This is a genomic window from Nostoc sp., from assembly GCF_036917655.1.
GTDB lineage: Bacteria > Cyanobacteriota > Cyanobacteriia > Cyanobacteriales > Nostocaceae > Nostoc.
In genome coordinates, this window is record NZ_JBALCY010000071.1 from 57,672 (window position 1) to 115,342 (window position 57,671).

General features: G+C 42.4%; 55 protein-coding genes, 1 tRNA gene and 4 pseudogenes (2 of these 60 cut by a window edge). 29 read left to right on the forward strand and 31 right to left on the reverse strand.

All coding sequences use genetic code 11. The annotated features are described in order from the left end of the window. On the forward strand, window positions 1-232 hold the 3' portion of the coding sequence (locus V7K30_RS25930; RefSeq protein WP_335004216.1) for a helix-turn-helix domain-containing protein. The gene continues 170 nt to the left of window position 1, outside the view; the window shows 232 of its 402 coding nt (coding positions 171-402); its start codon lies beyond the left edge, outside the window; its stop codon occupies window positions 230-232. A gap of 33 nt (window positions 233-265) precedes the next feature. On the opposite strand, the gene V7K30_RS25935 is transcribed toward V7K30_RS25930, so the two are convergent. The 4 genes from V7K30_RS25935 to V7K30_RS25950 all read right to left on the reverse strand — a co-directional run bounded on the left by V7K30_RS25935 (window position 266) and on the right by V7K30_RS25950 (window position 3,400). Beyond that, window positions 266-829, reverse strand: a complete 564-nt coding sequence (locus V7K30_RS25935) for a Uma2 family endonuclease (protein WP_335004218.1) — start codon at window positions 827-829, stop codon at window positions 266-268. Window positions 830-988: 159 nt separating this feature from the next. Next, window positions 989-1,531: a L,D-transpeptidase gene (locus tag V7K30_RS25940; RefSeq protein ID WP_335004220.1), complete on the reverse strand. Its 543-nt coding sequence runs from the start codon at window positions 1,529-1,531 to the stop codon at window positions 989-991. A gap of 607 nt (window positions 1,532-2,138) precedes the next feature. Beyond that, window positions 2,139-2,654, reverse strand: a complete 516-nt coding sequence (locus tag V7K30_RS25945) for a L,D-transpeptidase (RefSeq protein ID WP_335004222.1) — start codon at window positions 2,652-2,654, stop codon at window positions 2,139-2,141. 113 nt (window positions 2,655-2,767) lie between these two features. Further along, the gene (locus V7K30_RS25950) at window positions 2,768-3,400 is read right to left on the reverse strand and encodes a bifunctional 4-hydroxy-2-oxoglutarate aldolase/2-dehydro-3-deoxy-phosphogluconate aldolase (protein WP_335004224.1); all 633 of its coding nucleotides are present in this window, start codon (window positions 3,398-3,400) and stop codon (window positions 2,768-2,770) included. 211 nt (window positions 3,401-3,611) lie between these two features. Here V7K30_RS25950 and V7K30_RS25955 point away from each other — a divergent pair, with 211 nt between their 5' ends. From V7K30_RS25955 to V7K30_RS25970, 4 genes are all read left to right on the forward strand, one after another. Next, window positions 3,612-3,887, forward strand: coding sequence for a hypothetical protein (locus V7K30_RS25955; protein ID WP_335004226.1), 276 nt, complete (start codon window positions 3,612-3,614; stop codon window positions 3,885-3,887). Window positions 3,888-4,437: 550 nt separating this feature from the next. Then, entirely contained in the window at window positions 4,438-4,710 is a 273-nt protein-coding gene (locus V7K30_RS25960; protein ID WP_335004228.1) for a GlsB/YeaQ/YmgE family stress response membrane protein, read from the forward strand. 753 nt (window positions 4,711-5,463) lie between these two features. Then, on the forward strand, window positions 5,464-6,294 hold the full coding sequence (locus V7K30_RS25965; RefSeq protein WP_335004230.1) for a metallophosphoesterase: 831 nt from the start codon (window positions 5,464-5,466) through the stop codon (window positions 6,292-6,294). Between the two features lie 167 nt (window positions 6,295-6,461). Beyond that, entirely contained in the window at window positions 6,462-7,295 is an 834-nt protein-coding gene (locus tag V7K30_RS25970; RefSeq protein WP_335004232.1) for a metallophosphoesterase, read from the forward strand. 514 nt (window positions 7,296-7,809) lie between these two features. Here the strand turns inward: V7K30_RS25970 and V7K30_RS25975 are convergent. The 4 genes from V7K30_RS25975 to V7K30_RS25990 form a co-directional block, all read right to left on the reverse strand. Then, window positions 7,810-8,586, reverse strand: coding sequence for a hypothetical protein (locus V7K30_RS25975; RefSeq protein ID WP_335004234.1), 777 nt, complete (start codon window positions 8,584-8,586; stop codon window positions 7,810-7,812). Window positions 8,587-8,879: 293 nt separating this feature from the next. Continuing rightward, a complete protein-coding gene (locus tag V7K30_RS25980; protein WP_335004336.1) occupies window positions 8,880-9,662 on the reverse strand; it encodes a WD40 repeat domain-containing protein in 783 nt (260 codons plus the stop codon). Between the two features lie 113 nt (window positions 9,663-9,775). Further along, the gene (locus tag V7K30_RS25985; protein ID WP_335004236.1) at window positions 9,776-10,435 is read right to left on the reverse strand and encodes a J domain-containing protein; all 660 of its coding nucleotides are present in this window, start codon (window positions 10,433-10,435) and stop codon (window positions 9,776-9,778) included. A gap of 122 nt (window positions 10,436-10,557) precedes the next feature. Beyond that, window positions 10,558-11,169 carry a J domain-containing protein gene (locus tag V7K30_RS25990; protein WP_335004338.1) on the reverse strand — a complete coding sequence of 204 codons (612 nt, stop codon included), beginning with the start codon at window positions 11,167-11,169 and terminating at the stop codon, window positions 10,558-10,560. 28 nt (window positions 11,170-11,197) lie between these two features. On the opposite strand from V7K30_RS25990, the gene V7K30_RS25995 reads away from it, so the two are divergent. The 4 genes from V7K30_RS25995 to V7K30_RS26010 all read left to right on the forward strand — a co-directional run bounded on the left by V7K30_RS25995 (window position 11,198) and on the right by V7K30_RS26010 (window position 19,661). Then, complete coding sequence (locus V7K30_RS25995) at window positions 11,198-12,295, forward strand: tocopherol cyclase family protein (protein ID WP_335004238.1); 1,098 nt, start codon at window positions 11,198-11,200, stop codon at window positions 12,293-12,295. A gap of 33 nt (window positions 12,296-12,328) precedes the next feature. Beyond that, a tRNA-Arg gene (locus V7K30_RS26000) sits at window positions 12,329-12,402 on the forward strand. Between the two features lie 810 nt (window positions 12,403-13,212). Next, window positions 13,213-14,550, forward strand: a complete 1,338-nt coding sequence (locus V7K30_RS26005) for a P-loop NTPase fold protein (protein WP_335004240.1) — start codon at window positions 13,213-13,215, stop codon at window positions 14,548-14,550. After that, window positions 14,520-19,661 carry an nSTAND1 domain-containing NTPase gene (locus tag V7K30_RS26010; protein ID WP_335004242.1) on the forward strand — a complete coding sequence of 1,714 codons (5,142 nt, stop codon included), beginning with the start codon at window positions 14,520-14,522 and terminating at the stop codon, window positions 19,659-19,661. Before V7K30_RS26005 ends, V7K30_RS26010 begins: the two co-directional genes overlap by 31 nt. Here the strand turns inward: V7K30_RS26010 and V7K30_RS26015 are convergent. The 5 genes from V7K30_RS26015 to V7K30_RS26035 form a co-directional block, all read right to left on the reverse strand. Continuing rightward, entirely contained in the window at window positions 19,612-21,954 is a 2,343-nt protein-coding gene (locus V7K30_RS26015) for a dynamin family protein (RefSeq protein ID WP_335004244.1), read from the reverse strand. The genes V7K30_RS26010 and V7K30_RS26015 overlap by 50 nt on opposite strands. 11 nt (window positions 21,955-21,965) lie before the next feature. Further along, on the reverse strand, window positions 21,966-22,796 hold the full coding sequence (locus tag V7K30_RS26020) for a hypothetical protein (RefSeq protein ID WP_335004246.1): 831 nt from the start codon (window positions 22,794-22,796) through the stop codon (window positions 21,966-21,968). Window positions 22,797-22,946: 150 nt separating this feature from the next. Then, complete coding sequence (locus tag V7K30_RS26025; protein WP_335004248.1) at window positions 22,947-25,355, reverse strand: dynamin family protein; 2,409 nt, start codon at window positions 25,353-25,355, stop codon at window positions 22,947-22,949. A 587-nt stretch (window positions 25,356-25,942) separates the two neighbouring features. Further along, a complete protein-coding gene (locus V7K30_RS26030; protein WP_335004250.1) occupies window positions 25,943-26,818 on the reverse strand; it encodes an SDR family NAD(P)-dependent oxidoreductase in 876 nt (291 codons plus the stop codon). A 44-nt stretch (window positions 26,819-26,862) separates the two neighbouring features. Continuing rightward, window positions 26,863-27,090 (reverse strand): hypothetical protein, encoded by a 228-nt coding sequence (locus V7K30_RS26035; RefSeq protein ID WP_335004252.1) that lies wholly within the window; start codon window positions 27,088-27,090, stop codon window positions 26,863-26,865. A 555-nt stretch (window positions 27,091-27,645) separates the two neighbouring features. Between V7K30_RS26035 and tatC the strand changes: the two genes are divergently transcribed. After that, window positions 27,646-28,440, forward strand: a complete 795-nt coding sequence (gene tatC / locus V7K30_RS26040; RefSeq protein ID WP_335004254.1) for a twin-arginine translocase subunit TatC — start codon at window positions 27,646-27,648, stop codon at window positions 28,438-28,440. Window positions 28,441-28,483: 43 nt separating this feature from the next. Here tatC and V7K30_RS26045 read toward each other — a convergent pair. Beyond that, window positions 28,484-29,098 (reverse strand): annotated as a pseudogene (locus tag V7K30_RS26045) (hypothetical protein). A gap of 35 nt (window positions 29,099-29,133) precedes the next feature. Continuing rightward, a complete protein-coding gene (locus tag V7K30_RS26050; protein WP_335004256.1) occupies window positions 29,134-29,442 on the reverse strand; it encodes a DUF3067 family protein in 309 nt (102 codons plus the stop codon). Window positions 29,443-29,670: 228 nt separating this feature from the next. On the opposite strand from V7K30_RS26050, the gene petC reads away from it, so the two are divergent. The 7 genes from petC (at window position 29,671) to V7K30_RS26085 (ending at window position 35,306) form a co-directional block, all read left to right on the forward strand. After that, complete coding sequence (petC, locus tag V7K30_RS26055; protein WP_335004257.1) at window positions 29,671-30,210, forward strand: cytochrome b6-f complex iron-sulfur subunit; 540 nt, start codon at window positions 29,671-29,673, stop codon at window positions 30,208-30,210. Between the two features lie 166 nt (window positions 30,211-30,376). After that, entirely contained in the window at window positions 30,377-31,378 is a 1,002-nt protein-coding gene (gene petA / locus V7K30_RS26060; protein WP_335004259.1) for a cytochrome f, read from the forward strand. A 576-nt stretch (window positions 31,379-31,954) separates the two neighbouring features. Further along, window positions 31,955-32,173: a hypothetical protein gene (locus tag V7K30_RS26065; RefSeq protein WP_335004261.1), complete on the forward strand. Its 219-nt coding sequence runs from the start codon at window positions 31,955-31,957 to the stop codon at window positions 32,171-32,173. 26 nt (window positions 32,174-32,199) lie between these two features. Then, the gene (locus V7K30_RS26070) at window positions 32,200-32,550 is read left to right on the forward strand and encodes a DUF6717 family protein (protein ID WP_335004263.1); all 351 of its coding nucleotides are present in this window, start codon (window positions 32,200-32,202) and stop codon (window positions 32,548-32,550) included. 353 nt (window positions 32,551-32,903) lie between these two features. Further along, entirely contained in the window at window positions 32,904-33,971 is a 1,068-nt protein-coding gene (locus V7K30_RS26075) for an SDR family oxidoreductase (protein WP_335004265.1), read from the forward strand. Between the two features lie 353 nt (window positions 33,972-34,324). Beyond that, window positions 34,325-34,549 carry a hypothetical protein gene (locus V7K30_RS26080; protein WP_335004267.1) on the forward strand — a complete coding sequence of 75 codons (225 nt, stop codon included), beginning with the start codon at window positions 34,325-34,327 and terminating at the stop codon, window positions 34,547-34,549. 1 nt (window position 34,550) lies between these two features. Continuing rightward, window positions 34,551-35,306 carry a Uma2 family endonuclease gene (locus tag V7K30_RS26085; protein WP_335004269.1) on the forward strand — a complete coding sequence of 252 codons (756 nt, stop codon included), beginning with the start codon at window positions 34,551-34,553 and terminating at the stop codon, window positions 35,304-35,306. 53 nt (window positions 35,307-35,359) lie between these two features. Here V7K30_RS26085 and V7K30_RS26090 read toward each other — a convergent pair whose 3' ends face one another. From V7K30_RS26090 to V7K30_RS26095, 4 genes and pseudogenes are all read right to left on the reverse strand, one after another. Further along, on the reverse strand, window positions 35,360-35,557 hold the full coding sequence (locus V7K30_RS26090) for a DUF6887 family protein (protein WP_335004271.1): 198 nt from the start codon (window positions 35,555-35,557) through the stop codon (window positions 35,360-35,362). Beyond that, window positions 35,541-35,618, reverse strand: a complete 78-nt coding sequence (locus tag V7K30_RS34395) for a hypothetical protein (RefSeq protein WP_442941109.1) — start codon at window positions 35,616-35,618, stop codon at window positions 35,541-35,543. Before V7K30_RS34395 ends, V7K30_RS26090 begins: the two co-directional genes overlap by 17 nt. Before the next feature lie 65 nt (window positions 35,619-35,683). Continuing rightward, a pseudogene (locus V7K30_RS34400) lies at window positions 35,684-35,737 on the reverse strand (DUF6888 family protein); the annotation flags it as partial. 47 nt (window positions 35,738-35,784) lie between these two features. After that, window positions 35,785-37,374: a glycoside hydrolase family 57 protein gene (locus V7K30_RS26095; protein ID WP_335004272.1), complete on the reverse strand. Its 1,590-nt coding sequence runs from the start codon at window positions 37,372-37,374 to the stop codon at window positions 35,785-35,787. 315 nt (window positions 37,375-37,689) lie between these two features. Between V7K30_RS26095 and V7K30_RS26100 the strand changes: the two genes are divergently transcribed. Then, window positions 37,690-38,205 carry a DUF7638 domain-containing protein gene (locus V7K30_RS26100; protein ID WP_335004275.1) on the forward strand — a complete coding sequence of 172 codons (516 nt, stop codon included), beginning with the start codon at window positions 37,690-37,692 and terminating at the stop codon, window positions 38,203-38,205. A 92-nt stretch (window positions 38,206-38,297) separates the two neighbouring features. On the opposite strand, the gene V7K30_RS26105 is transcribed toward V7K30_RS26100, so the two are convergent. From V7K30_RS26105 to grpE, 7 genes are all read right to left on the reverse strand, one after another. Then, complete coding sequence (locus tag V7K30_RS26105) at window positions 38,298-38,867, reverse strand: Uma2 family endonuclease (protein ID WP_335004277.1); 570 nt, start codon at window positions 38,865-38,867, stop codon at window positions 38,298-38,300. 43 nt (window positions 38,868-38,910) lie between these two features. Continuing rightward, window positions 38,911-39,651, reverse strand: a complete 741-nt coding sequence (locus V7K30_RS26110; RefSeq protein ID WP_335004279.1) for a Uma2 family endonuclease — start codon at window positions 39,649-39,651, stop codon at window positions 38,911-38,913. 191 nt (window positions 39,652-39,842) lie between these two features. Then, window positions 39,843-40,952 carry a small ribosomal subunit biogenesis GTPase RsgA gene (gene rsgA, locus V7K30_RS26115; RefSeq protein ID WP_335004281.1) on the reverse strand — a complete coding sequence of 370 codons (1,110 nt, stop codon included), beginning with the start codon at window positions 40,950-40,952 and terminating at the stop codon, window positions 39,843-39,845. Continuing rightward, window positions 40,949-41,206, reverse strand: a complete 258-nt coding sequence (locus tag V7K30_RS26120) for a sulfurtransferase TusA family protein (protein WP_335004340.1) — start codon at window positions 41,204-41,206, stop codon at window positions 40,949-40,951. Before V7K30_RS26120 ends, rsgA begins: the two co-directional genes overlap by 4 nt. Further along, window positions 41,206-42,336 carry a molecular chaperone DnaJ gene (gene dnaJ, locus V7K30_RS26125; protein ID WP_335004283.1) on the reverse strand — a complete coding sequence of 377 codons (1,131 nt, stop codon included), beginning with the start codon at window positions 42,334-42,336 and terminating at the stop codon, window positions 41,206-41,208. Before dnaJ ends, V7K30_RS26120 begins: the two co-directional genes overlap by 1 nt. A 642-nt stretch (window positions 42,337-42,978) precedes the next feature. Continuing rightward, window positions 42,979-44,937: a molecular chaperone DnaK gene (gene dnaK / locus V7K30_RS26130; protein ID WP_335004285.1), complete on the reverse strand. Its 1,959-nt coding sequence runs from the start codon at window positions 44,935-44,937 to the stop codon at window positions 42,979-42,981. A gap of 230 nt (window positions 44,938-45,167) precedes the next feature. Further along, window positions 45,168-45,917: a nucleotide exchange factor GrpE gene (gene grpE, locus V7K30_RS26135; protein ID WP_335004342.1), complete on the reverse strand. Its 750-nt coding sequence runs from the start codon at window positions 45,915-45,917 to the stop codon at window positions 45,168-45,170. A gap of 464 nt (window positions 45,918-46,381) precedes the next feature. Here grpE and V7K30_RS26140 point away from each other — a divergent pair, with 464 nt between their 5' ends. The 4 genes and pseudogenes from V7K30_RS26140 to V7K30_RS26155 all read left to right on the forward strand — a co-directional run bounded on the left by V7K30_RS26140 (window position 46,382) and on the right by V7K30_RS26155 (window position 51,654). After that, entirely contained in the window at window positions 46,382-48,388 is a 2,007-nt protein-coding gene (locus V7K30_RS26140; protein ID WP_335004287.1) for a GspE/PulE family protein, read from the forward strand. A gap of 121 nt (window positions 48,389-48,509) precedes the next feature. Then, window positions 48,510-49,643 (forward strand): annotated as a pseudogene (locus V7K30_RS26145) (type IV pilus twitching motility protein PilT); the annotation flags it as partial. Between the two features lie 97 nt (window positions 49,644-49,740). Then, window positions 49,741-50,967 (forward strand): type II secretion system F family protein, encoded by a 1,227-nt coding sequence (locus V7K30_RS26150; protein WP_335004291.1) that lies wholly within the window; start codon window positions 49,741-49,743, stop codon window positions 50,965-50,967. Between the two features lie 126 nt (window positions 50,968-51,093). Beyond that, the gene (locus V7K30_RS26155) at window positions 51,094-51,654 is read left to right on the forward strand and encodes a hypothetical protein (protein WP_335004293.1); all 561 of its coding nucleotides are present in this window, start codon (window positions 51,094-51,096) and stop codon (window positions 51,652-51,654) included. A gap of 304 nt (window positions 51,655-51,958) precedes the next feature. On the opposite strand, the gene bioU is transcribed toward V7K30_RS26155, so the two are convergent. Beyond that, window positions 51,959-52,963 (reverse strand): (S)-8-amino-7-oxononanoate synthase BioU, encoded by a 1,005-nt coding sequence (bioU, locus tag V7K30_RS26160; RefSeq protein WP_335004295.1) that lies wholly within the window; start codon window positions 52,961-52,963, stop codon window positions 51,959-51,961. Window positions 52,964-53,184: 221 nt separating this feature from the next. Here bioU and V7K30_RS26165 point away from each other — a divergent pair, with 221 nt between their 5' ends. Then, on the forward strand, window positions 53,185-53,328 hold the full coding sequence (locus V7K30_RS26165) for a PIN domain-containing protein (protein ID WP_335004297.1): 144 nt from the start codon (window positions 53,185-53,187) through the stop codon (window positions 53,326-53,328). A gap of 69 nt (window positions 53,329-53,397) precedes the next feature. On the opposite strand, the gene V7K30_RS26170 is transcribed toward V7K30_RS26165, so the two are convergent. Together V7K30_RS26170 and V7K30_RS26175 are read right to left on the reverse strand one after the other, a co-directional pair. Further along, entirely contained in the window at window positions 53,398-53,703 is a 306-nt protein-coding gene (locus tag V7K30_RS26170; RefSeq protein ID WP_335004299.1) for a hypothetical protein, read from the reverse strand. Then, on the reverse strand, window positions 53,700-53,945 hold the full coding sequence (locus V7K30_RS26175) for a UPF0175 family protein (RefSeq protein ID WP_335004301.1): 246 nt from the start codon (window positions 53,943-53,945) through the stop codon (window positions 53,700-53,702). Before V7K30_RS26175 ends, V7K30_RS26170 begins: the two co-directional genes overlap by 4 nt. Before the next feature lie 376 nt (window positions 53,946-54,321). On the opposite strand from V7K30_RS26175, the gene V7K30_RS26180 reads away from it, so the two are divergent. After that, complete coding sequence (locus V7K30_RS26180) at window positions 54,322-54,852, forward strand: hypothetical protein (RefSeq protein ID WP_335004303.1); 531 nt, start codon at window positions 54,322-54,324, stop codon at window positions 54,850-54,852. 167 nt (window positions 54,853-55,019) lie between these two features. Further along, entirely contained in the window at window positions 55,020-55,661 is a 642-nt protein-coding gene (locus V7K30_RS26185; RefSeq protein ID WP_335004305.1) for a ribonuclease H family protein, read from the forward strand. 390 nt (window positions 55,662-56,051) lie between these two features. Here V7K30_RS26185 and V7K30_RS26190 read toward each other — a convergent pair whose 3' ends face one another. Both V7K30_RS26190 and V7K30_RS26195 read right to left on the reverse strand, forming a co-directional pair. After that, on the reverse strand, window positions 56,052-56,321 hold the full coding sequence (locus tag V7K30_RS26190; RefSeq protein WP_335004306.1) for a DUF2442 domain-containing protein: 270 nt from the start codon (window positions 56,319-56,321) through the stop codon (window positions 56,052-56,054). After that, window positions 56,284-56,538: pseudogene (locus V7K30_RS26195) on the reverse strand (DUF4160 domain-containing protein). Before V7K30_RS26195 ends, V7K30_RS26190 begins: the two are co-directional and overlap by 38 nt. A gap of 176 nt (window positions 56,539-56,714) precedes the next feature. On the opposite strand from V7K30_RS26195, the gene V7K30_RS26200 reads away from it, so the two are divergent. From V7K30_RS26200 to V7K30_RS26215, 4 genes are all read left to right on the forward strand, one after another. Next, window positions 56,715-56,975 (forward strand): AbrB/MazE/SpoVT family DNA-binding domain-containing protein, encoded by a 261-nt coding sequence (locus tag V7K30_RS26200; protein ID WP_335004308.1) that lies wholly within the window; start codon window positions 56,715-56,717, stop codon window positions 56,973-56,975. Continuing rightward, window positions 56,963-57,292, forward strand: coding sequence for a type II toxin-antitoxin system PemK/MazF family toxin (locus V7K30_RS26205; protein WP_335004310.1), 330 nt, complete (start codon window positions 56,963-56,965; stop codon window positions 57,290-57,292). Before V7K30_RS26200 ends, V7K30_RS26205 begins: the two co-directional genes overlap by 13 nt. A 25-nt stretch (window positions 57,293-57,317) precedes the next feature. Further along, window positions 57,318-57,473 (forward strand): hypothetical protein, encoded by a 156-nt coding sequence (locus V7K30_RS26210; RefSeq protein WP_335004312.1) that lies wholly within the window; start codon window positions 57,318-57,320, stop codon window positions 57,471-57,473. A gap of 85 nt (window positions 57,474-57,558) precedes the next feature. Next, window positions 57,559-57,671, forward strand: the beginning of a protein-coding gene (locus V7K30_RS26215; RefSeq protein ID WP_335004314.1) for a hypothetical protein. Its footprint extends 649 nt past the window's final position; 113 of the gene's 762 nt are visible here — the first part of the coding sequence; it begins with the start codon at window positions 57,559-57,561; the stop codon falls past the right edge of the window.

Here is a 57,671-nt window from a genome sequence, read left to right on the forward strand (position 1 = left end):
TCTAATAGAAAAGTATGAGGATAAAAATTATCCAATGGGAGAATCAACCGTACACTCAATGCTCCTCCATCTGATCGATGCTCAGAGTGTTAAGGAAGCTGACTTAGTAGCAATTCTCGGTTCAAGAGAAGTTGTTTTTCAAGTTATGAGTGGAAAACAAGAAATCACTCAGGAGATGGCCAAGGTATTAGGGAACTTTTTTCACGTTGATACTAGTTTGTTTGAGAATTAGGCGTCGCACCTTCTCATTTCAGCCGAGTTATTTCTAGCCACCCATTTTTAACCATCCAAAAACTTGGTTGACGGTTAGTGCAAGTTCAATTTCTGGTAATACAGGTAAAAAATCTTCTCCCTGGAGTAGCACTGGCTGTTGCTCTGGTAGAAATACCAAAATACTGAAGTCATCAGGATCAAGAAACCATCCCAGGCGGCTACCATACTTTAGACAGTGAAGAATGTTCCCAATTACTTTGTTGGGTTTTTGTTCTGGCGAAAGAATCTCAATCGTCCAGTCTGGTGGAAGTTCAAAATTATCAGGTACTTGATAATCAACGGTGAACGGTATGCGTTTCCACTGAAATACAGCCACATCAGGTATGATTGAGCGATCGCCAAAAGTACACCGTAATTCGGGAAATGCATAGGCAATCTTCTGATTTTCCGCAACTTCATTAACAACAGCACCGAGTTTGGCTTGCAAGCGGCTGTGTCTCCCTTTCGGCATTGGCTTTTGAATAATCTCACCGTTAATATATTCGCTTGCAGGCTTTGTTTCTGGGAGCTTCAGAAATTCCTTCAGGGTAAGTCGTTGAGTAATTGTGGCGCTCATGGCTCCTGAATCCCTCGAAGATATGTTTTTAGTCTAACAGTATATATGGACAGGTGCGTTAGATTCGGTAAACGCACCTGTCCATACATCAAGGTAAGAATTCCAGCAATGATTAATTCATCCTCACGATAATTCGTAATTGAAACTCTTAATTAGGAATTATTTCCGCACCACTACTAAAGTTCCTGTTGAAGCCCAGCTGTAAAGATTACGAGCTTGCTGAACAGGTAAATTTACGCAACCGTGGCTGACTGGAGTCCCAAAACGGTGATGCCAGTAAGCGCCGTGGATAGCATAACCTCTGTAGAAATACATTGTGTAAGGAACATCAGGAATATTGTAGTCCTTGCCTCGCATCCGGTGAGTGCGATACTTAGAATTAATCCGAAATCTACCTATGGGTGTGGGAGTCGATCGCTTACCTGTGGAAATGCGGTATGAATGAATAACTTTATTACCTTCCCATGCACGTAAGCGTTGCTCTGACAGGTCAATTTCAATCCAGCGAGATTGGGATCTTTGCCTGATATTATTAAATGCAGTGATGTTGTTTTCATCAACTGACGTGGCTGTTGCTGTAGTCGAGTTGGGTGTACCTGTTAACGGTGATGACCAAGAGAATAAAGTCACCACCATCAGCGCCACGCTTGTACAAAAAGTTCCAGAGGAACGAATTCCACCACTGCGAATCCAGGTTTGCATTGTGCCTCATCTTATAAACTACGCAAAAATCATGAAGTGAAGTAATTTTCTGGAAAACTACAAATTTCCAGAGTGACTACTAGCTTCCTGTCGAGGATTTACGCAATTCATCCGCTAATGCTTCTCAAGACAAGTCCTAAGCTAATCTGCGTCCCATTTGCACATTTGTCATTTGTTATTGACTAGGGAACACAGATTTATTCGTAGGGTGTGTTACGGCTTCTGTAACGCACCAAAAATATTATGATGGTGCGTTATGCCCTTGGTTAACGCACCCTACGAAACAGAAGTTTTGCATTTTGTTTAATCCACATTCCTAATGACTAATTACAAAGGACAGCCTTTACAAAAAATCTGTCATTTAAATGCCTAAATGCAAACTTTCCCCGAATTCATATTTGCATTTGTAATTTCACACAGGAATTGTCAGGATTTACGCTTATTTCTTTGGGCAAATTGTTGAATGCCCTCTTCTATATTTTATTTTAAGTTCAGTAATTCCGACTCCGAAGATTCCCAGCATCAAATATTGCTGGGAATCACTCAATTGTCTTGATTTATTGTTATTTATGATTTTACCTAAATTGCTTTTTGGCTGCTTTACCTACTATTTCTGGATGACTACTGGTGTCCCTATTGATGCCCACTCGAATAGCCATTTAGCATGTTTAGGTGCTATATTCACACAGCCGTGGCTGACTGGAGTGCCAAATGTCTTATGCCAGTAAGCTCCGTGAATAGCGTAATTACCTTGGTAAAACATCGCATAAGGAACATTGTCAACATCGTAGTCTTCTCCCTGCATCCGCGTAGTTTTGAACTTGGATTGAATTTTAAAAGTACCAACAAGAGTAGGAGTAGCTTTTTTGCCAGAGGAAATAGCACTTCCATAAACAACTCTGTCACCTTGCCAAGCGATTAATCGTTGCTTTGAAAGATTAATTTGAATCCAGCGTTGATCCGATTGTTGTAATGTCTGGATTGTTTGTGCAATCACTTGATCTTTGGAATTCGCCCAAACTTCACTGGTTCCACTAGTAGTAAAAACACTTAAGGATAGTGCTGTACCAGTAAGGAGTATTTTTAAGTGACGCACCCAGTCAGGATAAATCAGTTTTTTCATTTTAGATACACTCACACTCAAATCATGGGGTTTTGAGAAACTTATCAGTTTTCACCTTTATTTCCCTATTTATTACTTTAATAGACGTGAACTTTTGATGATTTGATTCTAAGTTAAGCTAACTGTCGCATCAGCTTTCTTGCTCCAGATGCGATCGCTTCCCAATTTCCCTCTGTGACAAGCTTTTTGGGAAATAATTCACCGCTCAAACCGACAGCGATCGCTCCGGCTTGCAAAAATTCTTTGGCATTTTCCAGAGTGACGCCGCCCGTAGGAATTAAGGGAATCTGACCCAGTGGCCCTTGCAAACTTTTGATATAGTCAGCCCCTCCCACTGCTTGCACGGGAAACACTTTTACACAACTAGCGCCCTGACTCCAGGCGGTAACAATTTCTGTAGGAGTCAGCGCTCCTGGGATGATGGGCACATTTTTTTCTTGTGCTGCTTGAATCATTGCGGGGTCAACATGAGGTGTGAAGAGGAATTGCGCCCCAGATGCGATCGCTTCTTGTAACTGCTGCACATTGAATAGCGTACCAGTGCCAATGATACAGGCTGGTAATTCTGAGCGGAGTTGACTGATTAATTCCCCGGCGCGATCGCTATTCCAGGTAATCTCTATTAACTGCATTCCCCCAGATGCTACAGCCATTGCCATTTGCTGTCCCACTTCGATTTGAGAAGCGCGGATGACTGCGATCGCTCGGTGTTTTTGCAACTGTGATAACCAAATTTGATTAGGCATTTTGACTGGGAATTAGGGGCTGAGGACTAGAGAATAGTTTTCCTAATACCTAATTTTCAATACTAATGCCCAGTACCTAATGCCCAATGCCCTTAAAGCTTGCTTCTGACATCAAGCTATGAGATATTGCATATAAATAACAGTAAATCTATCGAGTTGCCGTAATTTAAGATTAAATATCTCAGTATTTGGGTCTAAAGGAGTTATTAAAATGACAATTGCCCGACAAAACACAGCAACATCCTTACCAATCACCATTCACGATTCCGAAAGCGTGGATATAGGCAGCCTGTGGAAGCTTGTGCAACTAGGTACATCACAACTAAAGGGATTTTGGTGGCGCACTAAGGCATATGTAACGATTCTGGGCGTTATGCTGCTAACTTTGGTAAGCCTGATTTTCCTAAGTACGCATTGGTCTTACCGCAGATTGTTCCCATTTATCAGCCATCGAGTCATGAAGAGTGATGATGGGATAACCAATTAAAAATTAAAAGCTAGACATGAAGTTGCGACGCCGATAGCGTACCCCTACGGGGAAGCAAGCTACGCGAACGCTTAGAGCTAGAGCGAGTCTTATCCCTACAGCCCTTCTCCTAAAGGAGACGCTCTTGCGTTCGGGCATCCTACGGCAGGCGCTAGCCTCTCCCAATGTGAGAAGGGGAGACGCTTTAACGCAACGAGCATCACGAGCGTCATAGCCCATCGTCTCAATCACCTGATTTTGCTTCCTTTACATTACTTTAGAGACAGTCTTTGAAAACTCAGCTTAATTCTTCTAGTAGAGGATAGAGCTAATTAAAAAGCCATATACTGCAATTACCAAGCAATAGTTTAATAAGCTCCTAGTTAAAGACCTACTAGGAGTTTTTTTTAATTGATTATTTACCTGCAATCTGATGTATATCAAAAAACCTAGTTGCAATTAAACTATTCCTTATGGCTATTAATGATTAATTCTGATGGTAGATGGGGTCAAAAGATTAAGATTGCTAATATATATTTGTGAGTAAAAAACGTTTACCGAATTAAAAACAATGAATATTGTTGCTTGGATTGTTTTAGGTCTAATTGCTGGTGCGATCGCTAAGGCTATCTACCCCGGTCATCAAGGTGGCGGAATCCTGGGAACAATCGTACTAGGAATCATCGGTGCTTTTGTTGGCGGTAGTTTAGGTGTATTCTTCAGTACAGGAACCTTAACTTTAGCAGCTCCTAGTCTTAGCATCCCTGGTATTGCGCTAGCAGTTCTTGGTGCAATTATTGCGGTTTTCCTGTGGAACTTATTAACCAACCGTAGTGCTGTATAAAAACGAATCGCGGACAATGAGCGAGGAAAACTTAGGAGATTCATTTAACTATTTTTAACTGTGCATTAAATCAAACAAAAAAATAGTGCTAACCTGTAATTAGGTTGGCGCTATTTTTTTAATTATTGATAAATAAAATAATAATTGCTGGTAATCTAATGCCGTGCGATCGCTGTTAAAGAATTTCCAATTAAAAAAATATCCATTAATTGTAGGGTGTGTTAGCGATAGCATAACGCACCGGGACAGATCAAGATGATGTATGGTGGTCGATTACGAATTTTATTAAAAGTCTTAATTAGCTCTAACAATTCCTATACCAGGTTTTCTTTCAATGTAATCTGCTAAGTTGATAAAATCTTCACGCGGGTAGCATCTTCCGCCAACCAGATCAAACGCTAATCTACTAGCAGGATTTTCTGGGTTTTCGCCCTGACTGTTTTATTGGTATATAACAAAAAATTTGAAAGCTTGAATCCTACCAAAATCGTTAGTGGATAAGCTTAAATATACTAATTAGACAGTCAGAGGGTTTTCGAGTATATATATACCCTTTCAGAGAAATGCACCATACTCTGACATAAATTAACAGCAAAGTTACATCTGAAAGTTACGTCTGATTTAAATAAGTATAAATACGTTAAAATCTATAGATTTCATAAAATTTTCAATAACTTGCACTGGTCGCTACATACAAACCAACAATGTTCAGTTAAGCTGTAAGCACTATGATTGAGCTTTATTGAACGTCTTATGCATTGGTTGTTATCTGGGCCGTTGAGTATAGAGAAATTGACGGTTAACATTGCAGGGTTGCCTGCATCGTTACAAGGTAAGAAGCTGGTGCAGTTGTCAGATTTTCACTACGATGGTTTGCGGCTGTCAGAAGATATGCTAGAAAAAGCGATCGCAGCTACTAACGAAGCTGAACCAGATTTAATTTTATTAACTGGTGACTACGTAACTGACGATCCAACGCCGATTCAGCAACTGGTACTTCGACTCAAACATCTGCAAAGTCGCAGTGGTATCTATGCTGTTCTTGGTAATCACGATGTCTATTACAAACACGCAAAATCAGAAGTTACAAATGCTCTTACTAGCATTGGAATTCACGTCCTTTGGAACGAAATTGCCTATCCACTAGGAAAAGAATTGCCACTTGTTGGACTGGCGGATAGTTGGTCAGGGGAATTCCACCCCGCACTAGTCATGAATCAACTAAACCCCGATACACCCTGCATCGTTTTATCCCACAACCCAGATACTGCGGAGATACTGCAAGCATGGCGAGTCGATTTACAATTATCGGGTCATACTCACGGTGGTCAAATCGTGATTCCCGGAATTGGGCCTGCGACGTTGTTTTACGAAAAGCTTGTAAAAAAAATACCTAGAAGAGTGCGGCGTCTAGTCCCATTTTTGCAAGTAAATGTTTCTGTAGTCAACCATTGGGAGTGGGCACAGGGTTTTCATCGGCTAGGAAAAAATCAGCTATATGTCAATCGGGGTTTGGGAACTTACCTCCCAGGACGCTTATTTTGCCGCCCAGAAGTTACTATAATCACGCTAGAAGGTGAATAAGAAGGCAGGAGGCAGAAAGAAAACCCCATAACTAAATTCAGCGATTTCAAATAAATCAATTAGTTAATTGTATCTGGAGTTTGTGACATAAATTATTGCAGTTTATCAAGTTACATTTTGATATTTGGTAAGCTATAAGCGCTGGTATGAGGAGTATCGGTTGCCTTATGCATTGGTTGTTTACGGGACATTTAAGAGTAGATAAAATAACGGTTAAGATTGCGGAACTTCCAGCATCTTTACAAGGTACAACGCTAGTGCAGTTGTCAGATTTTCACTATGATGGTTTGCGGCTGTCGGAAGACATGTTAGAAAAAGCGATCGCACTTACTAACGAAGCTGAACCGGATTTAATTCTATTAACTGGTGACTACGTAACTGACGATCCGACGCCAATTCACCAACTGGTGCTTCGACTCAAACATCTGCAAAGTCGCTGTGGTATCTACGCCGTACTTGGTAATCACGATATCTATTACAGCCACTCCAAAGCAGAAGTTACAGAGGCGTTAACTAGCATTGGGGTACATGTGCTTTGGAATGAAATCGCCTATCCACTAGGAAAAGAATTACCATTGGTAGGACTAGCTGATTATTGGTCACGGGAATTTTACCCTACACCAGTCATGAATCAACTAGACTCGGTTACACCGCGCATCGTTTTATCCCATAATCCAGATACAGCCAAGATATTGCAACAATGGCGCGTAGATTTGCAACTATCTGGTCATACCCACGGTGGTCACATCGTAATTCCCGGCATTGGGCCTGTAGTATTCTATTATAAAAAGCTACTCAAACAAATTCCCAAAAAATTACGGCGTTGGGTAACATTTTTCTTAGGAGACTGTTCTAAAGTAGTGCGATATTGGGAGTGGGCACAAGGGTTTCACAAGGTGGAAGAAAATCAACTATATGTCAATCGTGGTTTAGGAACTTATAAACCAGGACGTTTATTTTGCCCGCCAGAAGTGACTGTAATTACCTTAATTAGTCGTTAACAATTCTGAACTTTTTAGCTAGCTCAAAGCAGAAACCGCCTAAAGCCATGATCGAAAAATATCAGCAGCTTGGGGCGGTTTCTTGAAGATTAGAGAATTCAGAAGTAACTAACTTAAATTTTGGTGGACAGCATTCGCGATCGCTTTACTCAGAAATGCACATCCTTATATTCCAACTAGGCAGGCATTCTCTGGCTGTGCGTTCTAAAACCTCCAAAACAACTCATTGAACTCAACGCAAAAATACATTCAATGGATGCCACAACTTTGGAGCGATCGCAAGAACATTAGAGCAGGAGGCACAGGCTCTAACTTGAAAGTTTTATTTAACTTTTAACCTGTTTGTACCTTGCTCTTAATCTAGCATTCTGTTTGTTCAGGTACACCATATGTTTACTAAACTTGAATACCATTCATTTATCGCAACAATTCCGAAATATTGCTTAAAAATTGTCCCACTTGTATGTTGGCATTAATGCCAGCATTATCAAGTGGGCTAAAAGTTCAGAAGCCGTTATTGACCAGAACCGCCTGTAGTAGCATCACCTGTGGTAGAAGAACCGCTATTAGATTTACTATTTGATTGGTCTACCCCTTGAGGTGGAGTGGTTTTAGAGGTATCACTTTTCGTACCTGGAGCGACAGTATTAGTAGAAGTATCGCCCTTGTTCTGCGAAGTCGGAGTAATACTAGTTGGATTTGCCGTCGGACTTTGTGCCGCTTTCGGGGTTGGCTGGGTTACAGAAGGTGCTTTTTCTGCCGCAGGCTGCTGGGGTGGAATAGTAATGTTAATATCCGGTTGGCGAGGTGCAGATGGAGGTATAACCTGCTGTTGTGGAACAGGAACAGGAACAGCAACAGGAACAGGTATTTCCCTAGTTCTTTCGATTATCCTCGTTTGTGGTTGAGGAGATGCATTGGGGGTTGGACTACTCTTACTCGGTACAGGAACCACGACCGGCACAGTATTGTTAACGGCTGCGTTATTCTGCTGGTTGAAGTACCAGACCCCACCTACAACCAAACCAAGCAGGGAAGTAATGATAATACCCAACAGCAAACCACGACTAGAATTGTTATTGTCACGCTCGGCTAAATCAGCTTGCTGATTGCTACGCTCAGTATTTCGACCTTGTACGTAACCGTTACTGAAAGAGTTGGGATTAGCTGGGCTGTTCTTGACTGTTTCAGTAGTTCGCGTCAAGTCAGTGTGAGTATTACCATTAGTATCAGTGTAAAATTCTTTCTTGACTTCACTGTTTTTGCTTTCAGATTCATTGGGAATAGACATAGCTATTGATTTCACTCCTCGATATTGATATTGACAAACTAAAGCTTTGTAAGAACAAGAGGTTTTAATGAGTTGAAAAATGTATGTTGCTGATAAATATTGGGTTTTATTTGCTACCTAATCGTTGGTAATTCTCACGATAACTTATGTGATCAGCAAGTGGCTCTATCTCTAGGGACTTAATACTTAATCAAAAGAAAGAGTATCCCAAAGATGGATGTTATTACGCTGTGATCTGATGGATTGATAAAAATCTAGTAATTTACTGAAATCATCTAAATTTTTAATTTGTCTTAGACATGGCAGCGCCAAAGCTTGATTGTCATGTCTCTACTACCACTAATCAAAGTTTTGCCATCAGGACTGAAAGCGACAGAGTTAACCCAATCCGAATGGTTATCCAAAGTGTAAAGTTCTTGTCCAGTACTAACATCCCATAGCTTCACAGTATGATCTGCACTACCACTAGCGAGATGCTGACCATCGGGGCTAAAAACTACAGACCAAACATAATTATGATGTCCCGCAAGTTTTTTAATTAGCTTACCTGTACTGATGTTCCATAACTTGATAGTCTGGTCATAACTGCCACTAGCTAAAATTTGCCCATCAGGGCTAACGGCAACACAAGTCACCCAACCTGAATGCCCGTTGAGAGTTTGTAGCAGTTTTCTACTCTTCAAATTCCATAGCTTAATGGTATTGTCTGCACTACCACTGATTAAAATCTGCTGCTTTGGGCAAATGGCAAGGGAGTAAACCAAGTAAGAATGACCTTTGAGGACGTGCAACAATTGTCCCATGCCTATATGGGAAATCTTGATAGTGGTGTCTCTACCGCCACTGAGGACAGTCTGACCATCTGGACTAATGATTACAGAAAAAACTGGGGTTGAATGTACTTTGAGGATGCTGAGTAATTTACCTGTGTTGAGATCCCAAATCATCATGTTGCTGTCATCACTGCCACTAACCAGAGTTTGGCTATCTGGGCTAAAGGCAAGGCATCTTACCCATTTTGTATGACCAGTGAGAGTATGTAGCAATTTCCCTGTGTCCAGATGCCAAATCTTGATGAACCTATCCCACTATTCAAAAAACCCCTACTTCTTTTCGTAAAATGTGCTTGAAAACCTTGATTTTTCGTTTTCGGTTCTCAATAAGCTTAAGCTTTGTAGCACAAATATTATTAGTGGGATAGGTTCATAGTATTATCACTACTTCCACTAGCCAGAGTTTGCCCATCTGGACTGATTACAGTTGTAAAAACCCAGTTTAGATGACTCAGGGTGTGTACACATTTCCACGGTGAAGGTTGAGGTGTTGGTGGCGGTGTTGGTGGCTTTGGTGGTGGCGGTGTTGGTTTGGGTGCTGCTTTTTTCTGTTTCTGTTCCAGTTCTATAGAATTTTTCAAATCTGACTCGGCTCTATTTTCGTATCCTAGTTTCGAGCAAGCAAGCCCTCGATATTTATAGGCTTCAAAGTAGTTGGGATTTAGACGAATTGCTTTGCTAAAGTCTTCAATTGCTTCAGTATATTTTCCTCTTTGAGCTTTCTCCATACCAAGTTTGTAGCAACTTTCAGCATTGGATGGAGTGAAATCAATTTTGGTAGAAGTAGAAGCAGATTGATTTATATCATTTGACTGATAAGACTTTAACCTTGCATAAGCTTGATTAATTTCTTTGATTTTTTCTTCCGCTTCTAGCTTTTGCTGCGGTTGGAGAAAACAATCTGGATGCCAAGTCTTAGCCATCTGGCGATAAGCTTGCTTGACCTGATCAACAGATGCACCTGGTTTCAACCCCAGGATATCGTAAACATGATTTATATCAAAGCGATCGCTCATACTCAGAATACTAAGAACTCAGCAGCAAACAAGTTATACTTAGTATTCCCAATTATAAGTATTATCTATCTAACTCAAGGTATGGTGTCGCCATCTAAAGCGTCTTAAACTATATTCGCTTCTCATCTCCAACGCCGATTGAGCCGCAGTAACCTTTTTATCCCTTGACAAAATCTTTGGATTAGAGGTCTAGGTTTAGATACAGCATTAGGTGAGCGTGATGTCCGCGCAGCGCCCGGATTTATTAACTCTTGTTCTATTTGTGCAGCTTTATTTAAATCTGAAGCGGCTCTATATTCGTATCCTAGTTGAGAGCAAACTAGCCCACGATATTTATATGCATCAATATAGTGAGGATTGAGACGAATTGCATGGGTAAAATCTGCGATCGCATCCTCATATCTTTCTTTTGTAGCATTCTCTACTCCCAAAGTATAGAAAGTTTCTGCATCCCAACGATTGACAGATATTTTTGTGGGATTTGTAGGCGAAGATGAAGATGGATTTTCACTAATGGGAGCCTCGGATGGACTTTCAGATTTGAGCTGGTTATAAGCTGCGTTGATTAACTTGATTTTTTCCTCAGCTTCCTGTTTTTGCTTTTGGTCAAGAAAGCGATCGGGATGCCAAATTTTCACCAATTGACGGTAAGCTCGCTTCACCTGTGCTGACGACGCACCGGGTTCCAACCCAAGAATTTCATAAGCATGATTGATATCAAGGTCATCGCGCATACTGAGAAATAGGCAACTATGTAAATCTATGTTAACTATTCCCATAAATCTTCTCCAATCAACCCAAACCCCCCATTCTGGTTATCACTGGGATGGTAGTAGTCGTCGCTTCTTTGAAGGCTGGTATTACCGGGTCACTTTGCCGGAAATTGGGCAAACATTCGCTTTTATGTACTCCATCGAAGACCCCATCGGCGGTAAACCCTATAGCGGCGGTGCAGCCCAAATCCTCGGCCCGGATGATGGGTATTTATGCCGGACTTTTCCTGATGTGAAGAAATTCTGGGGTAGTCGAGATGTTCTGGGTTTAGGTCATTGGGGTAAAACGGATTTGCAAGTTTCTCCCCTATACCTGCTCCCAGCAGAGTTTAAGCATCATGTTCAAGAGGGTTATCAAGCCACAGCCACCTTGAATCAGGGAATAATTCGCGATCGCGCCACCAATAATTATTGCCGTTGGCAGTATGAAATTCAACCTGTATACGGTTGGGGCAATAAAAATAGCATTCAGCAATCAACCGCAGGCTGGGTGTCATTCTTGCAGATTTTTGAACCGGGATGGCAAATTTTGATGGCTCACGGTTTAGCCAGTGGGAAGATTGACTGGAATGGCAAAATCTACGAATTCACCAACGCCCCAGCCTACGGCGAGAAAAATTGGGGCGGTGCTTTTCCCCAAAAATGGTTTTGGATAAATTGTAATTTATTTGAGGGCGAACCTGACTTAGCATTAACTGCTGGCGGTGGACGCCGGGGTGTGCTGTGGTGGATGGAATCTGTAGCGATGATTGGGTTGCACTATCAAGGCAAGTTTTACGAATTCGTTCCTTGGAATTCACAAGTAGATTGGGAAATTCAGCCTTGGGGTAGATGGCAAATGAAAGCTAGTAACTCCAATTACGAAATTGAATTGACAGGAACTACGGATCTACCTGGTACACCTCTCCGTGCGCCCACAGCAGAAGGTCTAAGATACTGTTGCCGAGACACCATGCAAGGAAAGTTAAATTTAGAGTTACGAGAATTAAATGGCAGAAAATCTCAAATAATCTTAAAAGCAGAAAGTTTTCTTTGTGGTTTAGAAGTAGGTGGAGGCTCTTGGGAAAATTGTTGGCAGTCTCGCTAAAACTACTGCTATGATTATATATGCTTCCTAGTTGGGGTTGTAGCTCAGTTGGATAGAGCGGACGCCTCCTAAGCGTCAGGTCGTGCGTTCAAGTCGCACCAGTCCCGTAAGCAAAAAATCCCTAAGACCTTGACGAATAGGAGGTCATAGGGATTTTATTTTTTCCCATAGTCGCTGGAAAACAGTAAAAGTATCCTATATTTGAACCACAAGGGACTGACAAATAAAAAAATACTCAACTACTTCTTGTGGGGTGGGCGTCTCACCATTGGTGTCAACTTAAGCAAAAACCCCTTTAAAACCTCGTTTTCAGCCTCTGGCTGGAAATGCACCTCAATTGCGGCTCTGCCGCTAGTCTTGAGGCGGCAGCCCCCATATTAGGCATTCCCAGTCTGAGACTGGGAACGAGGGAATCTATCAAAGCTTTGTGTAGATTGGTTTTTACGTTAAGTTGACACCAATGGCGACACGAGCGCCCGTAGCCGAGGGCGGACAAGATGTTCACCCCGCAAGATTGGATAATTTAATTATTTGTTGTCACTCCACATCCCCACTAGCGTATGGTTTAATTACCTAAAAATTGCTGTAACAGAACTCTATATTCAAAAACACTCCAAAATTGTACCTAACAGTACCTTTTTTTGGATTGGATATTTTTAATATTCATAAGATAAACTTATTTTGTATCCGAAATTTTTGGAAGTATTACTTCTAGTAGTATTTCTGCTTACTTCAAATCAAATATCAGCCTTGCCTTGTGCTAGATGAAACCTAGATATGAAAAATCATCCTGAATGCTGCTAATTTAGTTAGTATTTTGAGTGAGATCTACTTAAATTAAGGCAGAAATTCCCTAAAACTAATATATTTATTCAGTAGATTTTGTCATCCCCATTCCTGAGTGAACTCGATTAGTTATGCTCCTAGATTTAGAAAGATTTTATCAGGCTTGCAATCCGAGCAGACCTCTAATCATAGGAAATGCCAGCGATCGCAGGTACTATATCGATTTTGCTGCGGTGCGGGGTGGCAAAATCATTGAGGCTTTGCAGCGCACGATCGCTCGGATATCGCCGGATGCACCAACTTGTCAGCTATTTACAGGACATCTCGGCTGTGGAAAATCAACAGAGTTGTTGCGCCTCAAAGCTGAGTTAGAGGAGCAGCAATTTCATGTAGTTTACTTTGAGTCTACCCATGTCTTAGAAATGGCAGATGTGGATGTGACTGATATTTTGTTAGCGATCGCCGGACAGGTGAGTGAAAGCCTAGAAGCGATGAAAATTAGGCTCAAACCTACCTACTTTACCAAGTTGTTTGGTGAAATTGTCGATTTTCTGCAAACGCCAATTGACCTTGGGGTAGAAGCAGAGTTGTCTGTGGGAATTGCCAAAATTACAGCTAAAACTAAAGAAAGTCCCCAATTGCGGCGGCGGTTAAGAGATTATCTAGAACCGCGAACAGCAAATATTTTACAGTCAATTAATCAAGAATTGCTAGAACGTGCCAACAAGGAACTGAAAACCAGGGGTAAAAAAGGACTGGTAGTCATTGTTGATAACTTGGATAGAGTCGCAATTCGACCTTTACCATCGGGGCGATCGCTGCCAGAATATTTATTTATTCAGCGCGGTGAACAGTTACGCCAACTGAATTGTCATGTAGTCTACACTATTCCCTTAGCCCTGACTTTCTCCAACGATAGTGCCGAACTTCAGCATCGTTTGGGGGGAGGAGTCGCACCAAAAGTCTTACCGATGATACCTGTGCGTTTGCGCTCTGGGGAAATTTTCCCTCAAGGGCTAACAATGTTGCGGCAAATGGTGCTAGCTAGAGCTTTCCCAGACATTTTGGCTAGTGATCGGTTAGGCTTAATTACAGAAGTGTTTGATAGTCTGGAAACCTTAGATCGGTTGTGCTTGATTAGTGGTGGTCATGTCCGCGATTTGCTAGGGTTACTGTTTGACTGTCTGCGAGAACAAGATCCACCCTTTAATCGGGAGTGTGTCGAACTGGTGATTCAAAGACAGCGGGATTACCGAACTAACGCCATCGACCCCCATGAGTGGGAATTAATCTTTCAGGTGGTGCAACAGCAGAGAGTCAGAGGTGATATAGAATACTACACCCTATTGCGAAGTTTATTTGTATTTGAATACCGCGATCATCAGGGAGCTTGGTTTGCCGTCAACCCAGTTTTAGCAGAGACGGAAAAATTTAAATCATGGTTGAACGACACCCACAAGCAGATATAACAGCAGCGAATGAGCGAGCTTTGCGGAGTTTGGGGAGAGCAATTGCCCTTTCTAGCGGTCAATTCTCCCTAGTTTTGGTGTGCTGCAATTATCGAGTTTTGCAAGAGCAAATGCTGCTACGACTCGAAGAACTCTCTTCAGGAGTACATCAAATTCAAAAGGTAGTTCTGCCGCATAATGCTAGAAGCCTTTACACAACTATTCATTTACAACTGCTAACCAAAGATAATCCGCCATCGGCGTTGATGATTTTGGGTTTAGAGTCAGTAGATGGACTCGATGATCTACTTAGGTCTATCAATCATATTCGGGATGAATTTCGCAAACGCCACCCATTTCCAATGATTTTGTGGGTGAATGAGGAAGTGTTGCAAAAGGTGGTGCGTTTAGCACCAGATTTCGCTAGTTGGGCAGCTACACCAATTCAGTTTGGAATGACAACTCAATCATTGCTGCAATTTTTGCAACAGGAAACTGACTCTTTGTTTGCCACGGTGTTAGCCACTGATGCTGCACAACACCAACCTCCTCAAGTTGCAAAGCATTATTCTACTGTGGAGCAAGTCTGGGAACATAGCTATGAACTCCACTTTGCCATTAGAGAGTTGCACAATCGTGGTATTACCTTAGAGCCAGAATTACACGCTAGTTTAGAATTTGTTTTTGGTCTAGATAATTATATTAGCGATCGCATTAATACAGCTTTAAGCCATTTTCAACAAAGCTTGCAAGTTTGGCAAAAGCTGGTGGAGACAGGGGATGAGGGAGCAGGGGAAGTAGGGGGAGACGAGGGGGATGAGGGAGTATTTTCTTCCTCAACGCCTCCTAATCGCCCATCTCCACTACTTCTGCGACAGGGAGTTTTACTGTTTTATATTGGGCTGTGTTATTGCCGTTTTGCAGAGCAAAATCAAACAGAAAACCGCCGCCATTGGTACACAGCTAAATCTTATTTTCAGCAGTGCTTGAATATTTTGCAGGTGGCTGGGCGTTCAGACATAGTTGCTGGATTTATTGGTCAACTCGCTGAAGTTTTGCAATATCTGCAAGAGTGGGAAGAGTTGCAGACGGTTGCTCAAAAGTCTCTGGAATTACATCAAACTTATGGTAGTCAAATCCAATTAGCTTGTGACTACGGTTTTCTGGCACAAGTGGCTGTGCAGCAGTCGCGGTGGGTACAGGCGAGTATATTAGCACACGTATCACTGCTGAAATTAGGTGAGGCGCAAAAGCAGAACGACCCTTATAACTGCTTATTTCCATTATTATTGGGGCAAATTTACTATTTAGTTTTAGCGAAAGCCCAGCGAAATTTAGGTGAACAAGAAGTAGCTCGTGAATACCTGGACAAGGCGACAAAAGAACTGCCAGCAGCCTTAGAAAGCAGTGCCCATCAATACGATGCCCATCGTTATATTCGCCTATTGCGGAGACTGCGATCGCTGTACTTTGAAGAAGGGCGCTATTTGGAAGCCTATTACATTCGACAGAAACGGCGTTCTGTTGAGCAGCAGTACGGTTTTCGGGCTTTTATCGGTGCAGGGCGCTTGCAACCGCAAAGACAGGCGACAAACCCAGCATTGATGTCACCTTCTGGAAGTAGTAGCGTTGCTTTAGAAATTGCGGCTTCTGGTCGAGAGCGTGATATTAATAACTTAATTGGGAGAATTAGCCGCGCCGATCAAAAATTGACAGTGATTCACGGTCAATCAGGGGTGGGTAAGAGTTCTATTGTAACTGCGGGCTTAGTTCCAGCACTGCAAAATCGAGCCATTGGCGATCAATTAGCCGTGCCTGTGGTGCTGCAAGTTTACACCGATTGGGCGCGGGAATTAGGGAAATCTTTAAGTGAGGCGATGTCTAGTGACGCATCCCTGGCCATCTACGCTGATATTAAGCCAGAAGCAGCCATTGAACCGGAGGCTTTGCCCTACTCTGGCACACCGATCACCATCGTCAGAATTTTACAACAACTAAAAGAAAATGCTGACAACCATCTGATCACAGTTTTAATTTTTGACCAATTTGAAGAATTTTTCTTTGGTTATAGCGATCGCAATCAAAAGCAAGAATTTGATAAATTTATTAGCGACTGCCTCAATATACCCTTTGTTAAAGTCATCCTTTCCTTGCGAGAAGATTATTTACATCGTTTATTAGACTTTAAACATCTTTCGGCACTGGAAGCGATTAACAACAATATTCTCGACAAGCATATTCGCTACCAGTTAAATAACTTTACGCCAGAATATGCCAAAGCAATTATCCGAAAATTGACCGAGCGATCGCAGTTTAATTTAGAACCTGCTTTAATTGATGCCTTAGTCGAAGATTTATCCACAGAATTTGGTGAAGTCCGTCCCATTGAATTGCAAGTTGTCGGAGCGCAAATTCAAGATGAGCGAATTACTACACTAGAAGAATATCAGCCATATAGACCTAACAAACTCATCGAACGATATATTAAGGAACTAATTAAAGACTGCGGCCCAGAGAATGAACGAGCCGCGTTACTCGTCTTATACTTATTAACAGATGAAAGTAACAACCGACCTTTTAAAACTCGTGCTGAATTAGCGGCGCAGCTAGCAGAGTTAGAAGATGCTGGCAAATTAGAGTTAGTCTTAGAGATTTTAGTTAGCTCCGGTTTAGTGGTACAATTCCCTGATGTACCAGAACGCTATCAACTGATTCACGATTATTTAGTAGACTTGATTCGCTACCTGCAACAACAAGAATCGAGCTTACAGGTACAACTAAATCAGTTGCGCTACAAAGTAGAACAGAGTCAAGCTGAGATTGAGCGACTTAAGAGCGAACTAAGCCAAAAGAAGCAGCGCTTCAAATTGGTAGATCCTCATCCCCAACATGGATTAGACTTATTAACAGAATTGCGAGAATTACACAAGCGGGAAGAATTGAGTCAGTTAGAAATTGAGCAATTACGAGCTGAACTCAAAGAAAAAGAGTTAACAGCTAAACTTGCAGAAAGTCAAAAGAAACAAAGGATCAGTGAAGCTCAATTAAATCGTTCGTTGAAAATTGCCCTGACTGCTTGTGTTCTCGCCATATTAGGATTAAGTGTTTCCATAGTGACAGCAGTAGATAGCGAAATTAAAACCCTGAGTGCATCTAGTGAAGCCCTCTTTGCCTCGCAAAAAGGTATTGATGCTTTAAAAGAAGGTTTAAAAGCGGCGAGAAAATTACAACAAACAGTCTGGGTAGATTCCTATACAAGAGAGGAAGTACAGACGGCACTCTATCAAGCAGTTTCTGGGGTAAGAGAGTATAACCGCTTAGAAGGGCATATATCTGGGGTAAATAGTGCTACATTCAGCCCCGATCGCTCTTTAATTGCCTCAGCTAGTGCGGATACTACAATTAAACTTTGGCGTCCTGATGGTAGCTTAGTCAAAACCTTATCGGGGCATGAAGATGTAGTTAATAGCGTCAGTTTCAGCCCAGATGGTCAAATCGTTGCTTCCGCCAGTCAAGACAAGACGGTGAAACTTTGGAGTCGAGAGGGTCAACTGCTTGCTACTCTATTAGGGCATAAAGCTGTGGTGAATAGTGCCAGTTTTAGCCCAGATGGTCAGATTATTGCTTCGGCGAGTACAGACAAGACAATAAAACTTTGGAGTCGGGATAACAAGCTACTCAAAACCTTGCAGGGACATGATGGTGCAGTTTTAAGTGTCGCTTGGTCGCCTGATGGTCAAACCATTGCTTCCGCGAGTGCTGACAAGACTGTGAAATTGTGGAGTCGGGATGGTAAGCTGCTAAAAACCTTGCAGGGACATGATGATGCAGTCAAAAGTGTAGCTTGGTCGCCCGATGGTAAAGCGATCGCTTCTGCTAGTTTAGACCAGACTATCAAACTGTGGAGTCGGGAGGGTAAACTACTGCGAACCTTATCGGGGCATAGTGCTGGAGTCACCAGCGTCAGTTTTAGCCGTGATGGTAACACGATCGCTTCCGCAAGTACCGACGAGACAATCAAACTTTGGAGTTTTGAAGGTGTGCTGCTGGGAACTCTGAAGGGACATAATAATTGGGTTAACAGTGTCACTTTCAGCCCAGACGGTCGCACCCTCGCTTCTGCCAGTCGGGATAAAACTATTAAACTTTGGCATTGGGACGATGTGCTGCTGCGAAAGCCCAAAGCTGATAATGATGACTGGGTTACTAGTATCAGTTTTAGCCCAGACGATCGCACCTTAGCAGCAGCAAGTCGAGACAAAACTATAAAACTTTTCAGTCGAGATGGGAAACTAATCCGTATTTTCACAGGGCATAAAGGTCAAGTTTGGGGAGTTAGTTTCAGTCCTGATGGTAAAGCGATCGCTTCGGCTAGCAAAGATAAAACGGTGAAGCTTTGGAGTCTCGACGGTAAACTACTCAACACCTTACAGAGTCATCATGATGCCGTCTTGGGTGTAGCTTGGTCGCCTGATGGTAAAGCGATCGCTTCGGCTAGTAAAGATAAAACGGTGAAGCTTTGGAGCCGCGACGGTAAACTGCTCAAGACTTTGCAGGGACATGAAGATGCGGTGAATTGGGTGAGCTTTAGCCCAGATGGCAAGTTGCTAGCCTCAGCCAGTGATGATAAAACCGTGAAAATCTGGAGTGTGGATGGTAAATTGCTATACACCCTAACTGGTCATAGCCGCCGGGTAAATGGGGTTGCTTGGACACCTGATAGTCAGGCGATCGCCTCAGTTAGTATTGATAGCACGGTGAAACTTTGGAGCCGGGAAGGAAATCTGCTAAATAATCTTGCGGGGGATGGCGATAGTTTCATCAGTGTGAGTTTTAGCCCCGATGGTAAGACTCTAGCAGCTAGCAGTGATGACAAAGTGAGGATTTGGAACCGAGAAGGGACATTGCTGATTGCTTTGAAAGGTGATAGGGATGAGTTAACCAGCGTCAGTTTCAGCCATGACGGCAAAACTTTGGCTGCGGGTAGTGGCAATGGCACAGTAATTTTCCGAGATTTGGCAGATATCAAACTCGAAAATTTACTGGCACGGGGTTGCTATTTGCTACACGATTATTTGAAAACTAACCAGAAAGTGATGAATAGCGATCGCGCTTTGTGTTCTGGTAGGTAATGCCGATTTTTAATGCAGTAGATAATTGGCGCAAGCGATCGCTAACTTCTAAGTTAGACTCCTGCGATCGCAATTCTGGTGGTATCTCTGCGAACAAAAGCGGATTTTCTTGCAACCATTCGTTATGGGCAATCCCCGTCCATGTGCCTTCCTTTTCCCTAAAACTATCAATCAAGCCCTTGAGTTCTTGAATGCAGTACGATTCAAAACCTGCTGCTTCAAAAATTGCAGCACGCAAGTATTCTTCAAAAGCATTGATATCATTTTCAACTTCAAATGTTACATCGTCTTTGGGAGATTGAAATTCGCTGGAAACATCTATAGTAATTTGTGTGACAACATTAATAATAGGTGCTACGATTCCTTTTATTCCTAAAATTTGTTGCCTTGTCTCAGGATTATAGAGTAATTTATAACCATATTTTGCATATCTTTTAAGAACTTGAAAAGCGGGTTCTTCTCCCATGTAATAGTTATCAACTATTTCAATGTCTACACCAAGGCTCTTAGCAATTTTATCGCGGGCATCGCTATTAAGTGGAGCGCGAATTAATACTTCTGCAACCGGACGGGCAAAACGTAAAAATAGGACACTTAAGCTATTTTCTAGCTTAGATAAAAAGTATTCTTCCGATTTATCAATTAATCTTTCTTTTACTTGCTTGCTGCCCCACAATAATGTTGTCATGTATTCAACTAATTTTAATGCCTCATCTTTCAATTCTAGAGCGAGTTGTCGGGCTATGGAAGATAAAAGCTTGCTAATGTCGCCGTATAAATCTTCACGCCAAGCGAAATTAGCTTTCATGCGGTCAAACTGTGGGAATGAGTTAGCAGCAAAGATAATATCTTTTTTTATAAATACTTCTGCTTTCAGTTTTTGAATTTCACTAGCGACAATTTGTAGATATCTCTCTTTAAATTTTGCGAGGCTGGTTGCAGAATTAGCCGTTAAATTATCAAGAGAGTTATTGGCAACAGAAGAGTCATAAAATTTTTGGAGATCAGCTTTCTTCTCTTCCCATCTATGATTCCACCATTCGCTAAACAAAACTCGTCTACGGTCTTCTTCAAATCGTTTTGCTTCTTCAGGGTTTTCAGGATAACGTGTTTTAACTAAGTTATAAATTTCTTCCGAAGTAGTTAATATTGTATTTATAGAAGCCTCGCATCTCTTTTTTAAGATAAATACACGTTCAGTATTAATATAATTAAATATTTTTTCTTTTATTTCTGGAATTCCAGTACCTTTCTTATTTAAAGTTTCCTCATCGATAATTCCAGTTAATCTTTTTAACTGGGCTTCGATATTACTTGCGTCACCAATCTCTAACCTTGTCTGTTCTCCAGCTAATCCATTCAAAACTAGATATGCTCCCGCCGAACCAGATATAATACGTTCCTGTGGAAGTTTGGCACGTCTAAACCAATCTTGAGATGCTTCTTCAATATGAGTTTGAAGTGCTTCGGGAGTAGCTAATGAGTCAATACGACTTAAAAATACAAAAAGTTTATCAGCAACGGTAATATTTTTGTCACCAAGTTCTGTGAATTTGATGATTTCTAGTTCCTTCTCTCTCAGGCTAGTAAAACGCTGTACTAATATTACAGCATCGCAATCTGACAGCATTTCCTTGGCTTCATCAACGTGCTTTGCTAAACCTGAATCTAAACCAGGAACATCATAAAAAACAATACCTTCAGCTTGGGCAAGTCTGTTGGTATAAAGTCTCGCTTCTAAAACAGCATGAGCATACTTTTCATCTGCTACATACTTCTTGAGTGATTCCCTAATATCGTCTAAACGAGTAAATGGAAAAGTCCGATTACCTTCTTTTATTACTTGCTGCAAAGTAATTTCATTTTCTCGGATAGTTTTGATATCTTCCTGGGCTTTTGCTGTTTCAAGCTCGTTTAATAAATTGATAAATTGTTCTTCTGTTTTCGCTTGTACTTCAAGCTTTTGCTCAGTGTCATTTTCAACCGAATAAATTTGCGTTGTTGTAAATGTACACCTTCCTCCCTTGGCTGGAAGTAAATCGCATTCTAACCAGGCATTAATAAAAGTACTTTTTCCTGCTTTTTCTAAACCGACAACTGCAATGCGAAACTCTCGCTTTTTCAGCCTTTCAAGTTGACGACGGGCTGGTTCTGCTTCTTGTAACAGTATTGCTTTTAATTGAGATGGAATTTCGGCTTGAGGTAAATTAGCTAAATTAACCGCGTATCGCTGTACATTTAGAGCTTCACTTAAACGAGCCTCATAGTAAGAAGATGCTGTTTTCCAATCCATTTAAAGGTTCCTTATACACGGTTAAATTTTTCTAAGCCAGATAAATCTCCAAGAGAATCTAATTTTTTAACAACTCCTTGACGGTGAGAAGGTAGATTTCTCTTTAAAATATATGGAACTGTCTTATCAAGCATTTCTTGTCCATCAGCAATATGAATTTTGACGTAAACTTCTCTTCGTTCGCCAACATTTAAAATATTTTCACCTGTCAAATCTAGATGCTGTTGTACTAATTCGGCATCAGCAACTTTTGTACAGAGAAAATACGATGCATTATCTATGAGGTTTTCAATTTCATTAGCATCTATTTGATATTGCTCTTTTAATTTATTTACTACATAGGCAGGTACAACAAGACATAAAGCTACAGTGAGTGATTCTAGAGGAGGTGCTAAAGGTTGTAAAGATACAGCTACGGGTTGTTGTACATTTTTAGTATTACCCCCTCGTTCTTTATTTTTTCGCCTTTGAATAAATTGAATACATATAAATGTTCCAACAATAAAACAAGCTATTAACACGACCCATAATAATTCGCGTTGCCTTTCATTTTCATTTGTTGCTAATATACTTCTAACAATCTCTTTTGGATTCAACTGCTCTCTTGGATTCATAATTAACCCTTCAAAAAAATTTTTATCCTCTAACAGCCTAGCATTGCTTTTTATACTAAAGATATTACAAAAAAACTCAGCTGTAATTTCTTCTTCTTGCTCAAGTATTACTTTTTCTTCAAGTAGGATGTGTATGACTTTGTACAAGACACCTACTCTATCGTTTGATATTTGAGGATGCACTTCCCTCCAAACTTGATTGTATATATTTTTTAAATTTGGGTTCATTTACTTTTCGATGTAAGTTGATTATTGGTAAAATTCCATCAAATTGTTATTTTTACATTTGCAAAGCTATTTTATATAATTATAAAAATCGGCTTTAAAAATATAATGTTTTAATATACATTAAAATAGATTAATTTTTCCATTAATTTATTATTCATTTTTTAAATTAATCCCTAAGTTATAAAATTCTTCGACAAGGCTTTTAGCTTTTTGTTGCATAGGTTGCCAGACGTTTTTTTGCATTTCATAATCTGTTGTAATTTCTTTGTTTGCAGTATTAAGTCTATCTTCATAACGATTGATAACATCATTCTGGACTTTCTCTACATTTTTTTTTAAACAATCAATTTGTTCTATTAGCCAACGCGAGATTTTTTTTACTATTTCTTTATCTTCTGCTTTAACCTGAAATTGCCAATTCTCAAGCAACTGTTCTATGCTGGGAATTTCTGCATTATCGCTAGAACGATTTTTATATTCTGTTTCGTAATACGTTTTTTTACCAAGCCACAAAGTATACCAAGTTCTTTCAGTTTTCTCTACTTGTATAGCCTCTTGCCAATTTCCTGATGTAATTGCAAAACCTGCTTTAAAAGGGAAATTAAATGTGAGTTCATTATCAACTCTGATAAGTTGAGAATCAGGAAATCTAATTGCAATATTAGGTGCAATATCATTTGTACCTTTTTCTATATGCGATAAATGACATTTAAAAAGCTCAACTACCGCCTGGTACATTCTATCTATTTCTTGTTTGCAAATTTGCTCTAATACGTCTTTCATCACGAGATTTAAATGAATTGCCAGTTCATTGAATTCTTCATTTAATTGCTTAAGTTTATTCTTTTCATCCTCTGTTCTTGCTTCCATCTTTTTACCAGATTTTGCAACTGAAGATGTGTAGCCCAAGTTAACTAGTCTTCTTAAACAGTTACCCAACAAGTTAACATTTAAAGCGTTCGCTTTTTTCAAATTTGGAGTATCTAAAATTACTCTTCCATTTTCTAAAGACTTGGCTACTGATTCTAATACGTTGTTTATTCCTTTACCTATTCCCCGTCGCCATTCATAAAGTGAACATAATTTGTCTCCCAATTCATTGTATGGTTCAACCTTATTAAGACTTTTTATAGTATTCTCTAAATACAGTACTGGGTCATCTTCTGACTCGTCTGCTAAAACTTGCTTAATTTTGTTATCTATTTTTTCAAAAGGTTCTCTTAAATTTTTGTCGCTAATTTGTAAGAAACTATCAAGTGTTGATCTAATTTGCGAGATTTTTTCACATTCTTGTTGATAGCGTTCTTCCGAACTATTAAGAATGGCTGTTGTTGTCTGTAAAGCCCACTCTGTAATAGCATTCCCAGCAGCAACATTAAAACGTTCTATAGCTTGGGGAATTACTAACCGGGGAAAATGTTGACTAATATGCTCTTTTAAGGATTGCTGAAATTCTTCTGCATAAGACTTTTGCCATAAAGCATCAGCAACCCTATTTCGGTCATGTCTAGACCATCTTTCTATTTTACGCGGTAGGTCTTCTAATATATTCTCATCAATTAAACCATTAAAATGGTTATCTGCTTTTTTACAAGCTTCTAAACTGTATATTTCATCATATTGTTTTATCTGAAGTCCTAATAAAGCAGCCCATGTACTCAGTTTTATAACCTGTAATTTATCAATGTCTTCTGTATATTCTTTTAACTGATCGGAGAGTTCTTGCTTGATACTACGTATTGCATTCTCAACAAAACGAGTCTCTGTTTCTGGCCAGTTTCTATCTGCTCTAAAAACGTCAATACGATTGAGAATAAACAGCATACGCGCAGGAGAACCACCTAAATCTTTTACCTGCTCAACTACTTCTTGCAGCAAGCTTTTAACTTTTTCTTTGTCAGTTTCTGCACTGTTATATGTTACCAAGCACAATGCCTCACGACACTGTTTAATCACATTTGCGTTACCTTCATCGCCCACATACGCCAAACCAGGCAAATCCAAAATTCTTACCTTTACACCTCTGGGTAATTCCAGTTTAGATTCCTTGATGAGTCTGAAAGGGTAAAATATGGTCGATTGGGGGCAATCTAATTTAGCTTGTTTCTCTCTGTTATCGATGTAACTTATCATGACATCGTATAAGCGTTGATAAATTCGCTCATCACTAATACCTGTCCATTCTCCACACTCCCATAATGCTCCTGTAGTTTCATGGATTATTAAAGATTTTTTTTCGCTGTATTCTATGGTTACTGATCCGGCGCTCATTTCGCTGACAGCGACAGGAACAATTTCTGCTCCACATAATAAATTGACTAAAGTGCTTTTACCACTACTGGTAGTTCCTGTTGTCGCAAGGGTAAGAGTAGGATTGCGAAGCTCATCTATTAAATTATCAATAGCTTTCTCTAACTTGTCAGAAAGTTGTTGTAGTTCGGCGTGATATGTATCTGGCAAATGCTCAGATATTTCGGTAGAAAAATTATGCCAATATTTAGAGAGAAGTTGGGCATTTTGTTCTACCTCTTCAAATACTTTGTATAACTTATTGCTCATTTTAAAACCTATTGCTAATTTTTTTAACTACAGAATTTTTAGTTTCTGTATACTTCTAATAAATTTATTTAGTTAATGTGTAGCTCGATTTGAGTATTTTCGCTATTTATTTATAATCTCAAAAAAACTTAACAGCTTACGTAATATTACGGAATTAATTGTTAAAGGGGTTAAAATTTTTATGATTGCACGTATGTTGATATCAACACGATTTATTACTTGCCACTAGTTTGATGCGCGATCGCATCCCAAAAAATCCTTAGCTGATAAATAACTCAACTTAAAAGTGATCGCTCCTGACACCAACCCAAGGTGCGATCGCTTTGTCTGCTTTGGATAAATATCAGCAGATATTAAAGGTAAATGCTTCAGCTAGTTGTCCGACAGGCTGCTAGTCACTTTATTTATGTATTTAGTCAGTTATCTAGTGGATTCGCCATTGCTCAAGTTGACACCAATTGCTGTGCGCCTACCGGATATTGCATCCAAACGAGAACCGCTAGCCGATTTCACTTGTGTAGAATACAGGTCGTAGACGCACAATGGCAATTGACCTAATCAACTTTAGTTCAGAGTTACTTTGTAATCTACAATCCCATTGAGTATAAAATTATCCGGTCATGCAGATGATCGGGCAAAATATGCTTCAGTACAGCTCCGATTTTGGCATCTTGTCCAACGAGATAGCGTGTCTTTGGCTGCTTTGCAGTGAGTGCATGGACAACAGCCTGAGCAACAATATCCGCAGAAATTCCCCCAGATGCGAGAATCTGCATTTTCTTGCGGACAATATTCATCGCCTGACCGTAGAGATTTTGTGCCGATTGTGGTAAATCCTGCTGTGCTATTTCAGATTGACTTAGGGACTTTTCCCAGATTGGGGTAGCGATCGCACCAGGTTCGATAATAGAAACGGTGATTCCCCAAGGTCGTAATTCCATCCGCATCACATCAGTGAGTGCAACGAGCGCAAATTTGGAAGCATTGTAAGCTCCCAGGAATGGCGTCGGACTTCTACCAGCAATGGAACCAATATTGATAATTCGACCCCGACTTTGGCGTAAAAGACCAAGAAATGCTTGTGTCACTGCTAATTGTCCGGTGACATTAACCTGCATCTGGTGTTGAAATTCTGCGATCGCTAATAATTCTAAGGGGCCTGGGACAGCAATTCCGGCATTATTTACTAAACCTAAAATTCCCGCATCACCGACTGCATTTGTTACCTTCTCAACCGCAGATGCGATCGATTCAGCGTCAGTAACATCTAAAAAAATCGGAATGAGCCTTTGTGACCCTTTCTGTTTAAGTGTTTGAGCATCGATATCTTGACGCACGCCAGCAAAAACAGAGAAGCCCAACTGGTCTAAAAGCAAAGCACACGCCTGACCAATTCCTGTTGATGCTCCTGTAACCACCACTATACGTTGATTTGCTGCTACCATTAACTCTCTCCGTACCATGATGCAATTGCTGTAATTACGAATTAAAAATTACAAATTTAGGATCAATCTCTGCAAGTACCAGCGCGAAGGCAATCTTCAGTTTGGTCATCTCTAGCCGATATTTGCCACGGAAAGTGTGACTGAGTATTTGTGCTATAAACGATTAGAGCAGTTATTCTGGAAAGCTGGTTTTCGACAATTGACACGTCACTACTATAAGTATTGCCTAGTTCAGCATTGTATAAATAAATAGGTAATGCCATCAGTCCAATGCAAATTGTCCGATTCATAAAACCTCAGCTAAAAATTTCCGATTGCGCTATGTATATAGGACTTACGCAAAAATTGCCAAAAAGCTTAATTTATCGAACCGCCATCTCTACGAGAGCCTTCCGCCAACGCAAAGCGTCTCGTAGAGAAGAATCCTAGAGTGTGTGTAAGTCCTAGTATAGATGCCACCTTGATGAACCGGATTTTCAAAACTGAGTATTAGTTGATGTTGTGTCAATTTACTCAGCACTACTAGCCGCAGAGACGTGATTTCTAAATTATCGGTTCCACCTTTTTTTAGGTTAGAAATTGCTTACAAGATGGCTTACTACTAACTTATCCAGATGCAACCCCGAAAAACAGGACAAAAAACCCACAGCACCCAAAAAGATATCTTGGTAGCTGCATTCCCCGGATAAAATAATGAAGAGTGCTGAGTTAAAAGTGCTGAGTCACCGAACTTCTGATGGTTGGAAACCTCCGTTCAGAGTTCTGGCTGAGTAAAAAGACCGCTCACAAAGTACAATTACTCATCACTCAGCACTCAGTTACAAATGTTGCCTACTAGCTGACTCATGACGCCTTCACAAGACGTAGATACTGTAAACGTTCCCAACATCGACCCAGAAGGATATGGCAACTCAGACACAGATCCTCTTGATGAGTTGCCAGGTGAAGTCGAAATGTCCCTTTTCGACCACCTAGAAGAGTTGCGACTGCGGATTTTCTATTCGCTGATTGCCGTAGTAGTGGGTATTATTGGCTGTTTCTTTGCCGTTAAGCCGATTGTCCAGCTACTTGAGGTTCCAGCACAAGGAGTAAAATTTCTCCAACTTGCACCCGGAGAATATTTCTTTGTCTCCCTCAAAGTTGCAGCCTACACTGGCTTTGTACTTACTAGTCCTTTGATTCTTTACCAGATTATCCAGTTTGTGCTTCCAGGATTGACTCGCCGCGAACGCCGTTTACTGGGGCCTGTGGTTTTGGGTTCGAGTGTGCTGTTTGGGGCAGGATTAGTATTTGCCTATTTACTGCTTATCCCCGCAGCTTTGAAATTTTTCATCAGCTACGGAGCAGATGTAGTCGAACAACTTTGGTCAATTGATAAATATTTTGAATTTGTGCTGCTACTGTTATTCAGCACTGGTTTAGCATTTCAAATTCCCATCATCCAACTGTTGCTCGGTAATTTAAACATTGTCTCGTCTGAGAGGATGGTTTCTGGTTGGCGTTACGTGATTATGGGTGCAGTGGTTTTAGGAGCCGTTCTTACACCTTCTACTGACCCCCTGACTCAAAGTCTCTTAGCAGGAGCCGTTTTAGGGCTTTATTTCGGTGGTGTTGGACTGGTGAAGCTCACAGGTAAATAATGCGATCGCATTGCTTCAATTTCAAATTCTCAAAAATCTCAACTTAGTTAATGAGTGCAGTTAATAAGATCCTAACCACTATTTCCAACTCTTCGGTAACACGATAAAGGTTGATTGCTTGCTCAATACACTTTGTCTGTCGATACAATCTGCCAAATTGCCAAACATTACCTGTTGTTACTGCTCCTAATATTTCTGTTTGAGTGGAATTAGTCCACCTGTCAAGAGCTATCATCTCAGTTGCCAGTTGTGTAAATCCCCTATTTATATCTGCTTGCTTGGCTTCAATCACAATTAAATTAGTTTGTGTTCTGAGGAAATAATCAAAATTACCTTGAAGTCGGTTATCAACTTTGATAGTGTATTCAATTCGTAATTTAGCGCTGGAATAGTGAATTAAATCGGTAATAATTGGCGCAATTAGCATTTACCGGCGTGTAGCTTCATTCTCCAAATCTACATACGGTAAAACTTCCTCAATTCGCTGCTTGAGATCAGCAAGTCGGTCTAATGTGCCAGAATATTGTGGTAAATCAATAAATTTCCGCTCGAACGAATAACCAAATTCAGCAACTAAATCGTCAACCGCAAACCCTAACTCAAAGTAATTACTAAAAATATATGAACGATTTGGGTCTAGCAATGGTTGGCGGCTCATTTTAGTTTCCTCTAATTTGTCGAAGCAATAGCGGGTTATAATATCCATTCCGAAGAACGTTCACCCAAATCTAGAGGAATGCTGACAGCTTTGCCGAGCCTGGGGCGATCGCGTGTTTGGGCAATAAAAGTTTGTACTTGTGTTGACCCACCCAAGCCATGAAGATAATTGGCAATGCTATCAAGATGCTCTTGGTATTCCGCCTCGCTCAAGGGAAAAGAAGCTTGTTCCAGATATTTCCACATTACTTGCAAAAATATCTTTCCCTGTGCCCGTCGCAACTGGACATCATAAGAGTATCCCCACTTATCAAGCAACATCTGACGTAATTCCTGTCCTGTCATAGCTTTCTCGATCAGATTTTACATTTAGTTATGATGTTAAGTTCCGTGACTCCAGTATGATAAGGATATAAAGAAATGTAATGCTAACAGAAAAGATGCTAAATATATCTTGGAACAGAGAAGTATGGCATCGTTGTGAGCGCTAGCATTTCGACTTAGACAAGAGTTGCTCAAGTACTAGTACTGTTGTCAAAATGCTTAACAAAATACACAAAGAGCGCGTAGATTATGGCTCAATTTTCTGAATCAGCAGACGTGCCCGATATGGGGCGTCGTCAGTTCATGAATCTTCTCACTTTTGGGACTGTCACTGGAGTGGCTCTGGGTGCATTGTATCCCGTTGTGAAGTACTTTATTCCACCCGTAACTGCTGGTGCCGGTGGTGGTGCAACAGCAAAAGACGAGTTGGGTAACGATGTTAGCGTCAGTAAATTTCTCGAAAACCGGAATGAAGGCGATCGCAACCTAGTCCAAGGACTAAAGGGAGATCCCACCTATATTGTGGTAGAAAGCAAAGAGGCGATCAAAGATTATGGCATTAACGCCATTTGCACCCACTTAGGTTGTGTCGTCCCCTGGAACATTGCTGAGAACAAATTTAAGTGTCCTTGTCATGGTTCCCAGTATGACGAAACTGGTAAGGTTATTCGGGGACCAGCACCGCTATCTTTGGCTTTAGCTCATACCAAAGTAAACGACGACAAAATTGTTTTGACCCGTTGGACTGAAACCGACTTCCGCACCGGTGATGCACCTTGGTGGAGTTAATGAGTGCTGAGTGCTGAGTGCTGAGTGAGGGAGTGAAGGAGTGAGGGAGTGAGGAAGAAATAATCATGCCCAATGCCCCATGCCCAATGCCCCATGCCCAATGCCCAATGCCCCATGCCCCATGACTAATGACTAATGACTAATTCAATCGTTGCCCTTATTAGAGATGAGAAATGCTTTCTTAAAAGCGAGGTTAACTCGCAGTGCTAGAGCGATCGTAAAAACATTGCTCATAGCGATCGCCACCGTGACATTTTACTTCACCAGCGATCTCGCCCTTCCCCAATCAGCTGCCGCCTATCCCTTTTGGGCACAGCAAACCTATCCCGAAACCCCCCGCGAACCAACTGGGCGGATTGTTTGTGCCAACTGTCACCTAGCGGCCAAGCCGACAGTTGTGGAAGTTCCCCAATCGGTGCTACCTGACACTGTATTCAAAGCTGTAGTGAAAATCCCTTATGATATCAGCGCCCAGCAAGTTGGTGCCGATGGTTCTAAGGTTGGCTTGAACGTCGGTGCAGTACTGATGCTACCTGAAGGCTTTAAGATTGCTCCTGAAGACCGTCTTTCCGAGGAACTTAAAAAAGAAGTTGGCGACACTACCTTCCAACCCTACAGTGAAGACAAAGAAAATGTCGTCATCGTCGGCCCCTTACCAGGTGAACAGTATCAGGAAATCATCTTCCCAGTTCTTTCTCCCAACCCCGCAACCGACAAAAACATCCACTTCGGTAAATATTCAGTTCACGTAGGTGGTAATCGGGGACGCGGACAAGTTTATCCTACTGGCGAAAAGAGCAACAACACTGTTTACAACGCTTCCGCTACTGGCACAATTACCAAGATTGCCAAAGAGGAAGATGGAGACGGTAACGTCAAATATCTAGTAAACATCCAGCCTGAATCTGGTGATGTTGTCGTTGATACGATTCCTGTAGGGCCAGACCTGATTGTTTCCGAAGGGCAAACAGTTAAGACTGGTGATGCTTTGACCACCAACCCGAATGTCGGTGGATTCGGTCAAATAGATGCAGAAATCGTACTGCAAGACGCCTCTAGAGTCAAATGGATGATTGCGTTCATCGCTCTTGTAATGTTGGCTCAAGTTATGTTAGTGCTGAAGAAGAAGCAGGTTGAGAAAGTTCAAGCTGCTGAGATGAATTTCTAAATTCTTTGCTAAATCATTATTTGTAGGACAGGCATCTTGCCTGTCTTTTTTAACAAGAGAGGCAGTTTAATACAGAGGAATACCGCTCTCTATTGAACTGCCGCGATCATTGGCGAAGCTCAAGGTTTAATATCATGTCCGCTTGATTGCTTATTAAACCCGAAGAACCCCAAAGAGCCAAAGCTATGCTTTGTCTCCCCTCCCCGCAAGCGAGGAGGGGATTAAGGGGAGCTAGTGCGGTCTTCTTACAGTGGGAGAGGGTCATCCCAAGTGGAGCATCTGGCGTGTGGGGTGCAATGACTGTGGGAATCGTAACTAATTATGCGGACATGATATAACCCTCTTCTGTCACTCTCCGGGAGGGCGATCGCTAGAAGCCTCATGAGGCAATCAATACAAGCTATACTATTAGAAAAAAATTGGTCTTGTATTTGTTATTAGAAAATAATCGCGCAATCGCTTGCTATACAAAAGCTCTAGAATTCAGAAATGGCAAATGTTTTCGGAGAGTGACAGAAGAGGGATAAGTCACCCACTAAAATATCCGTGAATTTTTGTAATCTAAAGGCACATAATATGTCACTAGCTGAAGTGCTTCCTATGGCGAGACGGCTTTCCGTAACAGAAAAACTCAAACTCATTCGGATTTTAGTCGAAGATTTGGAGATGGCTAAGGATATTTCGCCGTTGGAACCCTTCAAAACCTATGATTTGCCGACTCTATACAATAGCTTTGGGGCTGGCGCAGTTTTGATGAAAGCCCTCAAGCAGTCGGATGCATCATTATTAAAGTGAAATGGTATTAACTGTTAGTAAACTTTATGAACTCAATCATGGTTATTCATCCCTATAAGTTTGGCGAGATGTGGGTGTTTGACGATGACAAGGTAGGTCTAGTTCGAGAGCCTTTCGTGGCAGGGGCAGACGAAATTATCGAAAGAATGGTGGCACAGATTCCAGATGCAGAGTCAGGGTTCAGTTTGGTATTTGCTGCATCTCCATTTCCTGGCTATCAGATCAAGTTTGACTGGCGGCGTGAAGAATACGGAGGTAACTGGTATTACAGTGCAGATTTAGATCGGGAAGGATGGCTCTGCCCTGCTCTATTTAAGTATTTCGATGAAGCTCCCAAATATTTTTACGCTCAGTTCAAAGCGAAAATAATTTATTGAAGAATAAGTGTTTAAAAAAATCTGTTGATAAGTCAGCTTAAGAAATTTAAGCTTTCCCGTTACTTTTGAAATTTTCTCACCTTTCTAGAAAACTTCGCAAACTTACTTTTTCTTCACGCTGTCTACATTTAACTAGGGTGTAACCGCTTAGAAAACTTGTTTTTTGAAGTCTTATATTTCTTGTTAGGTGAAACTGTTTATTATTTTAATATATTACAAAGTAGGGGAGAATCAAGAAAAACTTAGGTGACTGAAGTCACACGAGTCGCTGATATCTCAGCGTCTTTAGACGCTGAGTTTTACGCTTACCGAGATTTTCTATAAAATTTCCGTACTGGAACTGGAGACACGACATGCATGGAACAGCCTTAGTTGTGGGCGCAAGTGGCATCATAGGCAGCTATCTTGCGCGGGAACTGATCGCGACTGGATGGACGACCTACGGGTTGGCCCGAAATCTTAGAAACGAGGTGCAAGGGTTACGCCCTGTTGCTGCCGATCTGCTCAATCTAGCTAGCCTGAAAACTGCACTGTCAGACATCGCCCCGACGCACATCTTCATCACGACCTGGATGCGTAATCCGACCGAGGCCGAGAACGTCAGGGTCAACGGCACAATGGTTCGCAATCTGCTAGATGTTCTGTCACGGAAGGACACGGTGCAGCACGTCGCCCTCGTCACCGGACTCAAGCACTATCTTGGACCATTCGATGCATACGCCAGGGGCGGATCGCTGCCAGAAACTCCATTGCGTGAGGAGCATCCGCGGCTCGATGTGGAAAATTTCTATTATGCTCAGGAAGATGAGGTCTATGCCGCCGCCGCCCGTGACGGTTTCACCTGGAGCATTCATCGCCCTCACACTATCATTGGAAAGGCGGTCGGCAATGCAATGAACCTCGGCACGACGCTGGCCGTGTATGCCGCGATCTGCAAGGAAACCGGGCGCCCGTTCCGCTGGCCAGGTTCTGAAGCGCAGTGGAAGGGCATCTCCGACATGACCGACGCGCGGGTGCTGGCGAAGCACCTAGTCTGGGCGGCGAAGACCGAAGCGGCCCACAACGAGGCGTTTAACGTCGTCAATGGCGACATCTTCCGCTGGATATGGTTGTGGGGGCGGCTGGCTGACTGGTTCGGCATCGAGCCTATCGGGTTCGACGGCACAACCCACCCGCTCGAAGCTGAAATGGCGAATGAAGATCCTCTCTGGCGCGAGATCGCAAAGCAGCATGACCTCGCCGAGCCGGATCTGAGCCGTCTGTCGTCTGCATGGCACACCGATCTTGATCTTGGGCGTCCGATTGAGGTCATGACCGACATGTCCAAGAGCCGCAAACTCGGCTTCTCCATATACCAGAAAACGGACGAGTCGTTTTTCGACCTGTTCGAGCAACTACGCGCAGATCGGTTGATCCCGTAGAACCTCCGTGGGTGGCACTGGTAGCGTTTTATGGGTGCTGAATAGCAGAGAAGAGTTACTTTTTGCGAAAGGCGATCTCATTGGCAATCCTGCACTTAGTATCGTAGAGGCTCTCAAAGGCGTTGCAGATTCACTGCCTCAAGCACAAAACAGCATCACTGTTGCATATCTCGAACTCGTAAGTAGGGCTTGCTGAATAAAAGTGAAATTTAATCCAGGCAAGGGTTTTGAGCCTTTTTTCAGCAAACAAGTGCAAGACTATAGCATCTAGAGGTTCAAAACCCTTGCACAATCGTTAGCGATCGCTGGGCAAATTGGGAGACTAAGCGACGAAACATACCATTTTGCGATCTGTGTGGCTTCTAGATTCGCTCTGGAGACTTATTCAGCAAGCCCTAAGTATCCAGGAAACACACGAATTTCTCAAAAAGATAATTCCTAAAACTAGTGTTGCTCTTGATGAAGGCGCAAAGGGTCGATCGGAGGGAATTGTTGCTAAAACAATTTCTAGAAGTGCGATCGCAAAGCTAAGATTTGAAGATTATGAACGCCATGCTGCCAAATGTCGCAGTCAGTAAAATGTCAGTTTGGCTAAAGAGTTCAGATGCTAAATTTAATCTAGCCCTAGTTGAGTTGAGGTATCCGACCATGACAGCCTCAGTAGAGTATATCCCCGTTACGCCGATTGAGTACCCAGATGAGGACGGTAAGCCGATGGCTGAAGGTGATTTACAGCGCAAGTGTCTCGTATACGCTACCACTGTGCTAGAAATTTATTTCCAAAATCACCAAGATGTATACGTCGCTGGTAATTTATTTATTTACTACGAAAAAGGTTATCCAGAATCAGTTGTAGCCCCAGATGTATTTGTGGTGTTTGGAGTGGAAAATCATGATAGACGATCTTACAAAACCTGGGAAGAAAATAATCAAACCCCAAATTTTGTTCTAGAGATTACCTCAAAAAGTACCCGCAGTAAAGACCAAGGTGCAAAGAAAGGAATTTACGCCTTTCTGGGAGTACGTGAATATTTCCAATATGACCCTACAGGCGATTATCTCAATCCCCAACTCCAGGGTTTACAATTGGTAGACGGGAATTATTTTCCAATGGCAACTAATACCCTGCCAGATGGTACAGTATCCCTACCGAGTGAAGTTTTGGGGCTAGAGTTACGCCTAGAAGCAGGAAAACTGCGTTTTTACAATCCAGCTACGGGTCAAACACTCCTAACTCATGAAGAGGAAGCAGCCGCACGACAAGCCGCAGAAGAGAAAGCGCAAAGATTAGCTGCTAAACTTCGAGAATTAAATATTGATCCAGATAGCCTTTAAGGTGGGTAAATAACACCCACCCTATTCTTGCTTACTGAAGTTAGACAATAATCTCAAAGCTCTCCGTTAATCTTACGCCTGATGATTTCCATCTGGGCTTGCATATCAGCTTCGGTAACAGGCATAGGATACTTTGGAGAGTTAGGGTCGCGTTTGCTCATCAAAAAACGTAGAGCTTCAATGTCTTCACGGTTTTCCACGACATAAGCTCTCAATTCTGTAAAATTCATTTGCTCATAATTCGGGTTCATTCACAAACTCCCATTTGTCATTGCGATAAATAATAATTTGCAGTTCATCCGCAGATAGGATGTAAACTTCTCCGGTTTTATCGTCAAATCGAAATAAGCGAAGCGGATGTCTTTATAAATATTTGATAGCATTTGACAAACCCTTACACAGGCTAAGGCTTGCTCTGTTGTTGGTAAAATAAACGCTCCTCACTACTAATATAAGGTGAGCATTGCCCACCCTAGTACTACAACGGACGGTAAACGCGATAGTTGATTTCGGGGAAGATATTATCCATTAATTCGACTTTTTCTAGCCAACCACTATCAATTTTGCCGATTTTAACGTCTTCGTAGAGCTTATTGAACCGCATCAAGTGCGATCGCGTCCGTCTGACTGCATAGGGTACCATTGTTCCTGTCCGCATAATAAAAGCCCAGTCAGAAGATTGTGCTAATAACAATTCTCGCGCTGCTTGGTTCAATGCTTTCCACCCCAACTCATCCTCTGGTTCCAGGTGCGATATTTCAATCATCCGTTCAGCAGCTTTGTGCAAATGTGGGTAAATCCACGCATTCGTTTCATTCAACCAATACTCGTGGAAACCCTTAAAACCCCAACTCGACTGCGAAGGGCGACAGACTTGTTGCGTTGGCTGATCCCGCAAATAGTCTGCTAAATGGGTCATTTGATATGTTCCTTGGTCATACCACGACTTGCGGAATAGGTAATCGAGGAACCAGGGGCCTTCATACCACCAATGTCCAAATAACTCTGCGTCATAAGGCGAAACGATAATTGGCGATCGCCCCATTAGAGCATGGAGATTCTCCGATTGCCGCTCTCGGTTATACATAAAGTTAGCAGCGTGTTCTGCTGCCTTTTCCTTAGCCCAATACGGATCGTAGAGCGCCTTATCTGAAAGTCCTAAGCCACGTCCAGTAATTTTGTGATACTTAATGCCCGTATTTTTCCGTTGACCATTGGGCATGATGTAGGGCTTGATGTACTCATATTCTGCTTCCCAGCCCAAATCTTTATAAAATTCTCGATATTCCGCCGCTCCAGGATAGCCCACCTCAGAAGACCATACCTGTTGGGAAGATTCCTGATCTCGACCAAAGACAGCAACACCAGTTTCTGTATAAATTGGGGCATAAGTGCCAAAGCGTGGACGGGGACGGGCGTAAAGGATGCCATGCCCATCGGTGAGGAAGTAGCGTAACCCAGCATCCGCTAGCATCCGGTCTAAACCTTCATAGTAGGCGCATTCCGGCAACCAAATGCCTCTGGGTGCTTGTCCAAAGGTTTGTTCGTAATGTTCGCAGGCTACCTGAATTTGCGCCCACACTGCTTCTGGATACATTTTCATCAACGGCAAATAGCCGTGGGTAGCGCCGCAAGTGATGATTTCCAGGTTATTACTGTCTTGGAACTTCTTAAAAGCTGTCACCAAGTCACCGTTATAGCTTTCCCATAGCTGACGCGCTTCCTTAAACTCAGTAGCATAATGTTCGGCTAAATAACGAAGATGCCCGTTATTGACATTATGTTCTGCTTCTAGTTGTATAAGTTCTTCTAGTTGGGCTAAGTGTGCTTCATAGCGTTCTTGAAGCAGAGGATCGCGGAGCATCGACACTAGAGGGGGTGTCATACTCATCGTGATTTTAAAGTCGATACCGTCTCGTTTTAAGCCTTCAAATACTTTCAATAAGGGGATGTAGGTTTCTGTGATGGCTTCATAAAGCCATTCTTCCTCCAGCACGTAGTCACTTTCCGGGTGACGAACGAAGGGTAGATGTGCGTGGAGTACAAGCGCGACGTAGCCGATAGCCATAGTGATTTTGGGGTGATACTTGTAAGTTGAAGGTCGAGAGGTTAGGCAGAAATCAACAATATTTTAAGACTTTATGGGGATCGGAAGAATAGTTTTCAATATGAGTTTAATACAGTGTTTGTAGAGGTACAGCCAACATTGTTTTGCCTCAACTGCGTGTTTTTGCTGTCATGTAAAAACGTAAACTCAGTATTGCCAAAAATTTTGTGATTTGAACATTACGCAGATAGTAAGCGTTCAGGGGGGCTTACCGAGATCAACCGAAGAGTACAGTACATACTGTTTGCTAAGACTGTATAATAATGGGTTGTTATTATGTCCTTCTCTAACACGATCTATCGCATAGTTGATGGCGTAACCATTCCTGGCGTATTTCTGCAAGCCTTTATCAAGAATGGAGACCACTATTTTGTCACCGAAATTAAGGTCTACAAAGACGGCAGAATTGATTGCTGGGGCATGGTTGACTTTGATGGTTTCAAAGAAAAGGTGAGCAAAGGTTGGGTTAGAACTCATCTGCCTGAAGGAGCAAGAGTCTCAATGATGGTGTCTGGTCTTTATTTCACCGCCCATCAAGTGAAGTCAAGAGTTGAGGAGCAGGAGTTTGTTAAAGAAGTTGAAGACGAGATCCGACGGCTCAATGGGCAGCTAACAACAGGAGAGATTTGCCGACAGGGATTAACACAATATAAGCATGAGCCAAACGAGGCAAATAAGGAATATTTGCGCCAAGCCTATGATGCTGTTCCTAAACACTGTCGCATATATTTAGGTGATATGGACGACAAAGATTTGGAATATCGCTCAATTCTAAACAGATACAGCGACTAGGAGGAACCAACATTGGTACAACATTTCGTTGGAACGGCGGGACAGGGGTAATCGGATACGAGGCAGAGGTTATCTCCGCTTCTCAACTGTTTCTATCCAAAAAAACGCCCAACTCGAACGCCAAAACCTGGTAAAAGTGGTGATGTGATTTCGTCATCAGCCAGCAAGGTTGCGATCAGTTTTAATTGGGCAGCTTCTCTGCGATAAACTTCTAGCTGCTGTAGTTGCCAATTTGCAATCCAATATTCTTGAACTCCTGTGGATGAGTATAGTTTCAACTTGGCTTCTCTGTCTCGACGTTCGTTGGTTGTCCCAGCAGAAAGCACTTCTGCAATGAGTTCTGGCGCTCCTCTCAAATGCCCTTCGTCATCTAGCAATTGTGTTAAACGCTCATGACTAATCCAAACTACATCGGGTATGACATTATCGGCATCTGTAAAAATTATACCGGCAGTTTGACGGGTTTCCCCCAGCCCACTAGAGCGCGACCAAACTTGTAACTCTAAGCATATATTACCCGCAGTCCCTTGATGTTTCCAGTGAGGCGCTCTAGTCACAAATAGTTCTCCGTCAATAATTTCATAGCGCTTCCATTCGTCAGTTTGGAGTAATTCTAAGTCTGAGGTCGTCCAACGGACTTGATCAGATATTGTTTGGTTCATAGCAGTATTTTTGTATGCCTAGTTTAGAGATAAAATTCTATTTTCAGAATATTTGCTCAGGATCAATACCTGCGGCTCGTAAGCGTTCTGCCAATTTTTCAGCCCGTTGGCGTTCCTGTTCTAGTTGTTGATTTGCTTGCTGTAACTGTTGGTTTGCTTGTTGCAACTGTTGGTTTGCTTCTTCTTCTGGCAATATTACCAGATGCCCATCTGGGGTAAAAAAGCGTAATTTACCAGACTCAACTCCTAAATACATATCTAACTGCTGACTCCACAACCAACCCAACTCAGTGGGAGCAAGTTCTTGATATTGCCCATCAACTATGTGAAATCCCTGTAATTCTAGGTTATTTGGATCAAACCAGAAGTAATCAGGAGTGCGAAATGTATTCTGGTATATTTGCTTTTTCAAACCTTTATCAACCGAGGCAGTGGAATCCGATAACATCTCAATAATTACATTGGGATATTTACCATTTTCTTGCCACACAACCCAGCTCTTGCGGTCTTTTTTTTCTGTATCTAAAACTACAAAGAAATGGGGGCCTCGAAATTCTTCTGATTTTTTCTGGTTGGGACTGAAATAGATCGTCAGGTTGCCGGTAGCATAAAAATCCTGACGATCGCGCCACCACCACTTAATCAGGCGGATCAGTAAATCTATTTGTTCTCTGTGCAGATCAGATTCCAACGGGGGTTCGTCACTGTAGATGTCGCCTGGTGGGAAAATTATACTCTCAGTGACAGCTTCTAAACTAGGGGTGGTGGCAAGGGGCAAAGACATAGAAGATAGTTTTTCTGTTTGTATCTATGCTATCGTGACAAACTTTTATATAGCGGTTCTCATTTGAGTGAGGTCAAGAACCCCACCCCCAACCCCCTCCCCGCTTGCAGGGAGGGGGCTATGATGTACTAGGAAACGAAACGCTATAGAGAAGTGCGACACCGAACAGCCCGTCATAGACATCGCATTGCTTATTCCTCATCCCGATATAACTCTTGCAAGTCTTGTAACTGAGTCTTTCGGGAAATTCGGCGATATTTTTTACTTTCTAACTTGGGTTCGTATTGACTCTGCCCTTTGCCTTTGCTTTTGCTTTTTAACTTCAAGCTGGATTCTGGATCAGCTTGTTGATGCAGATGAGTTTCATGAGCGATCGCAGCATCCAAAAATTCTAAATAATGTTCATATCGTTCCCAGTCTCCGCGCACCACGCATTCAGGCTCGTCTCGATGCAGACAATCACTAAACCGACAGCTAGCAACTGCTAACCGCTTTCTTGCTTCTGGGAAATAATGGATTAATTCTTCTGGGATACAATCCATGTCCGGCTGATTAAAACCGGGAGTGTCTGCCAGTAAACCACCGCTAGGCAACTCAAATAATTCTATATGGCGAGTGGTATGACGACCACGAGCTAGTTTGCCAGAAACTTCTCCGACTCGCAGCTTGGCAGAGTCAATTAGCGTATTAATCAGGCTGGATTTGCCAACGCCGGAAGGGCCAGCAATTACAGTAATTTTATTGCTCAAATATCTGGCTGCTTGGTCTGTATTTATGCCATCTTTAACGCTGATAAATATCGGTTGATAGCCCCAACCGAGGAGGCGATCGCTAATTTGCTGCTGTTCTTGCGGTGAAATTAAATCACTTTTATTCAAGCATAAAAGCACATCCAAGTCAGTAGACTCAGCCTTAATTAGAAACCGACTCAGTTGATAAGGTTCCAAAGGTGGATCAGCGACGGCAAATACCAAGAGGATTTGGTTGACATTGGCGATCGCCGGACGATCTAATTCGCTTTGACGGGGGAAAACATCAGCGATCGCACCCCGTCCCCCAGCCCAATCTGGCTCTTCTACCACAACGCGATCGCCTACCATTACCTGTTGCCCGATTTTTTTCAGGCGTGTTCTCCGGGTACAAAGTAGGAGAGGGGGATAAGAAACATGAGGAGGATCTTGCTCCCCCATCTCCCTCATCTCCCCCTGTTCTTGATCCAGCTGTACTCGGTAAAAATTAGCCTGTACAGCCAGCACCGTACCCAATAACTGTCCAGTTGCGGCAAAATTTTCCCCTGTCATTGGCCAGCAAGTGGACGGCGCACTAACAGAGAAAAATAACTAGTACAGTCTGTAATTTGTTCTACCTGATAACCTGCCATTGTCAGACTATCGGGAACCTGCTCAATCGGCTCACCGGGGTCTAGCCAGACTTCTAGCAAACCTCCCAATGGCATTTTCTCCAGACGTAATTTTGTCCGCACAAAATTAATTGGGCAAGGGGTGCCGCGTAAATCAAGTTGAGCATCGGGGGTTAAAAGAGAAGAGGGCTTGATCACTTAAATAAATTTCCCAAGAATCCTTCTAGACCGCCTTTACCAGTGCGATCTCCCTTAATTTTAGCCAGCTTCTCCAACAGTTCCCTTTCCTCTGGGGTGACTTTGTTGGGAATATCAATTAATACGTTCAGCATGTGATCCCCTCGACTGACGGGATTACCCAAACGGGGTACGCCGCGATTTTCCAACTTCATCACCGTATTGGGCTGGGTTCCAGCTGGAATAATCAATTCCACCGGGCCATCTACCGTATCTACCTCTAACCGACAACCTAAAATCGCTTGCAGGTAGCTAACTTTGATTTCCGAGAGAATATTAATGCCATCCCGTTGAAATTCTTCGTCCTCATTTACGAACAAGTAAACGTATAAATCCCCAGGAGGACCACTACGTTGACCGGCATCTCCTTCACTAGAAATCCGCAAGCGTGTGCCATTATCCACCCCAGCCGGAATGGTAATTTTGAGTTTCTTTGTGATTTGATTTGCGCCCTTACCATCACACGCATCACACTTATCTTCAATTACCATCCCTGTGCCATTACAGGTGGGACAAGTCGAGACTTGGGTGAAACTGCCAAAGGGTGTTCTGGTGACACGGCGGACTTGACCCGATCCCGTACAAGTGGAACAAGTCCGAGGGCGGGTTCCAGGTTTAGCACCAGAACCGCTACAAACTTCACAATTTTCTAGATGCGAAATGCGAATTTCTTTTTCACCGCCAAATACCGCTTCCCGAAAGTCTAACTTCAGGTCTAGCCGCAGGTCATCACCCCTCGCTGGCCCACTGCGCCGTCTTTGTTGCGTGGGACTACCCATACCGCCGGCAAAGCCACTAAAAATGCTTTCAAAGATATCGGCAAAACCACCCATATCGCCGACATCTTGAAAGCCCGCGCCAGCTGCACCTGAGACACCCTCTGGACCAAAGCGATCGTAACGAGCGCGGGTTTCTGGTTCGGAAAGTACCTCATAAGCGCGGTTAATTTCTTTAAAGCGATCCTCCGCCCCCGGTTCTTTGTTCACATCTGGGTGATACTTCCGGGCTAAACGGCGATAGGCTTGTTTGATTTCTTCTTTGTCGGTGTCACGAGAGACACCCAGGATTTCATAATAGTCGCGGGCCATATAGCAAAGGTAAAAGTTAGAAGGAAGAAAGCAGAAGTCAGTAGAACGTCACTCACGGTCACTTGCTACTTTACGGGAAGGCGTTTTGCCTTACAGATATGCAAGAGCAACACAGTATCCTTTAAAGGGCGGCTTGCCGGAGGTCAGGCAGAAGATAAAATTAATTTTTGTTAATAACTGATTTTACCCTTTACCTTTTACAAAAATCACCGACAAATCTTGAGCAACAGGTGCTTTCCTCGTGGGAGACGACAAAAGCTATAGAAGTTAGGAACAGGGGAAGCTCTGCTCAGACTTCTCACTGCCGAGTCGGCTGTCTCTTTTACAATTGTGCTACGTAGCAGAGGAAAACCCCGCCCATCAACCAGAGGGGCTAGCCGCACCATTAGGTGTGGAAAACCACCCATCTGCTTTGGATTGCATTTGAACTGGCACACTGCCTAGCCCAAAGTAATTTGCTTCTACAATCTAGCAAACGGCTGGGGTCTTGTGAAACTTCACTAAATTTATAATCAATATATTTAGATATATTAAAGTGTATTAATAAAAATCTGCAACTTAGGGGAGTGGGAAAGAGGCAGAGAGGCAAAGGAGCAGGGGAAGAATAATAATGCCTAATCCCCAATCCCCAATCCCCAATCCCTAATCTATTGCCTCATAATCAGCTTGTGCGGTACTTTCTTCGTCAAAATCAAAGTTGAATTGTGGTATTAGTGTGCCATTCATTGGTGAGTCTACTTCTGGGGTAAAAAGACTATCTGAAGCCTCCTCAATCTCATCACTTTGGGTGTTAGCTCGATTGTAGACATCAGCACCAATTGCAAACAGGGTTTGTTGGAAGTCGTCTAAGCGCTGCTTAAATTCCACTGTGGAGATGCTGGAGTCAATCATTGCAGCTTGAAGTTGTGAAACTTTTTCACTGGCCAAGGTTTTCATCTGTTCGCCAATAAAGTTGCCATTATCCTTGATGGTGGATTCGTAACTGAATAACAGACTATCTGCTTGGTTTTTGAGTTCAACCAGTTCTTTACGTCTTCTATCTTCTTCAGAAAACAGTTCGGCTTCTTGGCGCATCCGTTCGACTTCATTGTTACTCAAGCCACCTGTGTTGGTAATTCGGATACTCTGTTCTCTACCTGTACCTTTGTCTTGGGCAGAAACCTTCAGGATGCCGTTGACATCGATTTCAAAGGATACTTCAATTTGCGGCACACCACGGGGCGATGGGGGAATTCCTGCTAGCAAAAACTTGCCGAGACTCTTGTTATCTCGTGACATTGCCCGTTCACCTTGAAGGATGTGAATTTCCACTGAGGTTTGCCCATCAACTGCTGTGGAAAAAACTTGTGACCTACTCGTAGGAATTGTGGTGTTGCGTTCAATAATTTTGGTGAACACTTCACCCAAGGTTTCTATTCCCAGAGACAGGGGGGTGACATCCAATAGTAAGAGATTATCGACTTCGCCACCCAACACCCCTGCTTGGATAGCTGCTCCCAATGCTACAGCTTCGTCGGGGTTGATAGAGCGATCGGGAGCTTTGCCATTGAAAAATTTAATTAGGGCGTTTTGGACTGCGGGAATACGGGTAGAACCACCTACTAAAATAATCCGATCTATGACATCTGGTTTGAGATCCGCATCTTTGAGCGCTTGGATCATTGGTTCGATAGTCGTTTCAATTAATTTTCCTGCGAGTTCCTCAAATTTAGAGCGGCTGAGTTCCATCTCCAGATGCTTTGGCCCGGTGTCATCAGCGGTGATAAACGGCAAGTTGATGGAGGTATTCACCATGCTGGAGAGTTCAATTTTTGCCTTTTCCGCTGCTTCCCGCAGGCGTTGCAGTGCCATCTTATCTTTGGAAAGGTCGATTTTCTCCTCTTGCTGGAAGTGTTCCATCATCCAAAGCACGATCGCATTATCAAAGTCGTCTCCACCTAAGTGGTTGTTACCACAAGTCGCCTTAACTTCAAAAACGCCATCCCCAAGTTGCAGGATCGATACGTCGAAGGTACCGCCTCCTAAGTCGAATACTAAAATTAGCTGCTCTTGGTCTTGCTTTTCCAATCCGAAAGCTAAAGCCGCAGCTGTTGGTTCATTGATGATTCGCAGGACTTCTAGTCCAGCAATCGTGCCAGCATCTTTAGTTGCTTGTCTTTGGGCATCTGTGAAGTATGCGGGTACCGTGATCACTGCCTGAGTCACCTCCTCACCCAAGAAGTTTTCCGCATCCTGCTTAAGCTTTTGCAGGATCATGGCAGACAGTTCTTGTGGCGTGTAATTTTTTGAGCGAATTTGGACATCAACAGTATCGTCTCGACCTTTGACACAGTTGTAGGGAACGCGATCGCGTTCTATTTCAGTGTCTTCCCAACGCCGCCCGATGAATCGTTTAATACTGTAAATTGTGTTTTCAGCATTGGTTACGGCTTGGCGCTTTGCCAATTGACCAACCAAGCGATCGCCACTCTTCCCAAATCCCACAATACTTGGAGTAGTTCGTCCACCTTCAGAATTGGAGATCACCAGTGGTTGACCGCCCTCCAAAACTGCGACGCAACTGTTAGTAGTGCCTAAGTCGATCCCAATAACTTTTCCCATACTTGCCAGTATTTTTACTGATTTTTTCGGCTGTAATCTGTCGCGGACTAACTTTTTTTCTTACGAACCAAGGCTAGCGGATAACGTCTGTGGAATCCCTGTTGCTGGTAGCAACACCAGAAGTTGAAACACAGAGAGTTATCCAAAGCCTTGTCCAAGTTTTAGGTACGCGATGCTCGTCCCTTGCTAGAACCCAGGCACTTTTGGTCAGCGAGGCGAGCGACTACAGCTTAACTGTTGGCTGGACTCGACTGATCTTCCTCCGTAGAAGGTGTATCTTCTTTTGGAGCAGCTACTTTGACCATTGCATGGCGCAGCACGCGATCGCCCAAGTAATATCCGCGCACTAACTCTTCTAACACTGTTCCTTCAGGATGTTCATCCGTAGGTTCCCGCATTACTGCTTCATGGAGGTTAGGATCGAATTCTTGACCTTCAGGACGCATTGGTGATACACCCAAGCGCTTCAGGCTATCTACTAACTGTTTGTAAACGCCTTGGTAACTTTTGTGCATGGTCATCTCGCCATCAGATTGAGGTTTGAGGTGCGATCGCGCCCGCTCAAAATTATCGACCACTGGCAGCAATTCCAAAATCGTGTTCCGCTTCATCTGCACCTCTAGCTCTTCTTTTTCTTTGCTAGTGCGTTTCCGGTAATTCTCAAAATCAGCGGCAATCCGCATATATTGAGTACTACGTTCTTCTAGTTGCGTTTTGAGAGACTCGATTTGTTGAGTCAGTTCTGCCAAAGCTGCCCTTTCCACTTCAGTTTTCTCGGTTGCAGCGACGCTATTTTCTGGATTGAGAGTAGCCGGATCTCCCGATACATTGGTTTGGGTTGCCACTTGCTCTGTAACCTCGCTACCAGATTCATTGAAATTAATTTGGGCTGGGGAGTCACTCTTCATTGCTTGCTTTACCTCTGTTGGTTCACCCAATTGCTGGCTTGTATTGTTTATCTGTTTATTTTCATCCATTATTGTCTACTCATTCCAGATACTATTTATGGCAGTGTATCTCCACAGCTTGCAACCGTCGTCATCCACGACTTGCCACTGGGGCTGATTTTGTTGCCGACAAGTTTCTGGAAGTGATGTAACCGTCCTCTTATTGTGACAAATGGTGAACACGTTAGCGTAGACGCCGCTAAGGCGGGAACCCGAACGAGTCGTGTACCTGTAGGAGTAAGTACTTTCCAAGAGTGGGGCCGAATGTGATTCGCCCCTCGTCTTATTCAAAAATGTCTTTAATTTTGAATGCGTGAATTCGGAGCGTTCGCCCTACAGCCCTTCTCCTAAAGGAGACGCTGTTCGCGTTCGGGCATCCTCCGACGGGCGTCTCGTAGAGAAGCGACGTGACTTAGGACTTTTTTGGTAAATGAGAATTCTGTCTCACAGTAGGGGAATACTTTAAGCAGAGGTTTCCCCAAATCAATTGCTCATTTATGACTTACTCGTCAGCACAACGGCGCAGTACCGCTCTAACTACCAGAACAGAGTTTTCGCCTTTCGGTAATAAGCTAGTGCAATCTGGGTATGTCAATACCGAACAGATGAGGCAGGCACTAATTGAAAGCCGCAAATCTGGCAGACCCTTAACGGAAGTACTAGAGTCAATCACTGGGCAACAACTATCGCCTGAGTTGCTCAGGCAGTATAAAAAACAGCAGCTATTTGAACTTAAAATACTATACGGTGTTGAATTCCTCGATCCGGAAGTCAACCAGCTTGGCAACACGATGATCGGGAACCTGATTGAAACCCTGATCCCAGTGGATATCTGTCGTCGCCATCGTCTAGTACCACTATCGAAACACGAAGACCAAACCCCGCCCTCAGTTTTAGTGGCGATGGTTGCTCCAGATAATCTAGAGGCTTCCGATGATCTGAACCGCATCTTGCGCCCCCAAGGTTTGGCATTGCAGCGCATGGTGATTACACAGGAAGACTACCAACAGCTAATCAACCAATACTTGGATGAAATGGCTGTTAAGCAAAAGCACCTGGAACAAGCAAAGTTTACAGATATTAATCAGGATTTAGAAAACCTCGGAAATCTCGATATTTCGGATGCTCCTGAAGAAATGGAGGCTGATTTAGGGGCGGCGATGAAGGGTGCTGAGGATGCCCCAGTCATCAACCTAGTCAACAGAATCCTGGCTAAAGCCTTGCATGAAGGCGTTTCTGACATTCATATCGAACCCCAAGAAGAAAACTTACGCATTCGCTTTCGGAAGGATGGCATACTGGTCGAAGCTTTCGATCCCCTACCGAAAAAAATTATTCCGGCGGTGACAGCCCGATTTAAAATCATCTCCAATCTAGACATTGCGGAACGGCGTATACCCCAAGATGGACGTATCCGGCGGCTGTTTGAGGGAAGGAAAGTAGATTTCCGGGTCAGCACCTTACCCAGTCGTTACGGGGAAAAGGTGGTGCTACGGATTTTGGATAACTCCTCTACCCAACTGGGATTGGATAAGTTAATTACCGATCCGGAGACTTTACAAATTGTCCAAGAGATGGTTAGCCGTCCCTTTGGTCTAATTTTGGTGACTGGGCCAACTGGTTCTGGGAAAACAACCTCGCTGTATTCTGCATTATCAGAAAAAAATGATCCCGGTATTAATATCAGTACTGTGGAAGATCCAATTGAGTACAGCCTTCCAGGGATTACTCAAGTACAGGTGATTCGAGAAAAAGGGCTGGATTTTGCTACCGCTCTCCGGGCTTTCTTGCGGCAAGATCCAGATGTGCTGCTGGTGGGTGAAACACGGGATAAAGAAACGGCAAAAACAGCAATTGAGGCTGCTTTGACTGGTCACTTGGTATTAACTACCTTACATACCAATGATGCCCCAGGTGCGATCGCTCGTTTGGGAGAAATGGGTATTGAGCCGTTCATGGTTTCTAGTTCCCTAATTGGCGTTTTAGCTCAACGTTTGGTGCGGCGTGTATGTCCTGAATGTCGGATTCCCTACACTCCTACCGTCCAGGAATTGGGTCGTTATGGTCTATCAGCTTCCTCAGATATCGAAGTTACCTTCTATAAGGCTAATACCTTGACATTAGATGCGATCGCCGAAGCCAAAACCAAAAATCAGCTTTGCCCAAAGTGTAATGGTGTCGGCTACAAAGGGCGTTGTGGAGTCTATGAAGTCATGCGAGTTACCGAAAACCTGCAAACTCTCATCAACGAAGATGCACCCACGGAACGGATCAAGGAAGTGGCAATAGAAGAGGGCATGAAAACCTTGCTGTCTTACAGTTTGGACTTAGTGCGCGAAGGTTCCACCACCCTAGAAGAAGTAGAACGAGTGACGTTTACTGATACTGGTTTGGAAGCCGAATTAAAAGCCAAGCGCAAGATTGGTCTTACCTGCCTGACTTGCGATGCCACATTGAAACCAGAATGGCTGGATTGTCCCTACTGTATGACATCTCGGTTTTAAGACTAATAGTCATTGGTCGATGGTTAGTAACTTTAAACAAATGACATAGACGCGCCAGTGGCTTACCGCAGGGGTAAAACAACTGACAAAGGACAAATAACAAACATTAAAAGGAAGCAGAACTATGGAAATGATGATTGAAGACCTGATGGAGCAGTTGATTGAAATGGGTGGCTCGGATTTGCATTTATCCGCAGGTTTGGCTCCCTACTTCCGCATCAGTGGCAAACTCACCCCCATAGGTGAGCATGTGTTGACAGCTGATCAATGTCAAAGGCTGATTTTTAGTATGCTCAATAACACCCAGCGTAAAACCTTAGAGCAGAACTGGGAGTTGGATTGTTCTTATGGTGTTAAGGGTTTAGCTCGCTTCCGGGTCAATGTTTATAAAGAACGTGGTTCTTATGCTGCTTGCTTACGGGCATTAAGTTCTAAGATTCCTAACTTTGAAAAATTAGGTTTGCCAGATATCGTGCGGGAAATGACAGATAAACCCAGAGGGCTAATTCTGGTGACAGGCCCTACAGGTTCCGGCAAGACAACTACCCTAGCGGCAATGATTGACTTGATTAACCGCACCAAGGCAGAGCATATTTTAACGGTGGAAGACCCAATTGAATTTGTCTACGAACCAATTAAAAGCTTGGTTCACCAACGGCAACTGGGTGAAGATACTAAAAGCTTTGCTAATGCTTTGAAAGCAGCTTTGCGGGAAGACCCAGATATTGTTCTGGTAGGGGAAATGCGCGATTTGGAAACGATTTCTTTGGCAATTTCTGCCGCAGAAACAGGACACTTGGTATTTGGTACGCTACACACCAGTTCTGCTGCACAGACAGTTGACCGGATTATTGACGTTTTCCCCCATGAAAGACAAACCCAAGTGCGGGTGCAGTTGTCTAACTCTTTAGTGGCAGTATTTAGCCAAACCCTGGTGTCCAAGAAAAACCCTAAACCCGGTGAATATGGTCGGGTAATGGCTCAAGAAATTCTGATTGTCACTCCCGCTATTTCCAACTTGATTCGAGAAGGCAAAACAGCTCAAATTTACTCAGCTATTCAAACTGGCGGCAAGTTGGGAATGCAAACTCTGGAGAAGGTTTTAGCCGATTTTTACAAAGCAGGAACGATCTCCTTTGAAGCCGCGATGTCTAAGACTTCTAAGCCAGATGAAATCCAACGTCTCATCGGTACTGCGGCACCGCCCCAGGCAGCAGGTGCAAAACCCGGTGCAGCAGCGGCCAAAGCCCATTAGAGGAACAGGGGAGAAATCAATTCAAAATTCAAAATTAAAGAACTTCTGCCTCCTACCTCGTGCCTCTTCTTTCCCAATGCCCATTTTGAATTAATTTATGCCAAACTACGTTGCCCGTGTGCGGGATTCTCAAGGAAAATCCCGAACAGAAAAAATTGTTGCCGAATCCTTGGTACAAGCTCGGACTAATCTTAGAGATCAAGGTTTTGTAATCCAAGAACTCAAGCAATCTCAAGGATTTCAGCCAGATGTTGCCTTTAAGAAATTCCAGAATTCCTTAGTTAAGGTTTCTGTGAAAGACAAAGCCGTTTTTTCGCGTCAATTTGCCGTTTTGATGAATGCGGGAGTTGCGATCGTTAGAAGTCTGGGGGTACTTTCAGAACAGTGTAGTAACCCTAAACTGAAACAAGCTCTTGTGGAGATTAGCATTGATGTTCAAAGTGGAATGAATCTTTCAGAGTCAATGCGGAAACATCCTGACTGCTTTGATGGATTATATGTGAGTATGATTCAAGCTGGCGAAGTTGGTGGTGTTCTAGACGAAGTATTGAATCGTTTAGCCAAGTTATTAGAAGATGTTGCTCGCTTACAAAACCAAATTAAATCAGCATTATCTTATCCAGTGGTCGTGGGTTTTATCGCAGTTGCGATCTTTCTCGGCATGACTATTTTTCTTATTCCCATTTTTGCCACAATTTTTGAACAAATTGGAATTACATTACCACCTCTAACGCAATTTTTGATGGATGCTAGTAAATTTTTGAGAAGTCCGAAGGCTGTCATCCTTCTCTTTATTATTGTCGGATTGAAAATTGCCTATGGACAATTCGGTAAAACTCCTGCTGGTCGCCTAACAATTGATCGTCTTTCCCTGAAGGTGCCGTTGTTTGGCGACTTAATTCAAAAATCTTCGGTCGCCCGCTTTAGCAGAACTTTTGGGTCTTTGACTCGTTCAGGTGTGCCAATTTTAACTTGCTTAGAAATTGTCCGAGATACATCAGGAAACCAAGTGATTGCCAATGCCATAGATGCAGCCCGCCTTGAGATTCAACAAGGAGGTATGATTAGCATTGCTTTACAACAAAGTGAAAGCGTTTTTCCGGCTATGGCAATTCAGATGATTAGTATCGGAGAAGAAACTGGAGAATTAGATGCAATGTTGATGAAAGTTGCCGATTTCTATGAAGATGAAGTTGAGCAGGCAGTAAAAGCAATGACCAGTATTTTGGAACCAGTGATGATTGTAGTTCTAGGGGGAATGGTTGGAACCATTTTGCTAGCGATGTATCTGCCTATGTTTAAAGTATTTGAAACGTTGGGATAGAGGATTAAGAGCAAAGCCGGAGATGCTCCGCCTCCGGTTAGAAGTTAGGAGTTAAAACTCTTTATTCCTTATTCTTAACTTCTAACTAATTAATTTTATTATTAACTCTTCACTATTTAATAAACTATGACTGTGCAAAAATCTCAGTACGAAGCGAGTTTGGCAGAGTACAGCAATCATCTAGCTGCGATCGCCTTACTAAAGCAATATCGGCCATACTTGGAGATGATTCCCAGTTTGCGCCGTCCAGATGAAAGTGTAATTACTATTCCCTTGCCAATTGTCCGTCTTCGCAACACTGCTACAACACCCCCACAAACGATTTGCTTACCCTGTGATGTGGCAATTTTGATGTGCGATCCTGAGTGGAAAATCAAAACTGGAGCCGAAATTTTAGTCTTTATTCATCGTGCTCATGAAGACTTTTCTGATTTGTTAGGACGTTGGCGACAAACCCAAGTTTGGCTAGACAATGATTATGAGTGGTTGATGCCTCTGTGTCACAGTCATATTTTGAGTGAGGGAGCTAATACTATATATCCTCTGTTTGTCGTTTTTAGTGATACTTTAGAACGCATCCAACGAGGTCTAGTGGGAGCCGAACTTCCATTTATTATACAAATGCCAGATTTGCTGCTTGAGGAGAATTTCACAGACATTTTCTCTCCAGAAATTCCACTAGCTTAAAAAAGTTAGGAGTTAATAGTGAGGAGTTAAGAGTTTCAAATTGCAAGCCAATTTGGAGTCTTTGAATATGCTCCAAATTGGCGATTTTATATTTTTAACTCCTATAGCGGTTCTCGGCCTTTGTGAGGTACAAGAACCCCACCCCCAACCCCCTCCCCGCTCTTCGAGAGGGGGCTATGATGTACTTCATGTGATTAGGAAACGCTATAATTCCTAACTCCTAACTCCTAACTTCTAACTCCTAACTCCTAACTCCCAACTCCCAACTCCTAACTCCTAACTCCTAACTCCTAACTCCTAACTATTACCTAACAAATTGCGGCATAATTTCAGCAGCAGTGAATATTCCATACATGCCGCGTTGGTGCAATTGTTTACCAGCTTTGAGATAGCCAAAAGCAGGGCCGCAGACATTGGCTGCCATACTAGTTTCATCTCCCAGAGTAAATGTATGGGTGGAAATCTTCCCTTCAAAGGTGCGTCCTGTTACCTTAACGTTAGTGCTGAGGGGCTTTTTGGAATTGCGGGTATCGACTACACCACCAACTGTAACGCGATCGCGATCGCAAATTCCCGCTACCTCTAGCATCACATCATCAGCGTGTTCCATATTCTTCAAGGTAAGCACGCCATTAGTTTTATCTAGTAGTGCTTCTACTTCTGCGTCAGTCATCGCCCTAGCAGTTTCCACTGTATAACCAGGCATGTGTCCAATGTCTTCTCTAACGGTGGCACGGTAAGCTTCCCAGTTAGCAATTCCCACCCCGAAGGTGATTTCGACTTGATGAATTTCGGCGTAGCTTTGGGCGGCTAATGCGGCGGCGGCTGTTAACAATCCCGGTGTAGCACCACAGCCCGTCATGTACGTAATCCCGGCTGCTTGCAGTTCTTCTTTCATCGCCAGTAGTTGTTCTACAGCAGTGGTGCGCTTAATTGCATCCACTAGCACCCCACGCCAACCAGATTTAATAAACTCTTTGGCTACAGAGGGGATAAAATCATTTGGCAAGTTGGGTAAAGCCAGAAAATACCCATCCACAGGTTGAGCTATTTCAATTACATCCTGAATACTTTGATTTGTTAAAGTACCAATTGGCTCTAAATAACCTATGGAACCTTGGGACTGGTAGATTGCAATGCATTCTTGAGTATTTAAACCTTCAGCAGCGTAAGCGTAACCTTTTTGATCTGCTGCTGCGACTAAAATCATTTCCTGTTTAGCAGCAAGTACCTTGGCGGCGGCTTGTCCGAGTCCGCCGAAACCTAGTACTCCTATGCGTATCGCTGGCGAAATATTTGCTGTACTCATAGTCAATTACTTAAAGTTGAATCACAAGCCTTCAAACTTTACCATCTCAGCTTGTGGCTGATGGCTGACAGCTTTTAGCTATAAAGGTTAATTATGCTTCATTATCCTGGTTTCTTCGTCAACCAAATCAGTTTTTTCACCAGAAATTCTTGCTGAGTGATTTAGGCTTGAGCAAATTTTCACGCGAAATAGCATCAAAAATTCAAATATACCTTAAAGCGATGCCTACGGCTGGCTATGTCTTAAATCAAGCGGTAATCCTGCGACAACAGAAACGAATGACTTTAGGTGATGCAATTATTGCCAGCACTGCTTTGGTGTATGGGCTAACTTTGATAACAAGAAATACAGATTATTTCCGTTGAATTACTCAAGTGAGATTGTGGAATCCGTTTGAGTCTGATAAACCCAGTTAAGACAAAAGTGCGATCGCTTCAGGATAGTGATGAAAGCGATACTTGATCTGGTTTCATTTCTAGTGCTAGAGCGATCGCTTCAGCTTCACCAATATCCAGTTCATTGCTGAGTGCTTCAACTAGTATACGATTTTGAACTGGACGAGTTTGAATCCAGATAAAAGTTTGGACTTCAATTGCACCTGCAACTGGAAAGTTGGGATCAGTGAGTTCTCGGTAGACAGCTTCAGGAATTAGGACTGTTCCATAAAGCTGTTGTAGTAAATGAAGATGGTTAATGGCGGCGAGGTTATTAATGGGTGAAGTATCACTGACAATGATCACAGTCTACCCATCGCCCGCAAGTTTTCTATATCTTGGTCAAAATCCTCGACCCCATAATGCACTGAAATTTGACGACTTGCGAGTAGATGCTGAAATGCTATACGGTTTATCCCTGCAAATCGGCTGGCTTGGGCAAGGGTTAACTTTTCTTTTTGAAAGAGCATGACTGCAATTTCCTGCTTCATTTCGGCTTCAGTCATCCGAGTTGCGGTTAATATTTCATTAGGAATGACGACGCTCATAATTACAATCCTCTCTATCACTACTATTCTAAGCAGCTTGGCGATCGTCAAGTGATAATCAGGTAAATTTGCAGTCAGTATTTAAACCTTCAGCAGCCTAAGCGTAGCCTTTTTGATCTGCTGCTGCGACTAAAATCATTTCCCGTTTGCCAGCAAGGTTCCGGCTATTATGCTTAATTGCCGGGACATGAGATCATTCATTATCCTGAGTTCTTCCATTCCCAGAGCCGTTTTTTTACCAGAAATTCTTGGTTAATGATTTTTGCTTCAACAAAAGCATATCAGTGGGAATACCGTGGCAAGTTTATTGATAGGGTAATTACCATAAATTAAATATAGCATTCAGTATTATTTTCGCGACTAGGATTAATAGCTAATGGATATTCAGGAGTACTTTAAAGGGCTAATTAATAATCAGCAATTTAGTGAGATGCTCAATCAGCAGCACTATACCTTTGCCCATAAATTAATGCCTTCTATTGTAGATAATCACTTTCAAGAATTAGTCAATAAAGTTATCAATAAATCCGCCCAAGACTGGATTTTAAAACTTTGGAATGAATGTTCTGACATCCAAATAATTAATTATACAGCATTGGTTTATCCGATATGTAATTTTACTAGGCATTCTAAAGATATTGGATTAATTTACATTACTATGCCAGCACCTAGAGTAAGTCCAGAAGCCGTATATATAGCAGTTATATTTTTAATTGATGACGATTTACCATCTGATTGGTTACGAAGCTACTTCACTCTTGAATTAGGACTGGCTGCATCTGCATATTGGACACTTGGAGAGTGGGATAGTTCCAATCATATTAATCTAGGAGCATTTAAAGATGAACCCAGTTTAAATAATTTCCTTACAACAGTTATTGAAGAAGGTAAAAGCAGATGGTGTTAATTTGAAATATTAATATCATATAGAAGATTTTAAATAAAAAATGTGTTTAAAGATTAGGTCAGTTTTCAAGCACTTTTTCCTGAGAGTAAATTTGAATCAACTGAATTTACTTATCCTAATTTAAAAGTCTTGAGAGGAAGTATCACATCGTCCCATTTTGAGTCATTATGGCATCCAAGAAATACTACGCCGTTTTTAAAGGTCGAAAGACAGGTATATTCACAAGCTGGGAGGAATGTGATGAACATATCACAGGTTTTAGTGGTGGGTTGTACAAATCTTTTAAGACTAGAGAAGAAGCAGAAGTAGCATTGGAGCTTGCAGAACAGAATTTTATCATTACAAGTGAGCAAAAAGAAATAAAGCGGCAGGAAACAAAAACAAAAATTTTTCCTGCAAAAGAGTTAATTATGGATAGCGTTTGTGTTGATGCTTCATGTTTAGGTAATCCTGGGTATGTTGAATATAGAGGTATTGATACAGCAACACGGAAAGTAATTTTCCATAAAAGTCGAATGCCAAACGGAACAAATAATCTTGGAGAGTTTTTGGCTATTGTTCATGCTCTTGCATACCTCAATAAACAAGGTAGGGATATACCTATTTATTCTGATTCCGAGGTAGGTATTCTTTGGGTAATCAACAAGAGAGTCAGAACAAAGTTAACCCGAAGTACGGACAACGAAGAAATATTTAATTTGATAGACAGAGCATTAAAGTGGTTGGAAAATAATGAGTATACCAATCCTATTTTCAAATGGAATACTGTCTCTTGGGGCGAGATTCCAGCAGATTTTGGTCGTAAATAAGCTTGCCTCCAGGAGTGAAGCAATAACATTATAGAAAATGCATTTGAAGTTGAATTTAGCGATGCCTCCGGCGGGCTACGCCTACGCAACGGACGCACCTATGAATCTGTTGGTTTACGTTCAGAGCAAATAATGGTGTTACATTTCGAGCCAGCATCCCTTGATTCAGTCCCGGAAATGGTGATAGTGTAAGCAACAGAAAGCGGTCTATGCATAATATACATAGAATACAGCAGTTCCCGCTATTGTGAGGTACGTTCTTAGTCCTGAAAGGGTACAGGAGGTAGCGAGGAGGGGAGAAATTGTACTTCATAACAGCAGGAAGCGCTGTATCATGCGATCGCCTATTGTAGTATTGAGTGCGTAGGCGTAGCCAGCCGTAGGCATCGCTTAACTTACCACCTTGGCTCTTGGTGCAGGTGCGCCACGCAGCATTCCTTCTGTGCTAAGGTCTTCATCAATTTCTTCCCAATGAATACCGTAGCCACCCCCGCAGGTTTGCCATTTTAATCGTTGTTCAAGGGTAGCATTGAGGAGCCTGGGATACCAAACTAATGGCACTGTGATTGTTCGCCCGTCCATCAAGTCAACACTGATAGTTTCTTCAGTAAAACGTACATCTTTAACTCTCTCGTCCGCCCGAACTGCCAAAATACCCATCCCAAGCCTCCAAAAGTTTTGCTTGATTTTCTTGTACTAACTCTTCTAATTTTCGCAGTTCTTTGGGGCTGAACCCAATGCTACTTGATAAACTGACCTGCTCAAGCTAAAACTTAGCTGTTGAGTCATCCCGATCAATATGAATGTGGGGTGGCTCATTAGGTTCATGACTGTAAAAGTAGAAGCGGTAGGCACCAATTCTTAAAATTGTTGGCATACTTCAAGACTACACCAAAGCTATTTATCTAAACCTATGCATATTAAATATGTACCTGAAAGTGCGTAGTTTACCGCCGTAGGCATCGCATTAAAAATTATTGAAAAATTGAGCGCTTGTTGACAAAATCCTGATTAGTAATTACAATGTAATTACAACTAAGGACAAGTATCCTCATGGGAACAGCAATTAGAACCCGTATTGTTAAAATCGGAAACTCTCAAGGTATCCGCATTCCTAAACTTCTCTTGGAACAAAGCGGTATCGGTGAAGAGGTGGAAATTGAAATTCAAGATTGTCAGCTAATTGTCCGTGCAGCCTCTCAATCGCGTCAGGGGTGGGATGAAGCATTTGCAACTATGGCGAAGCAACACGACGATGCACTGCTCGATGATGCGGTAACTACAGAGTGGGAGCATTTAGAGTGGGAGTGGTAGTCAATCGATTTGATGTGTTTTTGGTTAACCTCGACCCGACGATTGGCAGTGAGATTCAGAAGACAAGACCCTGTGTAGTAATTTCACCAGATGAGATGAATAGATATATTGCCACGGTCATTGTTGTTCCCATGACAACTAAAGGACAATCTTATCCGACTCGTGTTGCTTGTCAGTTTCAGGGCAAGGATGGGCAAATCGTTCTGGATCAAATTTGTACAGTTAACAAAAATCGATTAGTCAAAAAGCTAGGTCAGATTGACTCTGATGAACAAAAAGCAGTTTTAGGTACTTTGGCTGAAATGTTTGCTAAATAATGTGTCTAAGAATCGCACACACCAAATGGTTATGAGATTCCAGCCGCAATGGTTAGTTATCTCAAGCAAAGTTTCTGTTTTGGAAGCGATCGCCTATGCTAGTGCAAAAAGCTTGAGTTGCGTTGTACCTTTGGTGGAGGTTCAGAAGTGCCCGACATCGCTATGTTTGTTTGGAAGATAATATTACGAAATATTCTTCATTGCTTGAAGCAAAATTAAACAGCCAAAGTGTTTAAATAGGAAGTGATGTAACTTATAGTTGAGATATGCGATTCGATGAACTAGAAAAAGAACGTCAACGCAACCGAAGTCTTGCTCAAGAAAAGTTTTCTGAACGTATATCAGTTATAAAAAACTGTATTGATACACAGCATGAATA

What these genes read in the sequence shown, in the direction of transcription:
- V7K30_RS25935 (WP_335004218.1), bottom strand. Translation starts at nt 829, where the DNA reads ATGAGCGCCACAATTACTCAACGACTTACCCTGAAGGAATTTCTGAAG.
- V7K30_RS25940 (WP_335004220.1), bottom strand. Translation starts at nt 1,531, where the DNA reads ATGCAAACCTGGATTCGCAGTGGTGGAATTCGTTCCTCTGGAACTTTT.
- V7K30_RS25945 (WP_335004222.1), bottom strand. Translation starts at nt 2,654, where the DNA reads ATGAAAAAACTGATTTATCCTGACTGGGTGCGTCACTTAAAAATACTC.
- V7K30_RS25950 (WP_335004224.1), bottom strand. Translation starts at nt 3,400, where the DNA reads ATGCCTAATCAAATTTGGTTATCACAGTTGCAAAAACACCGAGCGATC.
- V7K30_RS25955 (WP_335004226.1), top strand. Translation starts at nt 3,612, where the DNA reads ATGACAATTGCCCGACAAAACACAGCAACATCCTTACCAATCACCATT.
- V7K30_RS25960 (WP_335004228.1), top strand. Translation starts at nt 4,438, where the DNA reads ATGAATATTGTTGCTTGGATTGTTTTAGGTCTAATTGCTGGTGCGATC.
- V7K30_RS25965 (WP_335004230.1), top strand. Translation starts at nt 5,464, where the DNA reads ATGCATTGGTTGTTATCTGGGCCGTTGAGTATAGAGAAATTGACGGTT.
- V7K30_RS25970 (WP_335004232.1), top strand. Translation starts at nt 6,462, where the DNA reads ATGCATTGGTTGTTTACGGGACATTTAAGAGTAGATAAAATAACGGTT.
- V7K30_RS25975 (WP_335004234.1), bottom strand. Translation starts at nt 8,586, where the DNA reads ATGTCTATTCCCAATGAATCTGAAAGCAAAAACAGTGAAGTCAAGAAA.
- V7K30_RS25985 (WP_335004236.1), bottom strand. Translation starts at nt 10,435, where the DNA reads ATGAGCGATCGCTTTGATATAAATCATGTTTACGATATCCTGGGGTTG.
- V7K30_RS25990 (WP_335004338.1), bottom strand. Translation starts at nt 11,169, where the DNA reads ATGCGCGATGACCTTGATATCAATCATGCTTATGAAATTCTTGGGTTG.
- V7K30_RS25995 (WP_335004238.1), top strand. Translation starts at nt 11,198, where the DNA reads ATGTTAACTATTCCCATAAATCTTCTCCAATCAACCCAAACCCCCCAT.
- V7K30_RS26005 (WP_335004240.1), top strand. Translation starts at nt 13,213, where the DNA reads ATGCTCCTAGATTTAGAAAGATTTTATCAGGCTTGCAATCCGAGCAGA.
- V7K30_RS26010 (WP_335004242.1), top strand. Translation starts at nt 14,520, where the DNA reads ATGGTTGAACGACACCCACAAGCAGATATAACAGCAGCGAATGAGCGA.
- V7K30_RS26015 (WP_335004244.1), bottom strand. Translation starts at nt 21,954, where the DNA reads ATGGATTGGAAAACAGCATCTTCTTACTATGAGGCTCGTTTAAGTGAA.
- V7K30_RS26020 (WP_335004246.1), bottom strand. Translation starts at nt 22,796, where the DNA reads ATGAACCCAAATTTAAAAAATATATACAATCAAGTTTGGAGGGAAGTG.
- V7K30_RS26025 (WP_335004248.1), bottom strand. Translation starts at nt 25,355, where the DNA reads ATGAGCAATAAGTTATACAAAGTATTTGAAGAGGTAGAACAAAATGCC.
- V7K30_RS26030 (WP_335004250.1), bottom strand. Translation starts at nt 26,818, where the DNA reads ATGGTACGGAGAGAGTTAATGGTAGCAGCAAATCAACGTATAGTGGTG.
- V7K30_RS26035 (WP_335004252.1), bottom strand. Translation starts at nt 27,090, where the DNA reads ATGAATCGGACAATTTGCATTGGACTGATGGCATTACCTATTTATTTA.
- tatC (WP_335004254.1), top strand. Translation starts at nt 27,646, where the DNA reads ATGACGCCTTCACAAGACGTAGATACTGTAAACGTTCCCAACATCGAC.
- V7K30_RS26050 (WP_335004256.1), bottom strand. Translation starts at nt 29,442, where the DNA reads ATGACAGGACAGGAATTACGTCAGATGTTGCTTGATAAGTGGGGATAC.
- petC (WP_335004257.1), top strand. Translation starts at nt 29,671, where the DNA reads ATGGCTCAATTTTCTGAATCAGCAGACGTGCCCGATATGGGGCGTCGT.
- petA (WP_335004259.1), top strand. Translation starts at nt 30,377, where the DNA reads ATGAGAAATGCTTTCTTAAAAGCGAGGTTAACTCGCAGTGCTAGAGCG.
- V7K30_RS26065 (WP_335004261.1), top strand. Translation starts at nt 31,955, where the DNA reads ATGTCACTAGCTGAAGTGCTTCCTATGGCGAGACGGCTTTCCGTAACA.
- V7K30_RS26070 (WP_335004263.1), top strand. Translation starts at nt 32,200, where the DNA reads ATGAACTCAATCATGGTTATTCATCCCTATAAGTTTGGCGAGATGTGG.
- V7K30_RS26075 (WP_335004265.1), top strand. Translation starts at nt 32,904, where the DNA reads ATGCATGGAACAGCCTTAGTTGTGGGCGCAAGTGGCATCATAGGCAGC.
- V7K30_RS26085 (WP_335004269.1), top strand. Translation starts at nt 34,551, where the DNA reads ATGTCAGTTTGGCTAAAGAGTTCAGATGCTAAATTTAATCTAGCCCTA.
- V7K30_RS26090 (WP_335004271.1), bottom strand. Translation starts at nt 35,557, where the DNA reads ATGAACCCGAATTATGAGCAAATGAATTTTACAGAATTGAGAGCTTAT.
- V7K30_RS26095 (WP_335004272.1), bottom strand. Translation starts at nt 37,374, where the DNA reads ATGGCTATCGGCTACGTCGCGCTTGTACTCCACGCACATCTACCCTTC.
- V7K30_RS26100 (WP_335004275.1), top strand. Translation starts at nt 37,690, where the DNA reads ATGTCCTTCTCTAACACGATCTATCGCATAGTTGATGGCGTAACCATT.
- V7K30_RS26105 (WP_335004277.1), bottom strand. Translation starts at nt 38,867, where the DNA reads ATGAACCAAACAATATCTGATCAAGTCCGTTGGACGACCTCAGACTTA.
- V7K30_RS26110 (WP_335004279.1), bottom strand. Translation starts at nt 39,651, where the DNA reads ATGTCTTTGCCCCTTGCCACCACCCCTAGTTTAGAAGCTGTCACTGAG.
- rsgA (WP_335004281.1), bottom strand. Translation starts at nt 40,952, where the DNA reads ATGACAGGGGAAAATTTTGCCGCAACTGGACAGTTATTGGGTACGGTG.
- dnaJ (WP_335004283.1), bottom strand. Translation starts at nt 42,336, where the DNA reads ATGGCCCGCGACTATTATGAAATCCTGGGTGTCTCTCGTGACACCGAC.
- dnaK (WP_335004285.1), bottom strand. Translation starts at nt 44,937, where the DNA reads ATGGGAAAAGTTATTGGGATCGACTTAGGCACTACTAACAGTTGCGTC.
- V7K30_RS26140 (WP_335004287.1), top strand. Translation starts at nt 46,382, where the DNA reads ATGACTTACTCGTCAGCACAACGGCGCAGTACCGCTCTAACTACCAGA.
- V7K30_RS26150 (WP_335004291.1), top strand. Translation starts at nt 49,741, where the DNA reads ATGCCAAACTACGTTGCCCGTGTGCGGGATTCTCAAGGAAAATCCCGA.
- V7K30_RS26155 (WP_335004293.1), top strand. Translation starts at nt 51,094, where the DNA reads ATGACTGTGCAAAAATCTCAGTACGAAGCGAGTTTGGCAGAGTACAGC.
- bioU (WP_335004295.1), bottom strand. Translation starts at nt 52,963, where the DNA reads ATGAGTACAGCAAATATTTCGCCAGCGATACGCATAGGAGTACTAGGT.
- V7K30_RS26165 (WP_335004297.1), top strand. Translation starts at nt 53,185, where the DNA reads ATGCCTACGGCTGGCTATGTCTTAAATCAAGCGGTAATCCTGCGACAA.
- V7K30_RS26175 (WP_335004301.1), bottom strand. Translation starts at nt 53,945, where the DNA reads ATGAGCGTCGTCATTCCTAATGAAATATTAACCGCAACTCGGATGACT.
- V7K30_RS26180 (WP_335004303.1), top strand. Translation starts at nt 54,322, where the DNA reads ATGGATATTCAGGAGTACTTTAAAGGGCTAATTAATAATCAGCAATTT.
- V7K30_RS26185 (WP_335004305.1), top strand. Translation starts at nt 55,020, where the DNA reads ATGGCATCCAAGAAATACTACGCCGTTTTTAAAGGTCGAAAGACAGGT.
- V7K30_RS26190 (WP_335004306.1), bottom strand. Translation starts at nt 56,321, where the DNA reads ATGGGTATTTTGGCAGTTCGGGCGGACGAGAGAGTTAAAGATGTACGT.
- V7K30_RS26200 (WP_335004308.1), top strand. Translation starts at nt 56,715, where the DNA reads ATGGGAACAGCAATTAGAACCCGTATTGTTAAAATCGGAAACTCTCAA.
- V7K30_RS26210 (WP_335004312.1), top strand. Translation starts at nt 57,318, where the DNA reads ATGGTTATGAGATTCCAGCCGCAATGGTTAGTTATCTCAAGCAAAGTT.